The following is a 57,671-nucleotide window of genomic DNA, read 5'->3' as shown; positions in this document are numbered from 1 at the left end:
GGCTCGGCATGCTGCCCACCGCGGGATGGTTGCGCCACCTGCGTCCCGACGTGCACCTCGACCTCTTCCTGGACCCCGCCGGCATGCCGTGGGGGCCACGCGCGGGCGAGTGGATCGTCGAGCGGGTGCTCTGCGCGGCACGCCTGGCGGTCGCGCGCGGCGCCGACGCCGTCGTCGTCCCGTGCAACACCGCGAGCGTCACCGCCCTGGTGCCGCTGCGCGCGGAGCTGGAACCCGCGCGACCCGTCGTCGGGACGGTCCCCGCGGTCAAGCCGGCCGCGGCCGCCGGCGAGCCCTTCGGCATCTGGGCGACCGAGCGCACCAGCGCGAGCGCCTACCAGGCCGACCTCGTCGCGCTCTTCGCGACGCCGGGCCAGGCGACCGCCGTGCCGTGCGCGGGCCTGGCCGACGCCGTCGAGGCCGCCGACGTCGGCGCGGTCGCGGCCGCCGTCGGTGTCGGGGCGTCGCGCACCCCGCCCGGCGCCGGCGGGATCGTCCTCGGCTGCACCCACTACCCGCTGGTCTCCGACGCCATCGCGGCCGCGCTGCCCGGCGTGCGGCTCTACGACAGCTCGCGCGCCGTCGCGGGCCAGGCCCTCCGGCGGCTGGGCCTGCGCCCGGGCCCCGGCGCCGACCCGGCCGGCATCTCGGTGGTGCTCTCCGGTGACGAGGGCGACCTGCCGGCCACGGCGCGCGCCTACCCCGTCGGTGCCGCGCTCGCCGCGGCCGGGCCGGTCGACGCCGCACTGCTGCCACCGCCGGTGCGCGACGACGCGCTGGCCGAGGCCGGATGGTCCGTGCCCGGATCGTGATGTCCCCGGCGCTGTGAGGTTCCCGGACCTCTCTGGTGCGTCCCCCGTCCGAGGTCGTTGAATACGGAGCATGACCGAGGGTCGGGCCACCGCCGCCGTGCAGGACGACCACTCCGTGCGCGCCGAGACCGAGGAACGTCTCGTCGCCCGCTACCGCGAGCACGGCGTCGCTGCGGACACGGTGCGGGGCGCCGTCGCCGAGGCGTGGGACCGGCTGGCGGGGGCCCGCGTCCGGACCTTCCTGCCGATCCTCGTCGAACGCTCGGTGCGCCTGCGGCTCTCCGACGCCTGAGCCGACCCGGGCCGACCCACCCGGCACCCATGACCGCCTCCGTACGCTCGTCGGGGTGAGGCCTCCACGCGTGCTCGCCACCGCGGTCCTGCTCGTGGCGGCCCTGCTGCTCGCCGGGTGCGGCACCGTGGGCTCCGGCGCCACCGGCCGCACCCCCGGCGGCGCCTCCTCCGGGCCCACCGGCGACGGGGTGCTGTGGCGGTCGGGGACGGCGGCCGCGACCGTGCTCGCCACCTACCGCGACACGCCGTGGAACACCGAGGACGCCGACGACCCGAAGGCGGTCGACAGCCCGGACGTCCCGGGGCGCGCCGCGGTCGCCTACAGCGTGCCCGCCGGCGGCACCCGCTCGGAGCTCGAACCGGCCTACCGCAGCTTCCGCGAGGGCGACGACTCCTGGTTCGGGCTGGCGCTCTACCTGCCGTCGGACTTCCCGACGACGACCTCGGACTGGCAGGTGGTGGCGCAGTGGAAGAACTCCGGCGAGGGCAGTCCGCCGCTGTCGATCCAGGTGCACGGCGGCCGCTTCGTGCTCGAGGGCGGCGACGGCATCGGCAAGCACTGGGAGCGCGACCTCGGCGCCGCGACGCCGGGAGCGCGGACCGATCTGGTGCTGCACGTCCACTTCTCGTCCGACCCCGACTCCGGCACCGTCGACGTGCTCCAGGACGGCAACCAGGTCGTCTCGGGCTACCGGCCGCGCAGCGGGACGCTCTACCCCGGCGACCGCTCCTACCTCAAGACCGGCCTCTACCGGTCCTCGGACATCGACCAGGGCGGCACGGTCTACTACGACGACGTCGTCATCGCCTCCGACCGCAACGCGGCGTCCGCGCTGGCCAGCGCCTCCTAGACGCCTCCTAGACGCCTCCCGGCTCAGCGGGCCAGGAGGGCCTCGACCGCCAGCCAGATCCCGAGCGCGACGAAGAGGACGGCGGCGCCGATCCGCACCGCCCTCTCCGGGAGGCGGCGTTCTAGCAGGCGGCCCGCGAGGATCGCGAGCCCGTCGGCCACCACCATCCCGACGGTCGAGCCGGCCCAGACGCCGACGACGCCGCCCCAGCCCTGGTACTGCGTCGCCAGGGTGATCGTCGCGAGCATGGTCTTGTCCCCGAGCTCGGCGAGGAAGAACGCCACCGAGGCGGCGAGGACCGCCGAGCTCCCCTCGACCGGGGCGTTGGGAGCCACTCCCCTTCGCGTGATCGACATGAGCACGGGCGACGACGCGTTCGCCGCGACGTGGGCCACGCGACGACCCGCTCGCCGCGGCGTCACGGCGTGTCCCCGAGACGACATGCCGCCACCCGCTGGGGCGACCCTGCGCCGGGCACCGGATCACCGAGCACCCACGAACGGGGGCCCGACCGCGCTGGCTTCGTGAGCCAGCACACGTCAAGATCGGGCGCCACGGACTCGATCGGAGTAACCACGTCTCCGTCGACCGCCGAACGGGTAGTTCGTGCCCGACCCACGACGGAGTGGACGTCCGAGAGGAGGCGTGATGCCGGGTCCGACGACGCGTTCGGCGGCACGCACCGCCGCACCCGACGCACCCCCGACCTCCGCCGTCGACGGCCCACCCGCCGGGCCGATCACGATCGACGTGCGCACGCGGGTGTTCACCTGGATCACCGACCGGATGGGCGCCATTGCGATCAGCCGCATGAGCGCGGACGACCTCGCCCGGGCCCGCGGACGACGGCTGTCCCACAACGTCGTCACCTCGCGGGTGTTCGGCCCGATGCCCGTCGACGTGTCGCTGACCGATCTGCGGATCAGCACCGACGCCGGCCCGCTCACGGTGCGGCTCTACCGGCCCCATGGCCCGCTGGCCGGCGGGCACCGCGACGAGGACCGCCTGCCGATCGTGGTCAACTTCCACGGCGGCGGCGGCTCACTGGGCAACCTCGACCAGTCCGACTGGCTGTGCGCCCACGTGGCGGCCCGCGTCGGCGCCCTCGTCGTCTCCGTCGACTACCGGCTCGCCCCGGAGCACCCCTACCCCGCCGCGCGCGACGACGGGTACGCCGCGCTGTGCTGGGCGGTGCGCCACGCCGACGCCCTCGGGGGCCGCGCCGACCGGGTCGCCGTCATGGGCGACAGCGCCGGCGGCAACCTCGCGGCGGTGCTCTGCCTGCTCGCCCGCGAGGGCGGGCCCGCCATCGACGCCCAGGTGCTGCTCTACCCCGTCGTCGACCTCGGCTTCGCCGCGCCGTCGACGACGACCTTCGAGCGCGGGCCGATGCTCACCCGCGCCGACATGGACGTCTTCCGCGCGAACTACCTCGGCGCGGACGGCGACGCGAGCGACCCGTTCTGCTCCCCGCTGCTCGCCCCCGACCACCGCGACCTGCCCCCGGCGCTGGTCATCACCGCCGGGGTCGACCCGCTGCACGACGACGGGGTGGCCTACGCCGAGCGCCTGCGGGACGCGGGCGTCCCGACGCGGCACTCCGACCACGCCCGCGCCGTGCACGGGTTCATCTGCTTCCCCGGCGTGTGCCGGGCGGCCGGCGAGGCGCTCGACGAGATCTGCGACGAGCTCTCGACGCGGTTGGCCTGACGGCTCGTGCGTGCCTTTCCGTGCCCCGGCACGGAAAGACACGCACACTCACGCCGACATGAAGAGGCCGCCGTTGACCGAGTACACCTGGCCCGTGATGTAGGCGGAGTCCGGGTCGGCGAGGAACTCGACCACGCGCGCCACCTCGTCGGGCTGGCCGAGCCGCCCGACCGGGACCTGGGCCACGATCGCGTCGATCGCCTTCTGCGGCACCCCCGCCACCATGTCCGTCTCGATGTAGCCCGGGGCGACGCAGTTGGCCGTGACGCCCTTCTTCGCGCCCTCGGAGGCCAGCGACATGGTGAGACCGAACAGGCCGGACTTCGTCGCCGCGTAGTTCGCCTGGCCGGCGTTGCCGCGCTCACCGATCACCGAGGAGATCGAGACGATGCGCCCGCTCTGCCGCTCGCGCATGTGCTGGAAGACCAGGTGGGACATGTAGAACGTGCCGGAGAGGTTGACCTGGATGACCTTGTCCCAGTCCTCGACCTCCATCTTGTGGAGCATCTTGTCCGCCGTGATGCCGGCGTTGTTGACGAGGATGTCGATCCGGCCGTGCTGGTCGTAGACCTCCTGGACCACCCGCTCGCAGTCCTCGCGGGAGCCGATGTTGCCCTGGTGGATGGTCATCCCGGGGTACTTCTCCGCGAGCTCGGCGGCGGTGTCGCGGCCGCTGGAGTAGCCGACGGCGACCCTCGCGCCGCGGTTCGCGAGCCGCTCCGAGATCGCCTTGCCGATCCCCCGGGCGCCGCCCGTCACCACAGCCACCTGTCCGGTCATGTCCGCCATCGCCGGCCTCCTCGCTCGTCGTGTGTCCGCTGGTTTGCGACTCTCCGCGCGACCCAGCGTGCCCAGTGGTGGTCGGTGTCACACCCGTTGCGGCGACCCGCGACACATCCGTGACGGAATCCGTCCAGAAGGTCAGTGCGCGCCCCAGACGGGGCACCCTCGTTGCGAACGATGTCAAGCACACCTAGCGTTCGTCGAGCAGCCGGCGGCGTCGCCGGAGCCCGGTCCCGGGTTCCCGGAGCCCGCAGCGACCAGCTGCGCGAGGAGGCACCCATGACGGCCGAGGCACACGCCCCCCACCACGACGGCGGGCCGGACGAGGCACCCGACCACGACCTCGAGGGCGCGCCGGACGCGCCGACCCTGGACCCGGTCGACCCCGCGGCCTACCTGCGCTCGTTCCGGGGCGAGACGCTGCGCAAGGCGGCGACCGCCCTGGCCGAGGGCGGCGCCTACGTCAGCACGCGTGCGCTCGCCCAGGCGGCGACGCCGCACCGCACCGTGTGGGACGCCGCGCGCTGGTGGCGCCACGTCCTCGGCCGGCGCCGCCCGTCGTGGTCCACCGAGCACCGCGTCGTGTGGGAGACCCCGATCGCCCGGCTGCGCGACTTCAGCGCCGGCGCCACCGACGACGTCGTGCCCACCCTGGTGCTGCCGCCCCAGGCGGGCCACGACTCGTGCATCGTCGACTTCGCCCCGACGCAGTCGCAGATGCAGGTCATCCGGCAGGCCGGGCTCACCCGCGCGTTCACCCTCGACTGGGTCGGTGCCACGCAGGCGACCAAGGGGACGACGATCGAGGACTACATCGCGGTCGTCGACCGCGCGGTGGACTCCGCGACCGAGGGCACCGGCCACACCTCGGTGAACCTGGTGGGCGACTGCCAGGGCGGCTGGCTCTCCGCGATCTACGCGGCGCTGCACCCGGACCGGATCAACACCCTGACCCTCGCCGGGGCACCGATCGACTTCCACGCCGGTGACACCGCGATCGGCGCGTCGTCGCGGGTGCTGTCCCGCCGCTACGGGACGGCGCCCTACCGCGCGATGGTGGCCCTGGGGCGGGGCAACATGCCCGGGCAGTTCGTGCTCAACGGCTTCATCGCGATGAGCCCGGACTCCGAGATCGCCAAGCACGTCGACCTGCTGCGCCACCTCGACGACCCGGCGGCCATCGCGCGCTACCAGGCCTTCGAGGACTGGTTCAAGCACACCCAGGACGTGCCCGGCACCTTCTACCTCTGGCTCGTCGAGCACCTCTTCTCCGGCAACGAGCTGATCACCGGGGACCTCGTGGTCGGCGGCCGGCGCGTGGACCTCGGCGCGCTGGAGTGCCCGCTGTTCCTGCTCGGCGGGGCGACCGACCACATCACGCCGCCGGTGCAGGTGTTCCGCGCCGCGGACGCCGTGTCGACGCCGTCGGAGCGGGTCTGGACCCGGACCGCGCCCGGCGGGCACCTCGGGCTCTTCATGGGCAACCAGGCCCTGCGCGAGGAGTGGCCGCCGATCATGGCGGAGGTGGCGCGGTTCTCCGGGGCCGCCGCCGAGGGAGCGGCCTGACCCCGGATCTGAACCGATCCGCGTGACCCGTCCGCCGGGACGGGACCGGCCGCGAACCCTTCGGCCGACGACCTGCCGCGGGTAGGTTCGGACCCTGGTGCGTCCCCGGGACGCGCAGCGGGGTCCAGCCGCGGCCCGCCCATCGAGCACGGCCCGCCGTCGTGCCACGTTCGAGAAACCCGCACCGCCCAGGAGGAAGTCATGCCCGGCTCCGTCATCGTCTCCGGCGCACGCACGCCGATCGGCAAGCTCTCCGGCGCGTTCGCCGGGATGTCCGCCCAGCAGCTCGGCACCACCGCGATCACCAGGGCCCTCGAGCAGGCCGGTGTCGCCGCGGACCAGGTCGAGTACCTGATCATGGGTCAGGTCATCCAGGCCGGCTCCGGCCAGAACCCGGCGCGCAAGGCCGGGACCGACGCCGGGATCCCCATGTCGACCCCGTCGTTCACGCTCAACAAGGTCTGTCTGTCCGGCCTCGACGCGATCGCGCTCGCCGACCAGATGATCCAGGCCGGGGAGTACGACATCGTCGTCGCGGGCGGCATGGAGTCGATGTCCGAGGGGCCGTACCTGCTGCCCAAGGCCCGCCGCGGCTACAAGTACGGCTCGGGGACGATCCTCGACGCCACCGAGTACGACGCGCTGACCGACGTCTACGACCACGAGTCGATGGGCGCCTCCACCGAGCGCTTCTCGAAGGCGATCGGCCTCTCCCGCCAGGCGATGGACGAGTTCTCCGCCCTCTCGCACCAGCGGGCCGCCGACGCCGCCAAGAACGGCCGGTTCGACGCTGAGCTCGCCCCGGTGTCGGTGCCGCAGCGCAAGGGCGACCCGCTCGTCGTCACCGAGGACGAGGGCGTGCGCGGCGACACCACCGCCGAGGGCCTGGGCAAGCTGCGCCCGGCGTTCGACAAGGAGGGCGCCATCACGGCGGCGTCCTCGTCGCAGATCTCCGACGGTGCCGCGGCCGCGGTCGTCATGTCGGAGCAGAAGGCCAAGGAGCTCGGGCTCGAGGTCCTCGCCCGCATCGGCCACCACGGCTGGGTGGCCGGCCCGGACAACTCGCTGCTCTCGCAGCCCTCGCAGTCGATCCTCAAGGCGCTGGGCCGCGAGAACCTCGACCCCAAGCAGCTCGACCTCATCGAGATCAACGAGGCGTTCGCGGCGGTCGCGCTGCAGTCGATGAACGAGCTCGGGGTCGACTCCGACCTCGTCAACGTCGACGGCGGCGCCATCTCGCTGGGCCACCCGGTCGGTGCCTCCGGCGCCCGGATCGCGATCCACCTCGCCCACGAGCTCAAGCGCCGCGGCGGCGGCGTGGGCGCGGCCGGCCTGTGCGGCGGCGGCGGCCAGGGTTCGGCGCTCGTGCTGCACGTCTGAGCCCACCCCGGTCTCGAGCGAAGGGCCCCTTCGGTCGATAGAGCCGTCAAGGGGCGCCTCTCGCCGGAACCCGGCAGTCCGCCGGGATTTCGGCCGAGGGCGCCCACGGGCGGTCTATCCGACCGAAGGGGCCCTTCGTTCTGATCGGCCCGGAGCCGGGATCTTGTGGCCGCTGGGTTGCGTAGTGGCGTGGGCCACGTGGGAACCTGCGCATGGGTGCGTACAGCCGACACGTCTGGGAGGGCGAAGATGCCGCAGGAGGTCCGGGGCGTGGTGTCCCGGGAGAAGGGCAAGCCGGTCACGGTCGAGACGATCGTGATCCCCGACCCCGGGCCCGGTGAGGCCGTGGTCGCGGTCCAGGCCTGCGGGGTCTGCCACACCGATCTGCACTACCGCGAGGGGAACATCGAGGACGCCTACCCGTTCCTGCTCGGCCACGAGGCCGCGGGGAAGGTCGAGGCGCTCGGCGAGGGCGTCACCGGGCTCGAGGTCGGCGACTTCGTCGTCCTGAACTGGCGCGCCGTGTGCGGCGTCTGTCGGGCGTGCCGCAAGGGCAAGCACCACCTGTGCTTCGACACCCACAACGCTGCGCAGCCGATGACGCTCAAGGACACCGGCGAGGAGCTCAAGCCGGCGCTGGGCATCGGCGCGTTCGCGGAGAAGACGCTGGTCCACTCCGGGCAGTGCACCAAGGTCAACCCGGAGATCGACCCCGCGCAGGCCGGGCTCATCGGCTGCGGGGTCATGGCGGGCGCCGGTGCCGCGATCAACACCGGCAAGGTCGCGCGCGGCGAGACCGTGGCCGTGATCGGCTGCGGCGGCGTGGGTGACGCGGCGATCGCCGGCGCGGCCCTGGCCGGCGCGACGACGATCATCGCGGTCGACACCGAGGACCGGAAGCTGGAGTGGGCCAAGGGCTTCGGCGCCACCCACGGCATCAACGCGAAGAACACCGACCCGGTGCAGGGCATCCGCGACCTCACCGACGGCTTCGGCGCCGACGTCGTCGTCGACGCCGTGGGCATCCCGGCCACCTGGAAGCAGGCCTTCGAGGCCCGCGACCTCGCCGGCCGGCTGGTGCTGGTCGGCGTCCCGTCGCCGGACATGAAGCTCGAAGCCGACTTCCAGCCGTTCTTCTCCCACGGCGGGTCGCTGAGCTCGTCCTGGTACGGCGACTGCCTGCCCAGCCGGGACTTCCCGATGCTGGTCGACCTCGCGCTGCAGGGCCGGTTCCCGCTCGACAAGTTCGTCACCGAGCGGATCGCCCTCGACGGGGTCGAGCAGGCCTTCGACAAGATGCACCAGGGCGACGTCCTGCGTTCGGTGGTGGTCTTCTGATGGCCACGACCAGCGAGGGGCCGATCGAGAACGTCGTCACGTCGGGCAAGTTCGAGCTCGACGGCGGGTCGTGGGACGTCGACAACAACGTCTGGATCCTCGGGGACGCCGACGAGGTCGTCGTCATCGACGCCGCGCACGACGCCCAGGCGATCCGCAAGGCGGTGGGTGACCGCAACGTCACCGCGATCCTGTGCACCCACTCGCACAACGACCACGTCAACGCGGCGCCGGCGCTCTCGGACGCCCTCGACGCGCCGATCCTGCTGCACCCCGACGACCGCGTGGTCTGGGACCTCACCCACTCCGACCGGGAGCCCGACGGGCAGCTCGAGGACGGCGAGACGTTCACCATCGCCGGGATCGACCTGCAGCTGATCCACACCCCGGGCCACTCGCCCGGATCGGTCTGCTTCTACGCGCCCGACCTCGGCACTGTCTTCACCGGCGACACGCTGTTCAACGGCGGGCCGGGGGCGACCGGGCGGTCGTACTCCGACTACGGCGTCATCCTCGACTCGATCGCGGCGAAGCTGTTCACGCTGCCCGACGAGACGGTGGTGCGGACCGGGCACGGGGACGGCACCAAGATCGGGGACGAGGCGCCCCACCTCGAGGAGTGGAAGGCAGCCAAGGAATAGACGGTCCCGTGCCGGACGAGCGCTTCCCGGCCGACCCCTACCCCGGGGTCGCGCCGGGCCACTCGTTCGTCCATGTCGACGCGACCACCCGCCGCCTGTCCCCGGATCCCGGGGCGGCCGGCGGGTGGCGGGTCGACGGGACCGGGATCGACGCGTGGCTCGCTGCCCACGGCGCGCCGCCGCTGGCCGGGCGGGTCCCGGTGCTCGCCTTCGGATCCAACCGGTGCCCGTCCAAGATCAGCTGGTTGCGCCGCGAGCTCGGGCTCACCGGACCGGCCGTGGTGCTGCACACCGCCGTGGCCGGGGTCGCGGCGGTGTGGGCGGCGGGCTGGCGCGCCCGCGACGGGGCCCGCCCGGCGACGCTGGCGGTGGTGCCGGACGACGAGCCGCACGAGGTGCACGGGGTCTGGCTCGCGACCCCGGAGCAGGTGGCGGTCCTCGACGTCTGCGAGGGCCGTGGCCGCCGCTACGCCCTCGCCCGGGTGCACGCGGCCCGCGTGGTGTCGCTCGACGACGGCGTCAGGCTCGACCCCGTCCTCGCCTACTGGCCGGCCGACCCGATCCGGGCCCCGCTGCTCGTCGACGGCGCCCCGCTGCGCTGCCGCGACGTCGCGCAGGAGCAGGCGCGGGCGCTGGAGGGCGTGCCGGGGGAGGTCGCCGACAGCGCCGCGACCGTCGTGCCGACCGGCGCCCCCGATCCCCGCACCTGGCCGTCGCGGGTGTTCGTCTACGGCACCCTGCAGCCCGGGGCGTCCGCGTGGTGGCGGCTCGCGCCGGGCGCGCGGGACTGGTGGCCGGCCGTGACGGCGGGCCGGGTGCACGACACCGGCCGCGGTTACCCGGCGCTCGCCCGCGACGCCGCCGGGGTCGCGCGGGGCCACGTCGTCGAGCTCGCCGACCCGGCCCGGGACCTCCCCGCGCTCGACGCCTACGAGGGGCCGGGCTACCGCCGCGAGCGCATCGCGGTGTACCGGGCCGCGAACGCCGCGGAGCGCTCGGCGGCCGCCGCCGCGGTGACGGGGTCGGGGTCGTCGGGCCCGGTGCCGGAGCTCTGCTGGGCCTGGGTGTGGGACGGGCCGGTCGGCGACTGGCCGGCCGTGGACGGGTCCTGGCGGAGTTGACCCCTGCCCGCCGGCCCGGCCAGGGCGTGCCGCGGTCCGGTGGCCGACGCCGAGGCGGAGACCGTGATCGGGCCCGCGGTCGGCACCAGCACGATGTGCCCGTGTCCCGGACGGGGGTCGGTGACGCTGTCGTCGGCGGCCGGCTGAAGGTCTGCGGCGCGGCGGGGCGAGGGGACGACCCGTGCCGCCACCGTCCCGCGCCGGGGCACGCCCGCCACGCCGTCGCCGGCCGGCAGCGCCCGCCGGTGCCCCGTCGTCGCCCGGACCAGCAGCGCCACCCCGGCGACCAGCGCGATCACCGCGACCCCGAAGGCGACCATCGCGAGCAGCGGCGTGTGCAGCCGGGGCGCCTGGGACAGCGCGATCGGTGTGGCGGCGATCAGCAGTGCCACCGTGACCACGAGGACGACCAGCAGCCGCACCGCACCCCACCCCCAGCGCGCCCCGCCCGGCGCTCGGTCGGCCGGATCCCGGGGGATCCGACGATCTCGGCACATGCTGCTCTGTCCGGGCGCACCGGCGGAGCGCCCGTTCGGGGGCGGTCTCGTCCCGAACGAGTGGCTCCGCTCCTCATCGACATCGACGTCGCGGGGGCGGGATCGTGACGCGCGTGTGGGGGTGCGATGCGGATCAGCCGTGCGTCAGCGTCTCGCGGACCTCGGCCTTGAGCACCTTCCCCACGGTGGAGCGCGGCAGGTCGCCCCAGAGCAGCACCTCCTTGGGCGCCTTCACGCTCCCGATCCGCTCCTTGGCGAAGCGGATGAGCTCCTCGGGCTCCACGCTCGCCCCCGGCCGGACCTGGACCGCGGCGACCACCCGCTCGCCCCACTTCTCGTCGGGCAGCCCCACGACCGCGCAGTCGGCGACCGCCTCGTGGGCCATCAGCGCCTGCTCGACCTCGGCCGAGTACACGTTGAACCCGCCGGTGATGACCATGTCCTTGGCACGGTCGACGATGAAGAGCCACCCGTCCTCGTCGAGGTAGCCGACGTCGCCGGTGTGGTGCCACCCCTGGGCGGAGACCTCGGCGGTGGCCTCCGGATCGTCGTGGTACCCGGCCATGACCAGCGAGCTGCGCACGACGATCTCGCCGCGCTCGCCCTGCGCGAGCAGGCTGCCGTCCTCCCCCATGATGGCCACGGTGACCAGCGGCGACGGGCGTCCCGCCGACGCGAACCGCTCGGTGGCGAGGGTCCCGTCCGGGTGCCGGTGGTCCGCCGGGCTCATCGTCGAGATCATCATCGGGGCCTCGGACTGGCCGAAGAGCTGCGCCATCGGCCCGATCCGCTCGCAGGCCTGCTCGAGCCGCGCGGTGGACATGGGCGCGGCGCCGTACCAGAAGCACTGCAGCGAGCCCAGGTCCGTCGTCGCGAGGTCGGGGTGGTCGAGCACCATGTAGATCAGCGTCGGCGGCAGGAACGTGTGGGTCACGCGGTGCCGCTCGACCAGCGCGAGGAAGCGCCCGACGTCGGGCGCGGCCATCACGACGATCTCCCCGCCCTGGGCGAGGATCGGGAAGCAGAGCACCCCGGCGGCGTGGGTCAGCGGGGCGAGCGCGAGGTACACCGGCCGGCGCTCGAGCGGGTAGGCCATCAGCGTGACGGCGGTCATCGTCTCGAGGTTGCGGTCGGTGAGCTCGACGCCCTTCGGCCGGCCGGTGGTGCCGCCGGTGCCGACGAGCGCGACGAGCCCGTCGCCGTGGGCGCCGTCGTCGACCACCGGATCGTTGGCGGCGACCGCCAGCCACTCCGCGAACCCGACGGCGCCCTCGACCGCCGGCTCAGGATCGTCGAGACACACCAGCGTGGTGAGCGCGGGCAGCTGCGGGGCGATCTCGGCGACGAGTCCCGCGAACGTCGCCTGGAACACCAGCGCCACGCAGCCGAAGAGCGCCAGCAGCTCCCGGTTCTCCCCCGCCGCGTTGCGCGGGTTGATCGGTCACCACACCGCGCCCGCCCGGGAGATGCCGAACACGCATGCGAACGCCGTCGGGTCGTTGGCCGACAGGATCCCGACGGGGTCCCCGGGGCCCACGCCGGACCGGCGCAGCGCCCGGGCGACGTCGTGGGAGAGCGCGACGACCTCCGCGTAGCTGCGGGTCTCGCCGTCGAGGGTCAGGCAGGGGGCGTCGCCGCCGAGCGACGCCCCCTTGTCCAGGTAGGACGCGAGGGACATCGGGTCACATGCCCATGCCGCCGTCGACCGGCAGGCCGGCGCCGTTGACGAAACGGGAGGCGTCGGAGGCGAGGAAGACCACGGCGGCGGCGATGTCGGAGACCTCGCCGAGGCGGCCCGAGGGGGTCAGCTCGACGACGGCGCCGACCGCCTCCTCGGGGCTGCCGAACAGGCCCAGCCCGGCGGTCTCGACGGCGAGCTTCTGGCCCATCGCGGTGGGGATCAGGCCGGGGTACACGCAGTTGACCCGCACGCCGTAGCCGAGCTTGCCGGACTCCATGGCCGCGACGCGGGTGAGCCGGTCGACGCCGGACTTCGTCGCCGAGTAGGCGGCGATCGAGGGGAAGGCGATGGTCGCCGCGACCGAGGAGACGTTGATGACGGCGCCACCGTTGCCGGCCGGCCCGCCCGGGCGCATCGCGCGGAACGCGTGCTTGATCCCCAGCATCGTGCCGATGAGGTTGACCTCGAGCAGCCGCCGGACGTCGTCCGGGTCGGTGTCGACGAGCAGCTGGGTCACCTCGAGGCCCGCGTTGTTGATCACGACGTCGAGGCCGCCGAGCTCGCCGATCGCCTGCCCGATCGCCGCCTCCCACCCGGCGTCGTCGGTGACGTCGAGGGCGACGAAGCCGGCGCCGACGTCGGCCGCGGTCCGCTCGCCGAGGTCCTTCGCGACGTCGGCGATCATCACCGACGCGCCCGCCGCGGTCAGCGCGCGGGCCATGCCCTCGCCGAGTCCCTGCGCCCCGCCGGTCACCAGCATCCGACGTCCGGACAGATCGAACACGCCCACCCTCGCTCCTCCCCCGCCGGGCCGCGTGGTCCGGCACCCTGGTCGCTGCAGTGCGACGCGGGTCACAGTAGGGAGGTTCTTGGACAGTCGTCAAGAAATTCTCGGACGAGTGTCCAGGGATCGGGGTTAGCATCGTCGTCGTCGCGGCAGCTCTGGGGGACCACCACGTGACCAGCACCGATGCGGTCGGTCGCGCCGGACGCCGGCCGGCCGACAAGTTCGAGGACCGGCGGCGTCAGCTCGCGGACGCCGCCCTGCAGACGCTCGCCGCCCTCGGCTACGCCCGCACGAGCCTGCGCGAGATCGCGTCGCACTCCGACTTCAGCCACGGGGTGCTGCACTACTACTTCCGCGACAAGGTCGAGCTGATCACCTACTGCGTCCAACGGTTCAAGACGCAGTGCATCGAGCGCTACGACGCCGTCGCCACCCACGCGACGGCGGCCGACGCCCTGGCCCGGGACGCCGGGGACGGGCTCGCCGCGACGCTGGAGAGCGACGCCCCCATGCACCGGCTCTGGTACGACCTGCGGTCGCAGTCGATGTTCGAGGAGTCGTTCCGCCTCGACGTGGCCGAGATCGACGCCGGGCTCGAGCGCATGATCTGGCGCATCGTCACCACCTACGCCCATCTCGTGGGCCGCGAGCCGGCCTGCACGAGCGCCACCGCCTACGCGGCTTTCGACGGCCTCTTCCAGCAGGCCCTGATGCGCCACCTCGCGCGCGACCCGGCGGCGCTCGACGACCTCCGGGCGGGTACGCGGTCGCTGCTGGAGCGGTTGATCTAGGTGCCCTCCGGGCCCGTGAGCACTAATCCGTCCTATGGGGCGGATCAGTGGTCACGTGCGCGCAGCGCACCTACAGGGCCTGGAAGCGGTTGAGCGCCTCCTGGCGCTCGGCCTTGTGGTCGACCATCGGGGCCGGGTAGTCCGCCGGCGGGTTCTCGAGTTTCCAGGGCTCGTGGACCTTCTTGCCCTCGAGCCCCTCGACGTCGGCGAGCTCGGGCACCCAGCGCCGCACGTAGTCGCCCTGTGGGTCGAACCGCTCCCCCTGGGTCACGGGGTTGAACACCCGGAAGTACGGCGCCGCGTCGGTGCCGGAGCCCGCGGCCCACTGCCAGCCGTGCTGGTTGGACGAGAGCTCCCCGTCCACGAGCAGGTCCATGAAGTGCCTCGCGCCCCACCACCAGGGCAGGTGCAGGTCCTTGACCAGGAACGACGCGACGGCCATCCGCATCCGGTTGTGCATCCACGCCTCGCCGTGCAGCTGGCGCATCGCCGCGTCGATCGCCGGGAATCCGGTGCGGCCATCCTTCCAGCGCTCGAACTTCTCGTACGCCTGCTTGCCGGTGTCGAGCGTGATCCTGTCGAACTTCGGGTCGAAGTTCTCGCGGGCCGAGCGCGGGAAGTGCCAGAGCACGTGCGCGTAGAAGTCCCGGAAGCAGAGCTCGTTGCGATACGACGTGGCGCCCTGGCCGTTGCCGCGGGCCTCGGAGAGCAGGGTTCGCGGGTGCACGGTGCCGTACTTGAGGTGCACCGACATCCGGGAGGTGCCGGGCTTGTCCGGCCGGTTGCGGACGTCGTCGTAGTCGGTGAGGTGCTCGTCGACGAACGCCTCCCACTGCTCCCGGGCAGCCTTCTCCCCCGCCTCGGGCAGCTCGGCGTCGATCGCCTCGTCGTCGGGAATCTTCGCCGCGCGGGGGCCGCCGTCCCTGTCGGACGGGTCCATCCACCGCACCGTCTGCGCGTCGGTCTCGACGGGCTCGCTGCCGGCGATCCGCTTCGTCCACTCGCGGGAGAACGGCGTGAACACCTTGTACGGCTCGCCGTCGGACTTGGTGATCGAGCCGGGCTCGGTCAGCCACGGGGAGCCGGACCGGACGAGCTCGACGTCGCGCTCCCCCAGCGCCTTCTCGACGGCCTCGTCGCGCTTGCGCCCGTAGGGGTTGTAGTCGGCGGCGGTGTGGACGGTGGCGGCGCCCACCGCGCCGGCGATGCGCGGCACGACGTCCGCCGGGTCGCCCTTGACCACGAGCAGCTTCCCGCCGAGGGACTCGTCGAGCGCGCGCAGGCAGCGGTACAGGAACGTCCGACGGCGGGCGCCGGAGGGCTCGAGCAGCGCCGGGTCCAGCACGAACAGCGCCAGCGCGCGGTCGGCGCGGGCGGCGGCGTCGCGCAGGATCGGCTGGTCGTGGACGCGCAGGTCGCGGCGGAACCAGACGACCGCCGTCGAGTCGGACCATGGCATGCCCAGCAGGTACCCGGGCCCGCCGTCGTCACCCGCCCCGGAGTGAGCGAAGGTGCCCTCCGGTCGATTAGATCGACCGAAGGGCACCTTCGCTCAGATCACGGCAGAGCGGGCCCGTTCCGGCGAAGGGCGCCCCCGGCTCATCTACTCGAGCGGAGGTGCCCTTCGGTCAGAACCCCGGTGATCAGCTGCGCTGGTCCATCGGCACGAAGTCGCGCTCGGACGGGCCGGTGTAGACCTGGCGCGGGCGGCCGATGCGGGTGTCCGGGTCCTCGATCATCTCGCGCCAGTGGGCGATCCAGCCCGGGAGGCGCCCGATCGCGAACAGGACGGTGAACATCTCCGTCGGGAAGCCCATCGCCTGGTAGATCAGGCCGGTGTAGAAGTCGACGTTCGGGTAGAGCTTGCGCTCGACGAAGTAGTCGTCGTTGAGCGCGTAGTCCTCGAGCTTCATCGCGATGTCGAGCAGCTCGTCGCCGCCGCCGAGCTTCTCGATGATGCCGCGGGCGGTGTCGCGGACGATCGCCGCGCGTGGGTCGTAGTTCTTGTAGACCCGATGCCCGAAGCCCATGAGGCGGACGCCGGGCTCCTTGTTCTTGACCTTCGCGACGAAGTCGTCGGTGTTGCCGTCGGCGTCGCGGATGCCCTCGAGCATCGAGAGGACGGCCGCGTTGGCCCCGCCGTGCAGCGGGCCGAACAGGGCGTTGATGCCGGCCGAGATCGACGCGAACAGGTTGGCCTGCGACGAGCCGACCATGCGCACCGTCGAGGTCGAGCAGTTCTGCTCGTGGTCGGCGTGCAGGATGAACAGCATGTCCAGCGCGCGGGCGACCTCGGGGTCGACCTCGTAGGGCTCGGCCGGCAGGCCGAACGTCATGCGCAGGAAGTTCTCCACCAGGTTCAGGTTGTTGTCCGGGTAGAGGAACGGCTGGCCGATGGAGTTCTTGTAGGCGTAGGCCGCGATCGTCGGGACCTTCGCGAGCAGGCGCACCGTCGAGAGGTCGACGTTCGGCTCGTCGAACGGGTCGAGGCTGCGCTGGTAGAAGGTCGACAGCGCGGATACCGCCGAGGACAGCACCGGCATCGGGTGCGCGTCGACGGGGAAGCCGTCGAAGAACTTCTTGAGGTCCTCGTGCAGCATCGTGTGCCGCTGGATCTGCTGGGTGAAGTCCTCGAGCTGCTTCTGGTTGGGCAGCTCGTCGTAGATCAGCAGGTAGCTCGTCTCGACGAAGGTGGAGTTCTTCGCCAGCTGCTCGATGGGATAGCCGCGGTAGCGCAGGATCCCGGCGTCGCCGTCGATGTAGGTGATGTCGGAGCGACAGGACCCGGTGTTGACGAAGCCGGGGTCGAGCGTGATCAGGCCGGTCTCGCCGAGCATCTTGCCGAGCTGGACACCGGAGGCCCCCTCGGTGGCCTCGACGATCTCCATCGTGTGCTCCCCACCCGGGTAGGACAGGGTGGCGGTGCGCTTCTCGCCGTCGTCGGCCATCTCGTGCATCCCTCTTCACGCTTCTCGTGCGGGAGGGCTCTCGAAGCCGGGGAATCGACGCTGACCGGCCCGGGCGGGACGGTCGGTCACCCCGGGATCGGGAGCGGCGTCCCCCCGAGGCGAACTCCCGCGGGTGTGGGGCGTCGTACGCTGCGCGAACCGTAGCGCCCGGCGAGCGATCACCGCATCACGGAGTCCGGACCCCGACGGAGTGGTCCCGGTCACGGTTCAGCTGTGGGTGACGCCCTCCCCGGCGAGCTCGGCCCGCGTGGGCGGCTCGGCCCCCGCCCGCGACACCGTCCAGCTCGCCACCCGGGCCGCGAAGCCGAGCGCGGCCCGCCAGCCGTCGTCGTCGAGATCCACGACGCGGTCGCGGTCGAGCAGGTCGTGGGCCTGCAGGTGCGCGAGCAGCGCCGCGTGCACCGAGTCGCCGGCGCCGATGGTGTCGACGACGGGTCGCGAGGTGTCGGCGCCGACCGCCACCTCGCCGCGGCGGGTGTGCGCGACGAGGCCCTCGGTGCCGCGCGTCACGACGACGGCCGCCGCGCCCGCCGCGAGCAGGTCCGCCGGCGACCGCCTCCACCAGTGGGCGTCCTCGTCGGAGAGCTTGACCAGCCCGGCGCGGGCGGCGATCGCGTCGAGGCGGGCGCGCACCGCGTCGGGGTCGGGGACGAGGGCGGCGCGGATGTTGGGGTCGAGGCTCACGAAGATCCCGGCGTCGGCGGCCCGGCGGGCCAGCGCGGCGTAGACCGAGGCACCCGGCTCGAGCACCAGCGACAGCGTCCCGACGGCGAGCGCGGCCGTGTCCGCGGGCAGGTCACCGGGGTCGGCGACCAGGCGGTCCGCCGCCCCCGCGACGTGGAAGGAGTAGCGGGCGGCACCGGACCCGTCGAGCGTGACGACGGCGAGCGTCGAGGGCTCGTCGCCCCGCTGCACCAGGGCGTCGTCGACGTGGGAGTCGCGCAGCCGGTCGAGCAGGGCGTCGCCGAAGGCGTCGGTGGACAGACGGGTGAGCATCGTCGTGGGGATCCCGAGGCGCCCGAGCCCGATCGCGACGTTGTAGGGGCCGCCGCCCAGACGCGGCGCGAGCGGCGCCAGCGGGCGCTCCTCCCCGCTCGATGGTCCAGCTCCGCTCCGCTGCATGTCCACGGGCACCAGGTCGACCAGCGCCTCGCCCCCCACCACCACCCGCCCGGAGCTCACAACGCCTCCAGTCCCCACCGCACCGTCCACGTCGCCCCGGGCTGGAGGACGACGAGGTCGGTGCCCGAGTTCAAGGCGTCGGGCGGGCAGGTCATCGGCTCGACCGCGACCGCCTTCCCCGGCCGGCCGAACGGGCTGTCCGGGGTGAACGCCTGCACCCACGCCATGTTGCGATCGCCCCAGAGCCGGGTGCCGGTCCCATCGGGGGCGCGCAGCTCCGCGAGCACGCCCGCGACACCCGCGTTGACGCCGAAGCAGGTGTCGAGGTCGAGCTCGGCCACCGGTCGGCCGCGGCGCAGCGACTCGGCCGGGCTGACCTCGCGGGCCGGACCGGTGGGCACCAGGGAGTCGTCGACGTCGAGCACGGTGGCGGTGGCGACGGTGAGCGTGCAGTCGTCGGAGGGGTGGTCGCCGACGCGCAGGTAGGGGTGGGTGCCGACGCCGGCCGGGACGTCGCCGTCGCCGGTGTTGGTCACCGAGTGGGACACGGTGAGCGACCCGGGGTCGCCGTCCAGCCCGTAGGTGGTCTCCACGTGCAGCGGCTGCGGCCAGCCGTGCGCGTCCTCCTCGGCGCCCCCGGGCACGTCGACCGCCAGCGTGATCGCGGCGTCGTCGTGGGCCGTGACGCCCCATGGCCGGTGCCGCACCAGCCCGTGGATCGCGTGGCCCCGGGCGGGCTCGGTCACCTCGAGGTCGTGGGTCCGGCCGCGCCAGGTGAAGCGCGCCCCCGCCGTGCGGTTGGGCCAGGGCAGCAGCACGCAGCCCGCGCCCATCGGCGGGTGGGCGTCCTCGGCGAAGGTCTCGACGTGGTCGGTGCCGTCGACGACGAAGGCGCGCAACCCCGCGCCGATCTCGGTGACGACGGCGCGCGCGCGGCCGGAACGGATCTCGTGGTGCTGCCCCGTGGGCGCCATGAGCAGCGACCGTAGTCGTCGTCGATCGTCGACACCGCCCGGAGTGACCTTGTGCCACACCGCAACCCAGGATATGGAGTGCACCGACGTCGAACCGCTGGAGGATCCGTGCCCGGCTTCGCCGACGAGGACGAACTGCGCCGCTACGTCGGCGGCATCTTCGAGGCCGCGATGGCGGACCGTGAGACCGGCCCGAAGCTCGAGGTCACCGGGCTGGTGCTGCGCACGCATCCTGGCAGGGCCAGGTCAACCTCCCCATGGCGATGGCCCGCAAGAAGGTCACCGTCGAGGGCTCGGTCGGTTCGCTGCTCGCGCCGCTGTCGGGTGGCCTTCGGCCACGTGAGCACTTTCCGGGGTCATAACCCCGGAAAGTGCTCACGAGGGCTCCGCCCACCTATGCGGCCAGCGCCGCGTACCGGCCCGCCTCGGACACCAGGTCGGAGTGGGTGCCGGACTCGACGACGCGGCCGTGGTCGAGCACCGCGATCCGGTCGGCCTCGCGGACCGTCGAGAGCCGGTGGGCGATGGTGATCGTCGTCCGGCCGTGGGCCAGCGCGTCGAAGGCCTCCTGGACGGCGCGCTCGGTGGCGGTGTCCAGCGCGCTCGTGGCCTCGTCGAGGACGAGGACCCGGGGATCGCGCAGCAGGGTGCGCGCGATCGCGAGCCGCTGGCGCTCACCACCGGAGAACCGGTGCCCGCGGGGTCCGACGACCGTGTCGTAGCCCTCGGGCAGGTCGGCGATCACGTGGTGGATCTGCGCACCGAGGGCGGCCGCCTCGATCTCGGCGTCGGTGGCGTCGGGCTTGGCGTAGCGCAGGTTGTCGCGCACCGACGCGTGCAGCAGGTAGGTCTCCTGGCTGACGACGCCGACGATGCGGGCGAGGTCGGCCAGGCGCAGGTCGCGCAGGTCGACGCCGTCGACGGTGATCCGCCCGCCGTCGGGGTCGTGCAGACGGGCGACCAGCGCGCCGAGGGTGGACTTGCCGGAGCCGGTCTCCCCGACGATCGCGAGCGTCGAGCCCGCGGGGACGTGCAGGTCGACGTCGGCAAGAGCCGACCGGTCGGCCCCCGGGTAGGCGAAGGTGACGTGCTCGATGCGCAGGTCGCCGCGCGGCGCGGGCAGGTCGACGGGGTGCTCGGGCTCGCCGACGTCGATCACGGTGTCCTGGTACTCGAAGATCCGCGCGAACAGGGCCAGCGACGCGGAGATCGACACCCCCACGTCGAGCAGCGACGACAGCGGCCGGAACACCCCTGCCTGCAGCGAGGTGAACGCGACCAGCGTGCCGATCGACAGCGCGCCCGCCGTCCAGGGCAGGCCGGCGCCGAGGTAGATCAGGGCGGGGATCGCGGCGAAGACGATGCTCATCGTCGCCATCCACCAGCGGCCCGCGAGCTGGCTGCGCAGCTCGAGGTCGGTGAGGCGCAGCGAGGAGTCGGTGAACCGCGAGACGAGCGCGTCGCCGGTCCCGAGGGTGCGCGAGAGCACGACGCCGTCGATCGAGAGGCCCTCCTCGATCGTGACGTTGAGGTCGGCGAGCTCGCGCTGGCGCTCGGCCGTCAGCCGGCGGCGCACGCGTGCCACCCGGCGAGAGAGCAGCACCGAGGGCGGCAGCACGAGCAGCGTGACCAGCGAGAGCTGCCAGGACAGGGCGACCATCGCGACGGCGCTCGCGACGACGGTCGTGAGGTTCGCGGCGATCGACGTCGCGGTCGAGGTGACCACGGTCTGCATGCCGCCGATGTCGTTCGTGATGCGCGACTGCACCTCGCCGGTGCGGGTGCGCGTGAAGAACCCCAGCGAGAGGCGCTGGAGGTGGGCGAACACGTCGGTGCGCAGCCGGTGCATGACGAGCTGGCCGACGCGGGTGGAGATCCAGGTCTGGACGACGCCGAACGCGGCGGTCACGGCGGCGACGGCCACCATGCCGGCGGCCAGCCAGACGAGCAGGCGCACGTCACGGTGCGGCAGCGCGTCGTCGATGACGGCGCGCAGCAGGAACGGCGAGGTCATCCCGACGACGGACGACGCGACGATCACGGCGATGACGACGGCGAGGGCGTGGCGGTGGGGCGCGAACAGGCGCGCGATCCGGCGCAGCGAGACCTGACGGGCCTGCTCGCGGTCGCGGGCGCGCTCCTCGCGGCTGATCTCGGGGGTGCGGGGCAAGGGGCGCCTCCTGACATGTGGTGGCGGAAGTTACTGAGGCAACCTCATGATGAGGCTACAACACGAGTTCGCGCTAGGCTGTTCCCGTGGAGCAGGACGAGCCGGCCTCGGTGAGCGACCTGTTCTGGGCCGTCGCCCGGCGGCTGCGCCACGCCTCGCGGGAGTCGCTCGCGCCGTGGGAGGTCACCCCCTCCCAACTGCGCGCGCTCGGCACGCTGGTGCGCCACGGCCCGGTGCGGCCGGGCACGCTCGCGGGCCACCTCGGGATCGCGCCGCGCTCGGCCACCGAGGTGGTGGACGCGCTGGAGGAGCGCGGACTCGTCCTGCGCCGGACCGATCCCGACGACCGCCGCGCCACCCTCGTCGTCGTCACGGACGCCGGGCGCGAGCTGGCCGGGGCGCTGCGGGCCGCCCGGGCGAGCGAGGCCGACCGGCTCTTCGCCGCCCTCGACGACGCCGACCGGACCGAGCTGGAGCGCCTGCTGCGGCTGCTGCTCGCCGAGTCCGGGCCCACCGAGCCTGCCCCGGCTTCCGGTGAGGGGCGCCCTCCACCGATCTAGTCGACCGAGGGTGCCCTTCGCTCAACACTGACGCTGACCAGCGTTCCGACCAAGGGCGCCATTCGCCGATCTAATCGACTGAACGTGCCCTTCGCTCGGAACCAGGCTCAGGACTGACCCACCGGGGCGTCGGCGCCCTGGCCGGCCACCGGTGCGCGGTAGCGCCAGAACGCCGGGAAGGCGAGCACGACGGCGATCATCCCGACGACGACGGCGAGGCCCCCGATCGTCGTGGTCGGTCCCGTCCCGATCGCGTCCGCGGCCCAGCCGTGCCAGAGGTCGGCCACCCGGGGGCCGCCCGCGACGACCACCACGAACACGCCCTGCATCCGGCCCCGCATCTCGTCCGTGGCGACCGTCTGCAGCATCGTCGAGCGGAACACCGAGCTGACGAGGTCCGCCGCGCCGGCCGCGGCCAGGAGCAGGACGGCCAGCCACAGGATCGACGTCAGCCCGGACAGCGCGACGCCGACCCCCCAGAGGCACACCGCGATCGTCACCGCGACCCCCTGGCGGGCGATGCCGTGCAATCTCCCCGAGAGCAGGCCGCCCAGTGCCGCGCCGCCCGCGATCGACGCCGAGAGCAGGCCGTAGGCCGGGCCGCCGCCGTAGGTCTCCACTGCCGCCTGCGGGAACACCGCCCGCGGCATCCCGAAGCCCATCGCCACGACGTCGGCGAGGAAGCTGACGAGCAGCACCTTGGACATCGCGGCGTAGCGGAAGCCGTCGACCACCGACCGGAGCCCTGCGCTCGACCGGATCGCCCGGGCCACGCCACGGAACCCGCCCTCGGCCTCGTCGCCGACCGGGAGCCGCGGCAGCCGGTACGCCGCCCAGATCGAGGCGAAGAGGCAGATCGTGTCGACGAAGTAGAGGGCCCCCACGTCGACGAACGCCAGCGCCACCCCGCCCACCAGCGGCCCGGCGAACGCGCCGAGCTGCTGGACGGTGAACCACAGCGTGTTCGCCGCGGGCAGCTGGTCCAGCGGCAGGATGCGCGGCAGGACCGCGGAACGGGTGGGCTGGTTGACCGCGAGGCAGGCGGTCTGCACCGCGAAGATCACCAGGACCGACCACGGTCCCCCGATGTGGGTCACCGCCGTGATCCCGAGCAGCGCCGAGGTGACCGCGATGCCGACGCCCGAGACGACGAGCAGCATCCGGCGGTCGACCACGTCGGCGATCGCCCCGCCCCAGAGCCCGAACACGATCAGCGGGACCAGCCCGAACAGGCCGGTCAGGCCCACCCACGACGACGAGCCGGTGAGTTCGTAGAGCTGGAAGGGCACCGCGACGACCGTGAGCTGAGCGCCCACCACGGTCACCACCCCGGCCGTCCACAGCCGCCGGAACGGCGCGATGCGCAGCGGGGTGGTGTCGGCGAGCAGGCCTCGTCGTCGTGGTCGTTCGCTCACCCAAGGATCGTAGGCACGACCCGGCCGTGACCTCCGGGTGAGCCTGGCCTCGTCGGGGTCCGGCGGTCAGGGGGCGAGCCGCTCGACCACCCACCCGCCGGAGCGGTCGTCGAACCGGAACCGCAACCGGTCGTGCAGCCGCGATGTGCGGCCCTGCCAGAACTCGACGTGGGTCGGGCGGACCCGCCAGCCGCCCCAGTGCGGCGGCGCCGGAATCTCCTCCTGGTCGGCGAACCGGGCCTCGGTCGTGGCGTAGAGGTCCTCGAGCGCGGTGCGGTCGCGCACGGTCGCGGACTGCGGGGAGGCCCAGGCCCCGAGCTGGGAGGTGCGCGGCCGGGTCCGCCAGTACTCGGCGGTCTCCTCGGACCCCAGCAGCTCGACGGGGCCGATGCCCGTGGCCTGCCGCTGCAGCGCGTACCAGGGGAAGGTCAGTGAGGCCTGCCGGGTCTGGCGCAGCTGGTGGGACTTCTCGGAGGTGTAGTTGGTGAAGAAGGTGACGCCGCGCTCGTCGACGTCCTTGGCGAGGACGGTGCGGGTGGTCACCCTGTACTCGTCGTCGGAGGTCGCGAGGACCATCGCGTTCGGCTCCGGCAGCCCGGCCTCGCGGGCGTGCTCCAGCCACCGCACGAGCTGCTCGTGCCAGGTGGGGGCGAGGTCGCCGACGTCGAGCTCGCCGGCGCGGTAGTCGACCCGCATGCCCGCCAGGTCGGCGTGACCGCCCGGGATCGTCGTCGTTTGCACCCGTGGTCCCCCTCGGTGTTCGGCGCCGGATCGGCCGCGTCCGGCCACCGTAGGTACCGCGGGCGGGAATCGGACACCCCGTGACCCACGACACGAGCTGAGCGCGGAATGGTGACGTGGGCGACAGCAGGGCGGCGGGTGCCTTGGGAGGATGGCGGGCGTGACCACGACCAGCGCTGAATCAGTGACGATCCCGGCCGACCTGCTGCCCGCCGACGGACGCTTCGGCTGCGGCCCCTCCAAGGTCCGCCCCGAGCAGCTGCGCGCGGTGGCCGACGCGGCCGACGTCATGGGCACCTCGCACCGCCAGAAGCCGGTCAAGTCCCTGGTCGGGCGGGTCCGGGCGGGCCTGTCCGAGCTCTTCTCGCTGCCCGAGGGCTACGAGGTCGTCCTGGGCAACGGCGGGTCCACCGCGTTCTGGGACGCCGCCGCGGTCGGCCTCATCCGCGAGCGCTCGCTGCACCTGACCTACGGCGAGTTCTCCTCGAAGTTCGCCGGGGTGGCCAAGGGCGCACCGTTCCTCGCCGACCCGGTCGTCGTCTCCTCCGACCCGGGCACGGCCCCCGAGCCGCGCTCCGACGACTCCGTCGACCTCATCGGCTGGGCCCACAACGAGACCTCCACCGGGGTCGCGGTGCCGGTGGCCCGTCCCTCCGGCAGCGACGGGAAGCTCGTGGCGATCGACGCGACGTCGGGCGCCGGGGGCCTGCCCGTCGACGTCTCGCAGAGCGACGTCTACTACTTCGCGCCGCAGAAGTGCTTCGCCTCCGACGGCGGGCTCTGGATCGCGATCATGTCGCCCGCGGCGCTCGCCCGCGTGGACGAGATCGCCGGCACCGACAGGTGGATCCCCGAATTCCTCTCGCTGCCGACCGCGGTCGACAACTCCCGCAAGGACCAGACCTACAACACGCCCGCCGTCGCGACGCTGATCATGCTCGCCGACCAGGTCGAGTGGATGAACGCCCAGGGTGGGCTGTCCTGGACGACGGCCCGGACCAAGGACTCCTCCGACCGGCTCTACGCCTGGGCGGAGAAGACGCCGTACACCACGCCGTTCGTCGCCGAGCCCGCGCACCGCTCCCAGGTCGTCGGCACGGTCGACTTCTCCGACGACGTGGACGCCGCCGCCGTCGCGAAGGTCCTGCGCGCCCACGGCGTCGTCGACACCGAGCCCTACCGCAAGCTCGGCCGCAACCAGCTGCGCGTCGGGATGTTCCCTGCGGTCGACCCCGACGACGTCACGAAGCTCACCGAGTGCATCGACCACGTGGTGGGCGCGCTCTCGTAGGCAGGCCGCCCACCTCACGGCCGGGTGACCGCTCACGTGGGGTCGGCCACCTCCCGGCGCGCCTCCCTCGGACGCGGTGGGTGCTCGCCTAGCGTCGGTGTGCGAGGCGGCGCGCCGGGCAGGGCCGCGCCGTCGAGCGGCGCGGGCTACGGGGAGGCCGACCATGCGAGAGCTCCGGGTGGTGGGCCTGGGCGAGGACCCGGCGACCGTGGTCCTCGAGGATCCGATCCGGCACGAGCGCTTCGTCGTGCCCTCCGACGAGCGGCTGCGGGCCGCGGCGCGCGGCGACGTCCGCCGGCTGGGCCAGATGGAGATCGAGACGACGAGCCCGCTGCGCCCGCGCGACATCCAGGCGCGGGTCCGCGCCGGGGAGTCGGTCGCCGAGGTGGCCGCCGGGGCGGGGGTCCCGACGGCCCACGTCGAGCGCTTCGCCTACCCGGTGCTGCTCGAGCGCTCCCGCGTGGCCGAGATGGCGGGGCGGGGGCACCCCCTCGGTGAGGACGGCACCCCCGGCTCGCGGACGCTCCTCGAGATCCTGACGGTGACCTTCGCCGGCCGCGGCCAGGACCTCGGCGACGGATCCTGGGACGCCTGGAAGGGCGAGGACGGCGGCTGGATCGTGTCGCTGGCCTGGCGGACAGGTCACTCCGACCACCTCGCGCACTGGACCTTCACCCCCGGCGCGGCGGGCGGCGCCGTCGTGCCGCGCGACGAGCCGGCCCGGGACCTGCTGGGCCTCGCGCCGGCGCCCGGCCCCCGCCGGGCCGACGGTTCGGCCGCGCGGACGGCACCGCAGTCCGAGCAGGACGACGACGCCGCGGCGGCGCGGGGGGCCCACGACGAGGAGGACGAGGAGCTCGGGCAGGGAGCCCTGGTCGTCGGCGGTGGCACGACGCGGCCCCGGTCCGGGAGCGGGACGCGAGCGTCCGGTTCCGGGACGGCCCGGAGCGGACGCGGCTCGCGCGGCGTCCCCGACCCGCGGACCCCCGAGCAGCCGCCCGCCGACCAGCGCGGCACCGACCAGCGCGGCACCGACCAGCGCGGCACGGACCAGGCCACGCCGGCCGCGGAGAAGCGCCCGGCCGAGAAGCGCCCGGCCGACTCCCGCCGGACCGAGTCCCGGGCCCCGGAGCGGCGGGCGCGGGAGAACGGGCGGGCCACCGCGTCGCGGCACCGCGGCGAGGGCCCCCGCCCCGACCAGGCCCGCCCGGACACACCCCGGCCCGAGGCCCGTCCCGAGTCCTCGCGCACCGACCCGGGCCGCGACGACGGCGGCGGGGACGACCCGGAGCGCGGCCGCGGACGAGGACGGGGCCGCAACCACCCGATCGTCCCCTCCTGGGAGGACGTCCTGCTCGGGGTCCGCTCGCCGCGGACCTGATCGCCCGGACTGCTCGGCGCCGACCCGTGCGACTGAGTGAACGGCGCCGGCCTCGCATCTGACGCCAGCATCGTGCCGTTGCTGCCATCGGCGCCCACCCGTGCGGCTGAGTGAACGGCGCCGTCCTCGCATCCGACGCTAGCATCGTGCCGTTGCTGCCATCGGCGACGGAAGGGAACGAGCCGGCGCTACCCAGCGGGGACACCCCGCACGGCCACGACCAGCAGCGGCAGCAGCGCCACCCCCATCCCCGCGAAGGCGCCCCACACCACCCACCGCCACGTCGGCACGTGGCGGTTCAACCACAGGGCGGGCACGAGCCCGGCGGCGACCACGAGGTCGATGAGCAGGCCCACCAGGCCCAGACCCGCCACCATCGGGACCGCCAGCGTGAGGTTGAGCAGCAGCACGAGGCCGGCCACGAGCGCGGCGACGGTGAGCCCCGAGGCCCACGGCGTGGGCTCGCTGAAGACGGGGGAGACCCGCCCCCGCCCGCGCCGCGGCAGGGACACCTCCGGCACCCGGCTCACCGTGCTGATGGCCCGCAGCGGGATGCGGACGCCGGTGACCGGATCGCAGTAGTCCACCGACTGCCGTAGCAGCACCGAGACCCGCGCCGCGAGCTGCCGGCCGGTCCGGCTCACCCGGACCGCCTCGCCCGTGCGGGGACCGGCCCCCGAGCGCTCGACGGCCTCCGCGGCCCGGGCCCACTCGCCGAGCAGCTCGACCAGCGCGGCGGGCAGGTCGGCGCCCGGGGCGTACGCGCCCCACCCGACCGGTGTCTCGTCGCCCTGCCCCACCGGGTGGCCGCCGACCAGCGCCCGGCCCCGCCGTGCCGCGACCTCGAGGACCGTCACGACACCCCGCCGACGGCGTGGAAGGCGACCGCGGCAGCGGTCGCGACGTTCAGCGAGTCGACGCCGGGGGCCATCGGGATGCGTACCCGGTGGTCGGCGAGCCCGAGGGCCTCGTCGGACAGGCCGGGTCCCTCGGCCCCGAGCAGCAGCGCCAGGCGCTCGGTGTCCGCCAGGGCGCCCGGCGTGGCGTCCCCCGAGGGCGTGAGGGCGGCCAGCACGAACCCGGCCCGCCGCAGCGCCGCCACCAGCTCCGGCCACCCGCCGGCGGTGAACGGCACCCGCAGCACGTGGCCCATCGACACACGCACGCTGCGCCGGTAGAGCGGGTCGGCGCAGCCCGGGGCCAGCAGGACGGCGGCGACGCCCAGCGCGGCGGCGTTGCGGAAGAGGGCGCCGAGGTTCTCGTGGTCGTTCACCCCCTCCAGCACCGCGACCCGGTGGGCGTGGGCGAGGAGGGTGTCCAGGTCGGGGGCCGGGGCGCGGTCGGCGCTCGCGAGGACCCCGCGGTTGAGGTGGAACCCGACGACCGAGGCCATGGTGTCGGCGTCGGTGACGAAGGCGGGGACGTCGAGGTCGGCGAGCTCGCCCTCGAGCTCGCCGATGCGGCGCGGGACGCCCAGCAGGGCCCGCGGCGGGTACGGGGAGTCCAGGAGGCGCCGCACGACGACGGTGCCCTCGGCGAGGACCAGGCCGCGCCCGCCCGGACGGTCCGGGCGGCGGTCGGCGCGGGAGAGGTCGCGGAAGTCGTCCAGGCGAGCCCGGTCGGGTCGTGCGTCGCCACCTCCTGCGGCGTCGTCGGCGTCCGCCGGCCCGGACAGCTCCACGATCCGCACCACGCTCCGCATCGTTCCAGACACGATCCCGGCCCACCGGTGACACCGGACGCCCCGTCGACGACGTCGGGTGTGCCGGGGCGACGCGGGGGGCATGCCCTGCGGACGGACGCCGCCGGCGCGGCGTGGTGCCCGGGGTGATCGGGGACCCGGCGGCGTCGGGCCCTGACGTCACGGGCACCGGCTGCCAGGATGGAGACGTACCAGGCGGAGCCCGACCGGACGGTCGGGTCGGCCGCGGGGCACGGGAGGCGAAGACGTGAGCGAGATGCGGGTGGTCGGCGTTCTGGCCGTCGACGACGCGGCGACGCAACCGGCGACGGAGACGAACCGACACCCCGTGGTGCTCCTGCAGGAGACCCAGGGCAAGCGCTGCCTGCAGATCTGGATCGGACTGGCCGAGGCGGAGGCCATCGCCCTGGAGCAGCAGGGCCGGCTCCCGGAGCGCCCGCTGACCCACGTGCTCATCGCGGACGTCGTCTCCGCGCTCGGGCGCACCCTCGAGCGGATCGAGATCACCGAGGTGCGGGGCGGCACGTTCTACGCCGACCTGGTGTTCGACCGGGGGCTGCGGGTGTCGGCGCGCCCGAGCGACTCGATCGCGATCGCGCTGCACGTCGACGTGCCCATCCACGCGACCGAGGCGGTGCTCGCCGAGGCCGGCGTCCTGGTCGACGACGACGAGTCGGGCGAGGAGTCCTCCTCGAGCGTGCCCGACGAGGAGGAGGTCGACCGGTTCCGGGCCTTCCTCGACAACATCTCGCCGGAGGACTTCGGGCGCGGCGCCTGAGGTGCCGACGACGCCTGCGTGCGACCACTGCGTCTGCATGTGCGCCCAACGGTTGGCCATGATCGACTTGTTCCGCTGAACGGACGCTATGACGAGGCGAACGGTCGCCGCCCCTGGTGTGTGACACACGGCTGTGTCACCGTGAACCGGGTCGTCGGGGGAAGCGAACGCGTCCCCGCACTACGGCGTTCCGCCGTCAGGTGCGGGCCGAGAGAGGGAGCCAGGCACTGATGGGGCCGACCGCCGTACCGACCAGCTCGGCGCACGTACGGGACGATCCCTCCGACGCACCCGGTGGCCGCGCCGTCCTCGTCGGCAGCCCACCACGCCCCCCTGGACGCCCGGGGGGCGGGAACCGGCTCTGATGGGCCGGGTCGTCGCCCGTACCGATCTGTCCGCCCGCGAGACCTACCGCACCGAGGTCCGGCGCTGCCTGGAGGCGCTGCGGCGGATGGTCGCCGAGGGCCGCTTCGCCGCCGACGAGCTGCGGATCGGGGTGGAGCTCGAGCTCGCGCTGGTGGACGAGGCCATGGAGCCGGCGATGCTCAACCACGCCGTGCTCGACCGGTCCGCCTCGGACCTGCTCACCACCGAGCTCGGCCGCTGGAACCTCGAGATCAACCTGCCGCCCCGCACGCTGCCCGGCACGGCCGCGTGCCGCCTCGAGGAGGACGTCGTCTCCTCGATCGCCTGCGCGCGCCGCTCCGCCGCCGTCGTCGGGGCCACCCCGGTGACGATCGGCATCCTGCCCACCCTCGGCGCCGAGCACCTCGACTCCGACAAGCTCACCGACGACCCGCGCTACGACCTGCTCAACCGCCAGATGGTCGACACGCGCGGCGAACCGTTCCGGCTCGACATCGCGGCCCCGCCCGGCGGTCCCGCCGAGCGCCTCGTCCTCGACGTCGACTCGATCGCGCCCGAGGCCGCCTGCACCTCGCTGCAGCTGCACCTCCAGCTCACCCCCGAGACGTTCCCGGCCTACTGGAACGCCGCGCAGGCCATCGCCGGGGTGCAGGTCGCGCTCGCGGCGAACTCCCCGTTCCTGCTCGGGCACCGGCTCTGGGCCGAGACCCGGGTGCCGCTGTTCGAGCAGGCGGTCGACGTGCGCCCGGTCGAGCTGCGCAACCAGGGCGTCCGCCCGCGGGTGTGGTTCGGCGACCGCTGGGCATCGTCGGTGACCGACCTGTTCGAGGAGAACGTCCGCTACTTCCCGGCCCTGCTGCCGATGGTCGACGACGAGGACCCCCTCGGCGTGCTCGACGCCGGGCAGGCCCCGCAGCTGCACGAGCTGCGGCTGCACTCCGGCACGGTCTGGCGGTGGAACCGGCCGGTCTACGACGTCGCCGACGGCGTCGCGCACCTGCGCCTGGAGAACCGGGTGCTGCCCGCCGGCCCGAGCGCCGTCGACGCCGTGGCCAACGCGCTGTTCTTCTACGGGCTGGTGCGGGCGCTGGTGGCCTCCGAGCACCCGCCGTGGCGCTCGATGACCTTCGACGCGGCGCACGGCAACTTCGTCGCCGGCGCGGAGCACGGGCTGGACGCCGAGCTCTTCTGGCCGGGGGCGGGCACCGTCGGCGTCGACCGGCTCGTGCTCGACCGGCTCCTCCCCCTGGCCCGCGAGGGTCTGCGGACCTGGGACGTCGAGCCCTCGGTCGCCGACCGCTACCTCGCGGTCATCGAGGCACGCTGCCGCACCGGGTGCACCGGGGCGTCCTGGCAGACGCAGATGGTGGCGGCCCTGGAGAAGGACGGATGCCCGCGGCCGGTCGCCATGCGACGGATGCTGGAGCGCTACGTCGCCAACATGAGCGCCAACCTGCCGGTGCACACGTGGCCGGTCATGGAGGAGAGCGCGGGCGTGACGGCCCTGGGGGCCTGACCGCGGGGGTCGCTCAGGTGGCCGCGGCGGGGTGCGCGGCGCGGCGCGCCTGCCAGGCGAGGAGCCCGGCGGCGACGACGACGGTCGCCACCGTCGCCACGCCGCCGATCACCAGTGGCGCGCGTCCGCCGAGGACCTCGGCGAGCCAGCCCAGCACCGGCCCGCCGAGCGGGGTGCCGCCGAGCAGCACGAGCATGTAGATGCCCATGACGCGCCCACGCATGTTCTCGCCGACCCCGAGCTGCACGGCCGCGTTCGCGGCCGTCGTGAACACCAGCTGCCCCAGCCCCGTCGGGACGAGCAGGATCGCGGTGAGCAGGTAGGTCGGCATGACGCCGGTGAAGAGCTCGGCGACGCCGAAGAACAGCCCCGCGAGCAGCACCGTCCGCAGCCGCGGGCGCCCGACGCGGCGCGCCGCGACGAACGTCCCGGCCAGGCACCCCACCGCGAGCGCGGAGGTGAGCAGCCCGTAGGACTCCGCGCCGCGCCCGAAGACGCTGCGCGCGGTGATGGCCAGCGTCATGAAGAAGTTGATGCCGAAGGTCGACACGAAGAACACGACCACGAGCAGCACGATCAGGTCGGGGCGGTGGCGCACCACCCGCAGCCCTTCGAGCACGGCGGCGAGGGCACGGCCCGGCCGCTTCTCGTAGGCGAACATGTCAGCGGGGCGCATGAGCGCGAGGCCGAGGAGGACCGCCACGAAGGTCGCGGCGTTGACGAGGAACACCCAGCCGGTGCCGATCGCCGCGATCATCAGGCCGGCGACGGCGGGTCCCACGATGCGGGCGGTGTTGAACGTCATCGAGTTCAGCGCGACGGCGTTCGTGAGCCCGCCGGGGCCGACCATCTCGCCCGCGAACGACTGCCGCACCGGGGCGTCGACCGCGGAGAAGCACCCGTTGAGGAAGCACAGCACGTAGACCACGGCGAGCGTGGCCGTGCCGGTCACGTCCAGGAGGCCGAGGGTGAGCGCGCAGACGCCCATACCGACCTGGACGACGATGAGCAGGTGGCGCTTGTCGTAGCGGTCGGCGAAGGCGCCGCCGAAGAGCGAGAGCAGCAGGGTCGGGCCGAACTGCAGGGCCGCGGCCACCCCGAGGGCGACCGGGCTGCCGCCGGAGAGGTTGAGGACGAGCCAGTCCTGGGCCACCCGCTGCATCCAGGTGCCGACGAGCGAGACCACCTGCCCGGACGCGAAGAGCCGGTAGTTGCGGATGCGCAGCGACGCGAACATCGCCGTCCCGGCCGTCACCGTTGCCTCACATGAACTGAGCTTACCTAACCTTCCGCGACCGGGTCCGGCGGCGGCGGAGCGCTCCCGCGCCGCCGCCGTGACCCGACACCGCTCAGGGCTTGGTGTCCTCGAGGGCGAAGCCGACCTTCAGCGTCACCTGGTAGTGGCCGATCTCGCCGTCCTCCACGTGGCCGCGAATCTCGGAGACCTCGAACCAGCCGATCTGGCGGAGCGTCTCCGCGGCCCGCTTGATCGCGCCCTTGATCGCGTCGTCCACGCTCGTCTCGGACGTGCCGACGATCTCGGTCTTCCGGTAGATGTTGTCCGCCACAGGGCCTCCTCGCTCCGGTGCGCACGCAGCTGCGTGCCTCGTCGAACCGGTACCCGCTGGCTCCCGGACATCCACACGGGCGCCGCGACGACCGCGGTCACACCGGGTCGGCCGGAGCCCGCGCAGCACCGGGAGAGGAGCCGCCGTGCACCCCGAGTCGGGCCAGTGCCGCGTCGAGCGCGATCTCGAGCGGGCGCACGTCGCGGGCCAGCCGGGCCAGCATGAGCCCGCCCTGGACCGCGGCCAGCAGGACCCCGGCGAGCTCGTCCGGCTCGTCCGGGGCCGCGACCGTGCCGCGGGCGCGCCCGACCGCGACGAGGTGCGCGAGCCCCTCGCGCCAGCGGTCGAAGGCGGCGGCCTGGTGGCCTCGCAGGACCGGGTCGTCGTCGACCTGCCCGGAGAGCACCCCGAGCGGGCAGCTCAGCGGCCCGTCGCCCCCGCGGTGGACTGCGAGCAGGTCGTCCGCCCAGGCACGGACGTCCCCGTCGGTGTCGGCAGCGAGCCGGGGCTGGGCGGCGAGCACCCGCGCGAGCTGGTGGTCGATGACGGCGAGGACGAGGCCCTGCTTGCCGCTGAAGTGGTGGTAGAGCTGCGACTTCCCGGTGCCCGTGGCGGCGAGCACGTCGCCCACGCCCGTCGCGGCGATCCCCCGGGCATGCATCAGCGCGGCCGCGGCCTCGACCATCTGCTGACGGGTTCGACGCCCGCGCGCCGTCGGCGGCCCGCCCCCCCGGCCGCTCTCGTCCGCGATCACCCCCCGACTGTACCGATAGGTACATTCGTGGTTACGCTCCCACGATGACGCCCGTGGATCGCACGGATCGCGGCGAGACGGAGCGTCCCGCCGGCGGGGACGCTGCCCCGCCCGGGGCGGTCCGGGTCGCCCCGGAGCCCGAGTACGCCTTCCCGCGCTCCCTGTGGCGGGGGCTCGCCCGCATCCCGGTCCCGCCCCCTGCGAGCCCGAGGACGTGGCGCAGCCCCTTGCGAGGGACCTGGCTGACCTCGGTGTTCGGCGCGACGCTGCTGGTCGGGCTCCCGGTCGTCATCCTCACCGGCCTGATGTCCTACGCCGCGTACGGGCCGCAGTTCGGCCAGGCGATCCCGGGTGACGTCGGGTATCTGCACCTACCGTTCTTCGACTGGCCGTCGAGCCCCTCGTGGCTCTACCGCCTGACCCAGGGTCTGCACGTCGTCGGCGGCATGGTCCTGACGCCGATCGTCCTGGCGAAGCTGTGGTCGGTGGTGCCCAAGCTCTTCGTCTGGCCGCCCGTCCGCAGCATCGCCCAGCTGCTCGAGCGCCTCTCGCTGCTCGCCCTTGTCGGGGGGGTCCTCTTCGAGTTCGTCACCGGGCTCATGAACAGCCAGTACGACTACTCGTGGGGGTTCGGCTTCTACGTCGCCCACTACTACGGGGCGTGGGTCTTCATCGCCGGGTTCGTCACCCACGTCGCGATCAAGCTCCCGACGATGCTCCACGCGCTGCGCGCCGGCCCGGGCGGCACCGGCGCGCTCGGACGCTGGCTGCACGACTCGCCCGCCGAGACCGAGCCCGAACCGATGGACGAACACGGGCTCGCGGCCCTCGCGCCGAACCGGCCGACCCTCTCGCGGCGCGGGCTGCTGGGGATGGTGGGCGGAGGGAGCGTGCTCGTCGGGGTGCTGAGCGTCGGCCAGACCTGGGACGCCCTGCGCCCGCTCGCGCTGCTCTCCCCCCGAGGCCAGTCCTACGGCGACGGGCCGAACGACTTCCAGATCAACCGCACGCTCGCCGGCTCCGGGATCGACCCGGCGGCGCTCGACGGCGGCTGGCGACTGCGGCTGACCGGCGGGTCGAGCGGGGTCTCGTTGAGCCGGGAGGCGCTGCTCGGCCTGCCCCAGCACACCGCGACGCTGCCGATCGCCTGCGTCGAGGGGTGGTCGGTGACCCGGACCTGGAGCGGGGTCCGGCTGCGGGACCTCGCCGCGCTCGCCGGTGTGCCCGACCCGGACAACGCCTTCGTGCAGTCGATCGAGACCACCGGGGCCTTCGCCCGCGCCACGCTCCAGGCCGACCAGGTCCGGAACCCGGACGCCCTGCTGGCCCTGCGGGTGGGCAACGAGGGCGAGGAGACCGCCGACCTCGCCCCGGACCACGGCTACCCGGCGCGGGTGATCGTCCCGGCGCTGCCCGGGGTCCACAACACCAAGTGGGTCTCGTCGATCGACTTCCGCACGAGGGGGTCGTGATGCGGTCCGTGCTGCGCTCCTGGCGCCACCTCTACGGCGAGAATCCGCTGCACCTGCTGGCGATGCTCGGCTGCTTCGCCCTGGTCGGCTACGTCGTGTCCTTCGTCTTCCCCGGGCCCAGCGCGCTCGCCCTGGGCATCTGGTTCGCCGGCGCGGTGATCGCCCACGACCTCGTCCTCTACCCGCTCTACGCCCTGGCCGACCGGCCGCTGGTGATCGCCCGGAGGGCGCGCCGCCGGACCGTCCCGCGCCGGCCCCCGCTCGTCCCGGCGATCAACCACGTCCGGGTGCCGGTCCTGGGCTCGGCGGTGCTGGGCCTGATCTACCTGCCCACCATCACCCGCCACGGCGAGGATGCGTTCCGGTTCACCGCGGGGCTCGACATGGCCGGTATCTACCGGCACTGGCTGCTCATCACCGGGGTCCTCTTCCTGGGCAGTGCCGTCGTGTACGCCCTGCGCCTGGGCGCCGCGGCGCGACGCGTCGCCGTGCGACGGCGGCAGGCGGCCGCCGGGCCCGAGGAGGAGGAGCAGGAGGAGGAGCCGGTGCCGCAGCCGGTCGTTCCGGGGTCGGAGATCGATCCCCGACCCCGGTCGGATGGCAGTGACGGCGTGCGCTCCTAGCGTCGACGGCCATGACCGTCCTCGACGACCTCGCACGATTCCGCCACGAGGTCGACACCCATTCCGGCCGGGCGAGCTACCTGGACACCGGCGGCGACGGTCCGCCGGCGGTGTTCGGCCGGAGGCGACTACGCCTGCGCTGCCAGTTCCCTCTCGGGCAGCTCCGCCTCCATCTCGCGGATGATCGGCAGCACCTTCTCGCCGAACTGCTCGATCTCCTCCTTGACGTGCAGGAAGCACAGCAGCGAGAGGTCGACGCCCAGCTTCTTGTACTCGACCAGCCGCTCGGCGACCTGCTCGGCGGTCCCGATGAGCTGGGTCTTGAAGCCGTCGTTGTACTGCACGAGGTCCTCGAACGAGGACTCCGCCCACATGCCCTTGCCGTCGGGGGACGAGGCGCCGCCCTGCTGCACGGCGTGCCGGAAGCCCTCGACCTGCTCGACGTTCGCCTTGTCGACGATCTCGCGCAGGGTGTCGCGGGCCTCGGACTCGGTGTCCCGCACGATCATGAAGCCGTTGAGGCCGAACTTCACCGACCGGTCGTTCTCCTCCGCCGAGGCGTTGACGTCGGCCAGCTGCTCGACGACGCCGTCGAAGTCCTTGCCGTTGGAGAAGTAGAAGTCCGACACTCGGCCGGCCATCCGGCGGGCCGCCGTGGAGTTGCCGCCCTGGAAGATCTCCGGGTGCGGCCGCTCCGGGGTGTTCAGCGGCTTGGGCTTCAGCGAGTAGTCGTGGAAGCGGTAGAAGTCGCCGAGGAAGGTGAAGTCGTCGTCCTCCCAGATGCCCGTGAGGCAGCGGATGAACTCCTCGGTGCGCCGGTAGCGCTCGTCGTGCTCGAGCCACGGCTCGCCGAAGGCCTGGAACTCGCCCTTGAACCACCCGGAGACGACGTTCGTGGCGAAGCGGCCGTTCGTCAGGTGATCGGCGGTGGCGCCGAAGTTGGCGAAGACGCCCGGGTGCCACATTCCCGGGTGCACCGCCGCCATGACCTTGAGGCGCTCGGTGGCCAGCATGATCGCCAGGGAGAGCGACGTGGACTCGTGCTGGTACTCCGCGGAGTAGCTGGCCATGTAGCGCACCTGGGAGAGCGCGTACTCGAAGCCGTTGTTCTCGGCCGCGATCGCGGTCTCGCGGTTGTAGTCCCAGGTCCAGTCGGTGCGCTGCTCGATCGAGCTGGTGACGAGGCCCCCGGAGACGTTGGGGACCCAGTAGGCGAACTTCAGGGGGGCGGACGGGGTGCCGACGGACACGGCGGGCCTCCTCGAGGCAGGGTGGGTCGCCCGCGGCCGACACGCCGGGGCGGGGATCAGGACATGGGGGCGTGGGTCAGGACCGACACGCCTGGGTCGCCACGAGTCCGAAGTCGACGTGCCTGCGGCGCGTCAGCGGTACCTCGGCGTAACCCATCGGACACAACCGTTGCGGGCGGCCCCACGCGTGTCAACCGAGGAGCCGGTCGGCTCACACCCCGTTTCGGCGAGTCCGGACGGATGCCGGGGGCGCCCCGCCGTAGGGTCGCGCCGTGTCCTCCGCGGTTCCCGACGACGGGTGGCAGCCGCCGCCCCTGCCCCGCCGGCTCACCGACCCGGTGCCGGTGATCCTCGCCGGCTCGGTGCTCTGGCTGGCGGCGCTCGTCGTGCTGGGCGTCCTCCTGCTGACCGGCGCCCGGCCGGCGGACGCCTGGCTCTGGGCCTGCGTCGTCGGCGTCGGGCTCGGGGCGCTCGGGCTGGGCGTCCTGGCGCTGCAGCGCCGGGCGGTCGCCCGCGGGTCCCGGGGCGCGCAGAAGCTGTAGCGGATCCGGCTCAGGGCGCGCCGAGCGCCCAGGCCGCGAGCAGGCCACGCACCGGATCGTCGGTGTGCACCCCGGCGTCGTCCACCCACACCCCCGGGAAGACCACGCGCGGCCGGCCGGTGTGGTCGTCGGGGGCCACCGCCACCCGCAGCCGCTCGTGCACGACGACCTCCCCCGCCGGCAGCGCCCGCCCCACCGCCGCCGCCCAGGTCGCGGCGACGGGCAGGTCGGCCCAGGCGGTGGCGACGCCGGGCGAGCGCACCTCGCCGTGGTGCCCGGCGGCTGTGGTGGGCAGGTCGAGCAGGTCGGCCAGCGCCGGCGCCCCGCCCGGGGCCACCGGGACCACGCCGTCGGGGTCCAGCGCCGCCAGCAGCCAGGGCCGGTCGAGGACGGCGGGGACGGCACCGCGGTCCGGGTCCGCGTCCACCACCCGGCCGGCGGCGGTGCGCACCCGCGAGGGCGGTTCGACGTCGGCGACCACGATCCGCCGGGCGTCGACCGCCTCGGCGAGCGCGGTGTGGGCCGCGAGCACGCCGGCGGGCGCCACGGCGCGCTCGGGGTCGGCGAGCCGGGCCAGGAGGTCGGCCGCCTCCCGCGCGTCCGCCACCCGCAGGTCGGTCCGCACCCCGACCGCGGCGAGGAACCCGGCGTCGGGCACGGCCGGGCCGGGCACCGGGTCGTAGAGCGCGACGAGCGCGGCCGCGACGCCCGGGTCGTCGTCGGCGGTCTTCGGTGGGCCGGGCGCCTCGTCGGGCAGCCGCCAGTGCCCGGGCCGGTGCCCCGCGAGCCGGCCGTGCCGGGCGAGCCACCACGCCGTGTACGGCACCGGCTCGCCGGGGAGCGCGACGAGCGCGGAGCGCACCGCCCGGTCGGCGGCGAGCAGCGGCCACGCGGCGTCCCACCGGTCGTCCGCGACCAGGTCGAGGTCCCGGACGGCGACGATCGCGCTCGGCGGCCCCGTCGGCTCGTCCACCCAGCCGCCCCCGTCGCCCCAGCCCGAGCCGGGGTCGACCTCCTCGGCCCACCAGGTCTCCTCGTCGTCGAGGTCGTGATCGGGGCCGACGGGCGCGTCGTCCCGGACCAGCCCGAACCCGTCGAGCACCCCGGCCGCGAGCAGCGCGGCGCGCCCGTGAGCGGCCACGGCCGACCCGGCGAGCACCCCGACCGGCGAGTCGTCCCCGAGCACCGCCCGCAGCGCCCCGTCGGGCAGGACCAGCTCGTCCGCACGCCGGTAACCGCCCACGCCGTCGGGCAGCGCGAGCCCGCCCCACGCCGGGTCCGCACCGTCCTCCCCCGCCTCGGCGAGCAGCCGCAGCACCAGCCGCGCGAGACCGTCGACGTCGACCCCGGCCTCGGCGTCGTCGACCGACCGGGCGACCGCCTCGCGCAGCTCCGGCTCCTCGAGCAGCGAGCCCGCCCCGGCCCGGCGCGCCCCGAGCGCCTCGAGGAGCGGGTGCACCGCCGCCGGGTCGACCAGGCGCAGCCCCGGGAGGGGGTCGCCGGCGAGGACGTCGGCCAGCTCGGGGTCCGGCAGCAGGGTCCCGCGCGGGCCGGGCACCAGCCGGCCGTCGGCCAGGGGCACCGGCAGCGCGGCGAGCTCCTCGCCCGCCGTCGCGAACGACGGCGTCGCGGCCAGCGCCTCGTAGAGCGCGTGCCACCAGGACGGCGGGCGCCGCAGCCCGGCGAGCCGGTCGATCAGGGCGGCCGGACCGATCCGGGTGACGCCGAGCGCCGCCAGCGCCGGCGCGTCCCGGGGGCCGCCGACCCCGGCGGCCGCGAGGTCGGGCACCGCGCCGGCCAGCGCGGTGAGCAGCGCGTCGGCCGGGTCGGCGCCGCTGTCGAGGACGACGGCGCGGGCGGGCACGAGGTCGGGGCCGTCGGCGCCCGGCAGCCACGCCTCGCGCCGCAGCGCCTCGGTGACGCCGTCGCGCAGCAGCGCGTCCACCTCCGAGGCGGGCAGCGCCGCGGCGGGCACCAGCGCGAGGCGCCGCTCCGGGGGGAGGGACGCGACCAGGGCGGGATAGGACGCGGCCGCGGCGCGCAGCACGTGGGTGGTCACCGCTCCGGCCCGCACGCGCCGCCGGTCGGGGTCCAGCGGGACGGCGACGACGAGGCGCGCCGGCAGCGTCGTCGTCTCCGCCGTCGGGGTCGGCGCGTGCAGGACGTCCGTGGCCGCCGGGTCGGCGGGGGCCGGGTCGGCGGTAGCGGCCCAGAGCCCCGACCAGCGCGTGCGGTCGCGGTCCTCGACGGCGAGCCCGGGCCGCCCGTCGTCGTCGCGGACCTCCGGGGGCAGCTCCCCGGCCAGGGGCAGCGTCGTCCAGGTCGTCGCGGTGGCGCCGGGCCCCCGGATCGTCACGGTCGTGGTGCCGCCCGGGCCGGGCGCCTGCTCGCGGCGCACCTGCTCGCCGCCGGTGTCGACCCCGGCCAGGCAGGGCAGGGCGAGCAGCAGGTCGGGGGCCTCGGCGATCGCCCGGTCCAGCAGCTCGGCGCCCGGGCGGGCGAGGGCGATACGGACCTCGGTGTCGACGTCGTCGGGCAGCGGGTCGGCGAGGTCGTCGGGGTCGGCCGGCCACACCAGCCGTAGCGCCGGCACCTCGTCGTCACGCCGCGCCGCCTCCTCGGCGACCCGGCCGCCGAGCGCGACCACGGTCTCCCGGGTCCGTGCGCGGGAGAACGCGACGCCGGCCGCGCCGGCCCCGAACCGGGTCACCAGCCGCGGGGCGTCGCCGAGGGCCAGGACCGCGGCGAACCCGACGCCGAATCGTCCCACGGTCGCGCCGTCGCGCTTGGCCGACGCCCGCAGCGAGGCGAGCGCGGCCACGCCCTCGGCGTCGAGCGGCGCGCCCGCGTTCCCGACCCGCAGCTCCGCGGCGCCGTCGGACGCCGTCACCAGCCGCAGGTGGAGCGTGGTGGGGGTGCCGGCGCGGGCTGCGGCGTCGGCGGCGTTCTGGGCGAGCTCGACGAGCCAGCGGTCGCGGTAGCCGCCGCGGGTCAGGTCCTCCTCGGCGTTCGCGTCCTCGCGGAAGCGCGCGGGCGAGGCGGCCCAGGCGTCGAGGACGGCGGCGCGGATCGCCGCCGTCCCGAAGGGGTCGGGCGACGGCACGTCGGGGGGCACGATGTCGCCCGGGTGTTCCGCCCCGCCGTCGGGCGGGTCAGGACCCGTCCGCGTCCGCCGCCGCCCCGACCGGCTCCGCCGGGGCCTCCACGTCGACGCCGTCGTCGTAGACGAGCTCGGAGACCGTGACGACCGAGCCGGTGTCGATCTGCAGCTCCGAGTGGCCGCCGCACCCGTACTCGGCGTGCACCACGTGGCCGTCCGCGGGGACGTTGCCGTTGCCGCACACCCCGAACGCGCCGCGCAGCGAGCCCGCCAGGGAGAGGTAGAACCCGCAGGTGCCGCAGTGGGCGGACGCCGCGCGGGCCATCTCGGCGGCCGGACCGAAGTCGCCGTCGGCCCAGCGGGCGGCCGCGTCGAAGCGACCCTCCGGGCTCATGACGCGGGGACGGCCGAAGCCGAGCTCGTCGGCGACCGCCCGGATCTGCTCCGCGTCCTGCGGGTCCTGCGGCTCCTCGGCCGGGTCGACGTCGTCGTCGAAGGACGCGTGGGCCGGGACGAGGCGGTCGTCGTCGGAGTCGACGGGCAGCAGGTCCCCGGGCGCGAGGTCCTCCGCGCGGACCCGCTCGTTCCAGGGGATCCACTCGGGGGCGACGACGGCGCCGGCGCCCGGCAGGAGCGCCACCTCGCCGAGGGTCACGGGGGCGTCCGGGTCCTCGTCGGCCACCATGACGGTGACCGCCCACGTCCAGCCGCGGTAGCCGGGCTTGGCGGCGGCGAGGTAGTGGGTGGCGGCGGTGACGGGCTCGTCGCCGGCGGCGTCCTCGGCGTGGACCGCGAGCGCCTCGCCGACCTGGTCCGCCTCGCCGTCGGCGGCCTCGACCGCCGCGGCGCGTGCGAGGTCGACCGCGGCGGCCAGACGCGCCGGGACGGGGCGTTCGTCGTCGTGCTGCAGGTCGGGACCGGTGGTGGGTTCGGCGAGGTCGTGCACGCTCCCGATTGTGCCGGACGCCGGGGGGCGGTCGGTGGGCGCGGGCGCGCAGGGGTCGTCCCGCGGCGCCGAGCGGGCCGTCGTGGCACCGCCCGTGGGAGCCTCCTCGCGTGCGGGTGAGGGCGGCGGCGCTTCTGACGGCGCTTCTCGCGCTCCTCCCCGCGGCCTGCTCCTGGTCGCCGGCCCCGGCCGCCCCCGCCGGCGCGCTCGCGAACCCCCCGCCCGGCGTGACGCGGCTGCGCGCGCAGGTCCTCGCGACCACCCCGCACGACCCCAACGCCTTCACCGAGGGCCTCGAGCTCTCGGCCGACGGCCGCACGCTCTGGGAGGGCACCGGCCTCACCGGGGCCTCGCAGCTGCGCGCGACCGATCCCGCGACGGGCGCCGTGCGGCGGGCGGTGGACCTGCCGTCGTCACAGTTCGGCGAGGGGATCACCGTCCTGCCCGACAGGATCTGGCAGCTGACCTGGAAGGACGGCGTGGTCTACGAGCGCGACCCGGTCACGCTCGCGGTCCGCCGCACGCTGCCCTACGACCGCGAGGGCTGGGGCATGTGCCACACCGTGTCGGGCGTGGTCACCAGCGACGGCGGCGCGGACCTCGTCGTCCGCGACCCGACGACGTTCGCCGCGCGTCGGACCGTCCCGGTCACCCTCGGCGGCACGCCTCTCGACCAGCTCAACGAGCTCGACTGCGGTGACGGGCGCACGGTGTGGGCCAACGTCTGGCACACCGACGACGTCGTCGGGATCGACCTCGCGAGCGGGCGGGTCACCGCGGTGGTCGACGCGTCGGGGCTGCGCCCGCCGTCGACCGCGAGCGACACCGACGCGGTTCTCAACGGCATCGCCGGGGTCCCGGGCACCCCCGGCGAGTTCCTGCTCACCGGGAAGCGCTGGCCGACGACGTACCGCGTGAGGTGGGCTCCGCCCCCGTGAGTACTTGTGGTGGCTATGGCCACCACAACTACTCACGTGCGCGGAGCGCACCTCTCGGCCAGCAGCTCCAGCACGTGCCGGTAGCTCTGCCCCGTCGCGCGGGTCATGCCGATCTCGCAGGTCCGGTTGCAGCTGGCGTAGGCCTCGGTGGGGCGCGCGGCGACGTCGGCGGCCTCCTCGCGGGTGGCCGAGTCGGTCAGCTCGGGGTGCAGCATGCCGCGGTCCCCGGCGTAGCCGCAGCAGCCCCATCCCGTCGGGACCACGACCTCGTCGGCCACCGCCTCCGCGACGGTGCGCAGGTCCTCGCCGATCCCGAGGTGGGTCGTCGAGCAGGTCGGGTGCAGCGTCAGCGACGCCGCCTTCGTCGTCACCGACAGCGCGGGCAGGATCTCGCGCACCGTGAACGCCACCGCGTCCTCGATCCGCAGCCGCCCGACCCGCTCGTCCTCGGGCAGCAGGTCGTCCAGCCCCGCCAGCCCGTGGGTGCACGACGACGCGTCGACGACGACGGGGAGCCGGCCCTGCTGGGTCGAGCCCCACAGCCCGTCCACCACCCGCCGGGCCATCGCCGCCCCGCCCGCCGTGAACCCCTTCGATTCCCAGGGTGTGCCGCAGCACATCCCCTCGATGCCCTCCGGCACCGCGACCGCGATCCCCGCGGCCGCGCAGAGCCGCAGGAACGCGTGCCCGGCACCGTCGGAACCCGACTCGGGCGCGAACACCTGGTGTAGGCAGGTCGGGAAGAACACGACGGTCGGGTCCGGCGGGTAGACCGCCGCCGGCCGGGTGTCACCACCGGAGGGCACCTCCGGCGAGTACAGCGGCACCAGGTCCTCGGGGAGCACCCGGCGGGCCAGGCCCGACGCCGCCGCGGCGAGCCCCGGCACCGTCGCCGCCGCCCGCAGCGCCACCCGCGCCGTCCCCGACACCCCGTCCCAGTGCTGCGCGGCGGCCTTCCCGGCCGCCTGGGCCCGCGCGCCGTGGCGCTCGGCGCGCAGCCGCTTCATGAGGTCGCCGGTGTTGATCCGCACCGGGCACGCGGTGGCGCACATGCCGTCGGCGGCGCAGGTGTCGACGGCGTCGTAGGGGTAGTCGTCCGCGATCGCCGCCGCCACCGCCGGGTCCTTCGCCGCCGCGCGGCGCAGCACGATGCGCTGCCGCGGCGTCGTCGTGACGTGCCGCGACGGGCACACCGGCTCGCAGTAGCCGCACTCCACGCAGGCGTCGACCTCGGGGTCCACCGTCGGCACCGTCTTGAGGTCGCGCAGGTGGGCGTCGGGCCGGTCCGACAGGATGATCCCGGGGTTGAGCAGGCCCGTGGGGTCGGCGAGCGCCTTGAGCTCGCGCATCACGTCGTAGAGCTCGTCGCCGTACTGCCGGCGCACGAACGGCGTCATGATCCGCCCGGTGCCGTGCTCGGCCTTGAGCGTGCCGTCCTGGCCGAGCACCAGGTCGACCATGTCGTCGGTGAAGCGCCGGTAGCGCTCCAGCGAGGCCTTGTCGTCGAAGCGCTCGTTGACCAGGAAGTGGACGTTGCCGTCCTTCGCGTGCCCGAAGACCACCGAGCCCTCGTAGCCGTGCCGGTCGAAGAGCTCGGTCAGCCCGTCGCAGGTCGAGGGCAGCGTCCGGACCGGCACCGAGACGTCCTCGAGCAGCGCGGTCGTCCCTGACGGCCGGGCGGCCGCCACGGCGGTGTAGAGCCCCGAGCGCAGCGCCCACAGCGACGCGCGCGCCGTGGGCTCCCGGGTCAGCCCGGCCTCCCGGGTGAGCGGCAGCCCCGCGAGCACCGGCTCGGCGTCGGCCTGCACCGCGTCGAGCTCCTCGGCGGTCGCGGTCTGGAATTCCACCAGCAGCCCGGCGTGCCCGTCGACGTCGACGCCGCGCACCGACTCGGGCGCCCGTGGGTCGGACTGCGCGACGACCAGCGCCCGGGCGTCGAGCAGCTCCAGGGTCCGCGCGCCGGCCTCGAGCAGGGCGGGCAGCGCGTCGGTCGCGGCGGCGGTGTCGCCGAACAGCAGCATCGAGGTCGCGGCGTGCGGCAGCACCGGCAGCGTGGCGAGCACCGCCTCCGCGACGAACCCCAGCGTTCCCTCCGACCCCACGAGCAGGTGGGTGAGCAGGTCGATCGGCCGGGTGTGGTCGAGGAAGGAGTTGAGCCCGTAGCCCATGGTGTTCTTCATCGAGAACAGGTGGCGCAGCCGCTCGACCGAGTGCGGGTTGCCGCGGACGCGGTCGCGGAGCCGGTCGAGGCCCGCGTACAGGGCGGGCTCGCGGTGGCGCAGCTCGTCGTCGGCGTCGGGATGGGCGGAGTCGATGACGGTGCCCGAGGCCAGCACGAACGTCATCGAGCGCAGCGTCGCGTAGGTGTTGAACTCGGTGCCGCACGCCATGCCCGAGGAGTTGTTGGCGACGACGCCGCCGATGGTGCAGGCCTTCGACGACGCCGGGTCCGGGCCGATCTTGCGGCCGTACCGCGCCAGGCGGGCGTTCACGTCGGCCACGGTGAGGCCGGGCTGGACCCGCACCGCGGCGCCGTCGTCGAGCACCTCGAACCCGCGGAAGTGCGCCCGGGTGTCCACGAGCACCCCGTCGGTGACGCCCTGCCCCGAGAGCGACGTGCCGCCCGACCGGAAGGTGAGCGCGAGCCGGTCGCGGACGCCCAGGCGGAGCAGGTCCGCCACCTCCCGCGCGTCGGCGGGGAGGACCAGGGCCTGCGGGTGGAGCAGGTAGTGGGACGCGTCGTTCGCGTGCGCGGCCAGGTCGATCGCGCGGTGCCGGACCCGGTCCGGGTCGGCGACCACTCCGCGCAGGGCCGTCACGAGGTCCGGGGGCGCGACGACGGGTCCGCTGCTCGCGGGTCGATCGGTGGCGGGGCGGGGCGTGGTGGCCGTCACGCCCTCCAGCCTGACATCGGCGCGCCCCCGGCACGAGCCGTCCGCGGACACCCCGCCCCCACCGGCCGTGAGACGCTGGAGCCATGCGGCCCCGCACCGGTCCCGACGACCGGCGCTGGTGGGAGGAGGGTCCCGACGCCGGGCGGGGACCCCGGCCCGGCCCACCCGGCCCGCCGCCCCGGTACGCCCCGGGCCCGCCACCCCCACCGGGTCCGCCCCCGACCCGCACCATCCGCTCCGGGCCGCCCGGCTGGCACGTCCCGCCGCAGGGCCCGCCCGGCCGGCCCCCCGCCGGACCGCCGCACCGCCGACCCGGCCCCCGCCGGCTGCGCGCGCCGGGCGTCGGCGGCGTGATCGGCGCGCTGGTCGTCGCGGGGATCGCGCTCGTCGTGCTCTTCCCCGAGGCCCTCGGGCTCGACGACCAGTCCCCGTTCGCGCAGATCGTCGCGTTCCGCCCGCAGCTCGCCGTCCTCGCCGTGGCGGTGGCGGCACTCGGCGCCCTCGGGGCGTGGACCCGCCGGTCCGGGCCCGACGCCCTGCTCGTCGCGGTGGCCCTGGGGCTGGTCGGGGTCGTCGCCCTGGCCGACGTCGGCGGCCGGGCGAGCGGGTCGGCCGCCTCGGTCGGGACCGGCGGCGCCGACGGCGGCGCCGGCGGGAGCCTCGTCGTCCTCTCGCTGAACACCTACAAGGGCCAGGCCGACCCGGACGCCCTCGCCGATCTCGTCCGCAGCCGCCAGCCCGACCTGGTGGCGCTGCCCGAGGCCCGCGGCGACCTGCGCCGCCGGCTCGCGTCGCGGCTCGACGACGACCAGGGCGGCTCGGGCTACCGCTCGTACTCCGCCGACGACGCCGACGACGCCAGCGGCATGACCGTCTTCGTCCGCTCCTCGCTCGGGCGCCCGACGGTGAGCCAGGACCGGTCGGGCACCTACCCCTCGGTCGTCGTGGATCTCCCGAGGTCCGCGCCGGGGGTGGCGTCCGGGCTGCGGTTCGTCGCGGTCCACCCCCGCTCGCCGCGTCCCGGGGGCACCGGGAGCTGGGCGCGCGACGTGTCCGGGCTGTCGCGGTGGTGTGACGCCGGCCGCCCGACCGTCGTGGCCGGGGACATGAACTCCACCGAGGACCACCGCGGGTTCGCCGAGGCGACCGCCGGGTGCACCGACGCCGGGTCGGCGACCGGCGACGGCGTCACGGGGACCTGGCCGTCGTGGCTCCCGGGGTTCCTGGGCGCCCAGATCGACCATGTGCTCACCACGGACGGGCCGCGCGCCACGGCGTTCGAGGTGGTGCCGGCCGCCGGGACCGACCACCGCGCGATCCTCGCCCGGATCGGCGAGGGCTGATCGTGGTCGTCAGGGGGCCCGGTGGCGCAGCGGCGCCGCGCCCGAGGTGGCCGGACGCGGTGCCGTCGTCGGCGGGACCGCCCGGCCCGGCGTGGGGACGACGGGGTCCGCGGCACGCCAGGCGCGTCCGTTCACCCCGCGCTGTGTGGGGACGGGGCTGTTCGCCGGTCGGCGGGCCACCCGGGGGACGCGGGGCTCGCGCTCGGGCTCCCGGACCCGCCGCGCGCTCTCCTCGACGGCGTCGCGTGCTCCCACACGCACCTGGCCGAGCAGGTCGTGCATCGCCAGCGACATCGAGCGCGGCAGCAGCGGCGACCCGGCGACCCGCGCGAGCGGCTCGAGGTCGGAGGCCGCCTCCCGCAGCAGCACCGTCACCGCGGCCTCGTCGGGCGGCGGCGACGCGACGATGCACGACCCCAGGACGCTCTGCCAGTGGCGGACCCGCTCGCTGAAGGCCGCGGACAGCCGCTCCAGCAGCCGCGCCTCGACGTAGGAGCCCATGCCCCCGTCGATGGGCGGCAGCCCCGACGTGTCGCGGTTCTCCCCCCGTCGGAACGCCTCGATCCAGGCGACCCACATCGCGTACCCGCCCCGGCTGCCCGCGTCGGGCTCCCGGCCTCCGGCGACACCTCGGGTGTCGACCCGTTCACTCTTCACGACCCACCTCCTGCGCACCGGCTCGTCGCCGGCGTCGACGCGACGACGGCGGAGCCACGGCGCCCCCATCGCTGCCGTGGTTGTCGCTCGTTCGTCGGCCGCTGTTTCCCTACGGTCGAGTAGGGAGCCCGCCCGCACCCCCATCGGACGAACGTCTCCCCCCTGCGGCCCCGGCCCTCCGGATGGACGGGCACGGGGCGAGCGCGGGCGGCGGAGTGGCCATGCCGCCCGCGCGCCCTCGTCAGGCGCGGACGACGAGGGTGTGTGCCGCCATGTCCCCGAGGCGCTGCCTGCGCTGGGACGTGACCATGATGATGAGGCCCACGAGGCCCGCGGCGAGGCAGTCCACGATGAGCAGCAGCCACCGCAGCGCGTGCTGGCCGAGGGTCGGCTCGCCGCCGTCCTCCTCGCGGACGATCTTCAGCCCGAGGAACTTCATGCCGGGCGTCTGCCCCCCGTGGGTGGACGGCCACCAGGCGTACACGACGAAGCCCGCCCCGAGCGCGATGATCCAGGCGAAGAACGACAGGATCGCGCCGATCACGGCGAGCACCCCGGAGTAGTCCACCGCCTCGAGGATCGTGGCGAGCACCATCAGCACGATCAGCGGGACCGCGGTGATCAGCGCGTCGATGATGTACTGCCCCACCCGGGTGCCAACGACGTCGACCGAGCCCGGCTGGTCCGGCGCGACCCCGTACCCGGGGGCGGGGCCGTAGCCCGGCCCGGGGCCGTAGCCGTACCCGGGGCCCGGCCCGTACGCGGGCCCGGGAGGCGGACCGTACCCGGGCGGCGGCCCGTAGGCCGGTCCGCCGCCGTAGCCCGGCACGGGGCCGGCACCGGCCGGCGGTGGCCCGTAGCCGCCGGTCGCCGTGGCAGGGCCTCCCGCCACCGGACCGGCCGTGGTCGATGACTGCGCGGAGTAGTCGCCGGGCGCCCCGAACGGCGACGACCCTCCCTGTCCGTCCGACGGCCCCGGGCCGTACGGAGGGTTCTGTCCACTCATGGGCGGAAGCATGCCAGCAGAGAGTGACCTTAGGGAGGGCCCTTTCGAGAACAGCCGCCGTGGGTCACCCGTTCGGGTCTACGGGGTGAGCACACCGCGACGATGTGGGATCGTCCACCCTGTTGCCACACCGAACTCCCCCGGCCGGAGCATGACACCGCGCGCTCCCGGACGTTTGAGTGGTCGATGGATGCACAGCAGCGCAGCCGCCACGGGGGTGATCGCTGGTCCGAGGGTGGGCGGAGCGAGTCGCCGGCGGAGGGAGGGACGCCCGTGCACCGCACGCCGCACGCGAACGCGTCCGTGCCCCACCCGGCGTCCCGGTTCCCTGCCTCCGTGCCCCTGCCCGCCCCGCGGGCGTCGACCGACGGGACCGCTGCGGTCGGTTGCATCGGACCGGCGTGGATCGTCCGGGAGGTGACCCACGTACCGGGCGTGCTCCGCCTCGCCGCGGGCCGCCTCTGCTTCACCTCCAGCCGCGGGGCGGTCTTCGACGTCGACCTGGGCGCGCTGGACGACGCCTCGGGCGCGGACCTCGCCGTCGACCGGCGGGGCCGGGGTTTCCGGATCACCGTCGGTGGCGAGCGGCTCCACGTGCACGTCGTGCGCCCCCTCGGCGCGGTGGACCCCGGGGCCGCCTTCGTCGACGCCGTGGCCCACGCGTCCGACCTCCCGGCGACGCGCGGGGACGCGGCCGCCGCGGACACGTGGCGCTCGGCGCTGCTCAGCGGGACGGACGACCGCCCGCGTCGGCCGGCGGGACGCTTCGCAGGCCGAGCTCGGCGAGGATCCGCAGGATCAGCGCCACGCACATGACCCCGTCGGCGGCCTCGGCCGCCGGCTCCTGACCGACCGCCCCCGCGGAGCACGCGACCCGGCGGGCCGCCTCACCCAACCCGGTCAGCAGGTCCGCGGCGGTGCGCAGCAGGACCGTCGGGTCGCCCGCCTCGTCGGACGGGACGCCCGCCCGCCCCAGCGCGTCGGACAGGGCGTTCACCCCCAGCGCCAGGCGCTCCGCCGACTCCGGCGTCGGGGGTTCGACGCCGCGGGCCGCGACCACCGAGGCCCCCGCGGGTGTTGCACGCGCGGGCGAGGACCTCGAGGGCCTGACCCGGGAGCGCTTCCCATGAGCTCCCGTCGGCCTCGACCGGTCCCTCGTCCACGGGCTCCTCCGATCGTCAGCGCGATCGGGTACCGCGCACGGTCCCCTCATCGCCCGCGGCGACGCGGATGTTGCACGGCTGCCGTGTCGCCGCGCCGGGACCGCGCGGGTCAGCCGCCGGCGACGCCCGGCGTCGAGGCCAGGTCGTCGCTGCGCTGCGCCGGGGAGCGGTCCGCGGCGGGCGGCGCACCACCCGCGGGGTCGTCCTCGGCCCGGGGCACCGGCGGGCCGCCCGGGCCCGTGAACGACGTCGGGTCGGCCCGCGGCGTCCCTGTCGGGGGCGACGGCGGACCCGGAGCGGGCCGCGGCCGGGGTCGCGGCCGTCCCGCGCCCGGAGGTGGCACGGGCGGGAGCGGCGGGCGCACCGGCGCTGCGACGAGCAGGTCGAGGAAGGTCCGCACACACTCGTCGATCACCCGCGCGGCCTCCGCGTGGGCCTCGGGCCCGCCGGACACCGGGTCGGGGACCGCGTCCTGGTCGGCCGAGACCGCGGGGACGGTGCCGCGGGTGGCGCGGGCGAGCGCCACCAGGGCCCGGGCCCGCTCCACGGGCGGCCGGGGCAGCGCGGCGAGCTCCGCGGGGTCCGCCGCGCGCAGGAGCCGGGCGAACTCGCGCAGCGTGAACGTGGTCGGCAGGGCGCGCGGGACGTCCCCGAGGACCGTCGAGCGGTGCTCGCGGGTCATCGTGAGGACGAGGTCGGCCAGGAGCACGTCGCGGTCGGGCAGCTGCCGGGCGGCGAAGGCGGCGACGTCGGGGTGGTCGCGCCGGGAGGTGAGCTGGGCGCGCGTGTCCTCGTGCATCCCGTGGCCCCGGACGGCGGACACCCCGGCGCTGTGGACCGCGAACGCGTGCGCCCACGGCCCGAACCGGGCGCCGAGCAGGAAGCGGGTGTGGAATTGGGCGAACGGCGAACGGCAGATGTTGCCGGTGCACACGAACAGGAGCCGGAACACCTCCGGCGACCCGCTGGTGCCCACGCTCATACCCCGATCGTCCCAGCTCCGTGCACCGGATGCGAGTCCGAGTCACGGAGGTCCACGGAAACGACCGGGCCGTGTCAGTCCGTCCGACCGTCCAGGCGCCCGCGCTCCATGACCTCGAGGTCCGCGACGACCCCGACGACCCGCAGCGTCGTCGCCACGGAGTCGACCGCCGCCGCGGGCCCGTGCCGTTCCTCGGCGTCGAGACGCTCGAGCAGCGTGGCGGCGTGCTGGTGCAGCTCCCGGGCGGCCTCCGAGGTGGCGCGCAGCAGGTCGGTGTCGAGCCCCTCCTCCGCCGACCAGCCGGCCTCCGGCACGGCGTCGCCGACCCACGCCGCGATCCGGCACAGGGTCCGGCGCGCCTCGTCGTCCCGGTCCTGCTCGACCGCCTCGAGCTCCTCGACGAGCCCGTCGACCGCCGCCACCAGGTCCTTGGCCGGAGCGTGCGGGTCGGTCCGCAGCTCGGGAGCGGGCACGACGCCGTCGGCGCTGCGCGGCTCGGGCACCGACACCGACGGCGGGTCGAGACGGGCGCGCGCCTCCCGGACCCGCTCCGCCAGGGCGGCGTGCGGGACGACGGTCTCGCCCTCGGGCTCGCGAGTGGCCACGTTGCCGGTCAAGGACTCTCCTCGTCGACGCGGACGATGCGTGACGCGCGCGGATGCGCGCACCACGACGGGGCCTCCGCCCCCGGACGCCCGTCACCCGTGAGGGTAATGGGCACCCCAGGTCTCGGTGCTCGGAACTCAGCCCAACGCGCTGCTCCACGGGCACCAGTACCGCTGGGTTTCAGCGACGGACCGCCGGTCGGAGCGGTTCCGGCGAGCCCGCCGGGGGCGAGGGCACCGGGTGCGGTCCCGAGCCCCGGGGCACCGGCCCCGGCCGGGCGTGCGGGCCACGGCCGTGCGCGGGCGGCTGCGGCCCCCGGCCGGCCGGGACGAGCCCCTCCCGCGGTGCGGGCCCGGCCTGCGCGGGCACCGCCCCCGCCGGCGGCGTGCGGGGCGTGAGGGTGCGGGGGCCGCCCGGCCCCGCGGTCGTGGCGGGCGCCACCGGTGCGTCCGCCGCCGACGGTGCGGAGGTCCGGTGGCGTGCCCGCTCGCGGCGCTCCCGGCGGGACTCCGAGACGACGCCGGCGCCGGTCCGGGTGATGAGCGCGCGCCGCGTCTGCGCGGTCGTCGGCCCGCGGAGCCGGCTGGCGACCATCGCGACGGCGAAGGCCAGGCCGTTCAGCGTGCCGAGGGCCAGCATCGAGACCTCCAGCACCTGCTCGCTGGTGACCCGGTCGCCCTCGTCGACCCGCTCGAGCGCTCCGCCGTAGGGCTGCGGCGAAGTGTCGGTCCCGGACTGGGCCGATGCGGTGCCGCTCCCGAGCAGGACGACCAGCAGGGCCGCCGCGAGCGCGAGCACCGCCGCGACCCCGAACCCGGCGACGACGCGCCGGTCGACCCGTCGACCCGGCGCACCCTGTCCGGCCGCCGCCACCGCGTCGTGACCGACCATGTCCCCCGCCTCTCGGTGAGCACCTTCTTGCCGGGGGGATCGCGCAGTCGCGACACCGCCGTTACCGGATCCGGACCTCGTGTCGCCCCGTGGACCAGATCGTGACCTTTCTGTGACCTTCGGCACGACGAGCGGGCCGGGCGGCGCGGCCGGGGTGTCGAATCCGGTGCTCCGGACGGGTCTGGCAGGGTGGGGCGCCTCGTGTGAGGTCGGCGTTCGAACGGAAGGACGGTGGACGCCGTGGGCGACTACAGGACCGTGACCGTCGGGACCGACGGCTCGTCGTCGGCCCGGAAGGCCGTCGTGCGGGCTGCCGAGGTCGCCGCCGACTCCGGTGCGCGACTGATGATCATCTGTGCGTACGAGACCCGCGACCCGTCCTCGGACCGCAACCAGGCGGAGGCCGAGCGGGCACTCGGCGACGAGGCGTACAAGATCATCGGGGCGAGCCCCGCCGAGGAGACCCTGCGGTCCGCCCGCGACGAGGCCGTGCGCGCCGGCGCCGAGAACGTCGACACCGTCGCCGTCCACGGCGACCCGACCGACGCGATCATCGAGAAGTCCGAGCTCTACAGGTCCGACCTCGTCGTCGTCGGCAACAAGGGCCTCGCAGGCTTCGCCGGGCGCCTGCTCGGCTCGGTGCCCCAGGCGGTCTCGCGGCGCTCGAAGTCGGACGTCCTCATCGTCCACACGGTGTAGTCGCGGCAAGGTGCTGCTGAGGAAGCGCCGCGAACCCCGGTCGGCCCCCCACGTGTCAATGGGCCAGGACGTCGCAGGCCGGGGCGTCGGGGTGCCGGGAGACGAGGTCGTCGAGCGGGACCGACGCGAGCTCCACGGCCAGGGCGTGCTCCAGGCAGCGCCGCACCGCGCGGTCCCGCGGCCGGGCCCGGGCCTCGGCCAACCGACGGGCGAGGCGCTCCGACCCGGTGAGCAGTGGCGTGATCGTCAGGCGCGCGCGGCCGAGGTCGACCCGACAGCGGCCGGCGACCGAGTCGCCCTCGCCGACCACGCGGACGTCGCAGTCGAGGTCCCCCGTGCCCGGCCCCGGCTCCTCGCGTCCGAGCGCGGCCCGGAACACCGCGTTGGTCACGCGGTCGCTCGGGGCGGCCACGAGCTGCTCGAGCACCGCACGGCCACCGCGGTCGGCGAGCACCGCGTCGAGCGCGCGCACGTCGAACGTCAACCGGCGCACCCGGAAGTCGCCCGGCTGCGCGCGCGTCAGGAGCTCGTCCACGGTGTCCGCACAGGGGCCTCCCTCGCGGGCGGCGAGGTGCACCGAGGCGACGGCGGGCCCGCGGTCGTTGCGCGGGTCGATCCCGCGCACCGAGACCTCCGGCGCGTGGTCCTCCCCGTCCAGCCCGCAGCCGTGCTCGAGGAACTCGACGGCGGGCAGGGCGTCCGGAGCGGGGACCCGCCGCGGCACGGGCACCCGGTCGACGGTCGGCTCGAGGCCGAAGCGGCGGGGTGCGAGGACGGCGAGCGGATTGCGCATGGACCACCGGAACCTAGGACGTGAGCAGGGTCACGTCAGTCTGCCAGAGTGAGCCAGGTCATGTGGATCGTTCTCGTTGCGGGCGGATGACCGGACCGGGGACCTATCCCGTCGCCGGGGTGACGACCAGCCCGCCCAGCAGGCCGCTGCCCGTGCCCACGCCGAGGTAGCCGTCGACGACGAGCGGTGCCGCGCCCGGGGCGGGGTTGCGGTCCCGCCCGGTCCGGGCGTCGACCACGACCGGCCCGTTCACCGTCGTCCCGTACACCGCGCCGTGCCAGGCCGTCGTCAGCTGCGGCGGGACCCGCCCGGCCGCGGGCAGCGACCAGAGCAGCGTGGCCGAGTCGGCGTCGAGCGCGAACGTGCGGTTGGGGCCCGAGCAGACGGTCACGTCCGCCTCGTCCCACACGCAGCGCGGGGCCGAGGAGGCGGTCCCGAGGGCCACGTCGCCCCGCGGGGTCCCGTCGGCGGCCAGCACCGAGAGGAACGCCTGGGCGTTGCCGGGACGCCGCCCTCCCACGACGACGCCGGACGGGCCGGAGCGCGTGACGGTCAGTGCGGTGGAGCCGTCGTCGGCGACGAAGCGGCGGGCACCGGACAGGACGTCGAGGCCGACCACCGAGGACGGGGAGTAGCCGGACCCGCCGCCCGCCGGGACGGCGGCACCGACCACGGTCGCGCCCTGCGAGCCGGGAGGCACCACGGCACCCGGGAGCGGCTCCCCGTCGGGAGCGCGGCCGTCGAGCACCGCGCCCGCCGCGACGCCGTCGGCCACCCAGAGGACCCGACGGGTGTCGAGGTCCACCGCCAGGCTGGCGCGGTGGGTGCTGGTCGTGGCGCTCAGCACGGCCACGCGGTGCCCGTCGCCCGCGGCCGCGACGCCCACCACGGCCGTCCTCACCGACCGCTGGCCCTCCACCCACGGCAGCGGGGCGGCGGCCGTCCAGGCCACGGCGGGGTCGCCGGTGACGGTGCGCGTCACGGCCAGCAGCTCGAGGGCGAGCCCGGGCGGGGTGGTGCCCGAGCCGGGCACGGTGGTCGCCGACGCGGCGAGGACGAGGCCCGCACCCGGGACCGGGCGCGGGGCGCCGGCCACCCACCGGCCCGGCGGCAGGGGCACCGCCGTCGTCGAGGCGGAGGAGTCGGCCCGCGCCACGCCGCCGGAGTCGGCCACCCAGATCGTGGTGCCGTCGAGCGCGACCGGGAGCTCGGGGGCGGCGCCGTAGGCGCCGGTCAGGGTGGTCGACGACCCGCGCAGCAGGGTTCCCGACGGCGGTCCGAACGCGGTCGGCGGGTCGTGCGCCGGCGGCGGCGCGGGGGCCGCGTCACCCCCGGAGCACCCCGCGAGGAGCACGGCGATCAGGACGAGGAGGCCGACCACGCGGAACGGGCTCGCCACCGCAGCAGCGTCGCACCCCGGGATGCGCCCCGGGCGGGTGACCCCGGGTCAGCGTTCGACGATCGCGGAGCGCTGCGCGGGCCCCTCGAGGGCGTCCGGCGCCGTGCGCGGGTCGATGACCGGCAGCGGGCCTGCGGCCTGGGCGAGCCGGCGCTGGGCGCGCTGGATCCGGGCGGCGAGCTCGGCGTCCTCCCGCGCCCGACGCCGGAGCGCCTTGCGCTCCCCCCGGCTCAACCGCGGCATCGCGTCATCGCACCTGCCCGATCCCCACAGCGACACGTCGCCTCGCTCCCGCCCGGACTCCCGGACCACACCTCGGATTCTCGCGGCCGCACCCCCGGATCACGGCCGGGCAAGATTCTGCGCCCCGCCGCGCCGAGACATCGCTGTGATCCACCCCATCGTGTCGCAACCGTGACCCGACGTGGGACGAACCGGACGACTCGTCAGTCGCGGAACAGCTCGGCCGCGCGCTCACCGAGCATCAGGGCGGTCGCCGCCGGCCCGCGCCGCGGCACCGTCGGCACCACCGAGGTGTCGACGACCCGCAGCCCCCGGACCCCGTGCACCCGCAGCTCCGGGTCCACCACCGCGGCGGGGTCCGAGGCCGGGCCGATCGCCGCGCTGCCGCACAGGTGCGAGGAGGTGGTCAGGCCGGCGGCGACCCAGGCGTCGAGCTCGGCGTCGGACGACCGGGCCACCGTCGGGATGGCGATGCCGCTCGAGCCGAGCAGATCGGCCGCGAAGCGCACCACCGCCCGCATGCGGGCCCGGTCGGTGGCGCTCGCGAGGTAGTGGTGGCGCAGGCGGGGAGGCCGGCGGGGGTCGTCGCTGTGCAGGACCGTGTCGCCGCGGCTGTCGGGCTGCTGCACCGCGCACATCAGGTGGCGGGCGCCGCCGGGCGCGAACGGCCGGCAGAAGAGCAGCACCTCGAGGTCCCCGGCCGGGTCGGCCGGGAGGTCCGGGTGGAGCGTGGCCGCGTCGAGGTGGATCGCGGCCTGGGCCGACACCGCCTCGGGGTGCAGCGGCTCGTCGTAGGCGAAGCCGAGGAAGACCGCGGGGTGGTCGCTCCACCCGTGCCCGACGCCGGGGCGGTCCAGCCGGACCGGGATCCCGACCTCCGTCAGCTCGTCGGCGGGCCCGATCCCGGAGAGGGCGAGCAGCTGGGGGCTCGCGATCGCCCCGGCGGCGAGCACCACCTCCCCCGCCCCGATCCGCTCCCCGGTGAGCGTCTCGACCCCGACCGCGCGGTCGCCGTCGACGAGGACCCGCGCGACGGGCGAGTCACCGCGGACGCACAGGTTGGGCCGGTCGCGGTGGGGCAGCACGTAGGCCATCGCCGCGTTGAACCGCACGCCGTGCGAGACGTTCGCGGGCACGAGCCCGACGCCGGGCGGGGCGTCGCCGTTCTTGTCCGGCTCCGCGGGGACCCCGAGCGCGGCGGCGGCGCGCACGATCCGCGTCGTCAGCCCGGCCAGCAGCTCGCCCGAGGGCCGCTCGACGGGCACCGGCCCGTCGTGGCCGTGCTCCGGGCCCGGGACGTCGTGGTCGTCCTCGCCGCGCACGTAGGCGGCGAGGGCGTCCTCCCAGGACCAGCCGTGCCAGGCCTCGACGTCGGCGCGGGTGGCCCGCAGGTGGTTCGCCCCGTTGATGGCGCTGGAGCCCCCCAGCACCCGGCCGCGGGCGGTGCGGGACCGGTGGGGAGCGTCGGTCAGCTGCGTGGCGAACGACCAGTTGTACGGGTGGCCGTCGTCGGCGGCGGCGAGGGAGGAGACGTCGCGCAGCTCCGCCGGGTAGTCCTCGGGCCGCACCGGGGCGGGACCGGCCTCGAGCACCAGCACCCGGCGTCCGGGATCCTCGGAGAGCCGACCCGCCAGCGCGCAGCCGGCCGAGCCGCCCCCGACGATGACGACGTCGTGCTCCACCTCCGCAGTGTGGCGCCGGACGGGGTGCCGCGCTCAGCGCGGCGTCGCCGAGAGCCGGGAGTTCGGGCGGGCGTCGGCCCACTGCGCGACCTTGTCGGTGTTCACCGCGAACCACAGGTCCTGGTCGGCCTGCTGGTCGAGGTAGACCACGGACTGCGAGCCCTCCGTGCCCGTGCCGGTGGTCGGCACCGTCAGGAAGGCGATGTTCGACGCCCGCAGGTCGCGCAGGCCGAAGACCAGCTCGGCGAGACCGGTGTTGGTCAGCGAGTCGTCCACGCCGACGTGCTGGGTCACCGTGTTCACGAGGTCGTAGGCCTGGCTCGGACTGGAGAGCGTGCCGGAGGAGAGCGCCTTCGAGACGAGCGCCCGCAGCGCGTTCTGCTCACGGCGCACCCGATCGAAGTCCCCGCCGGGCAGGCTCTTGCGCTCCCGGACGTAGACCAGGGCCTGGGCACCGGTGAGGTGCTGCGGGCCGGCGGGCACGACGACGCCGTCGCGCTCCGTCGCCTGCCCGACGTTGACGTCGATCCCGCCGGCCGCGTCGGTCATCTGCTGGAAGCCCGCGAAGTCGATGACCGCGAAGTGGTCGATGCGCACCCGGGTGAGCTGCTCGATCGTCTGGATCGCCAGCGGCGGGCCGCCGAAGGAGAACGCCGCGTTGATCTTGTTCATCCCGTGGCCGGGGATGTTCACCCACGAGTCGCGGGGGATCGAGATGACGCTGGCGCTCTTCCCGTCGTCCGCGATCGTCGCCACCATGATCACGTCGCTGCGCTGGGCGCCGAAGACGAAGTCCGGGGCGGTGGCGTCGCTGCCCGTCGTCGGGTCGGTCGAGCGGGAGTCGGTGCCGACCAGCAGGAAGGTCTGGCCGGCCTTGCCGGCG

The 57,671-nt window shown here is 75.0% G+C and carries 51 protein-coding genes and 1 pseudogene (1 of these 52 running past the window's edge); 21 read left to right on the top strand and 31 right to left on the bottom strand.

Going from position 1 to position 57,671, the window contains the following annotated elements:
- The 3 genes from VGH76_RS02120 to VGH76_RS02110 form a co-directional block, all read left to right on the top strand.
- Positions 1–812, top strand: the 3' portion of a protein-coding gene (locus VGH76_RS02120) for a glutamate racemase (protein WP_331554951.1). Its footprint begins 40 nt before the window's first position; the window shows 812 of its 852 coding nt (coding positions 41–852); its start codon lies beyond the left edge, outside the window; its stop codon occupies positions 810–812.
- 70 nt (positions 813–882) lie between these two features.
- On the top strand, positions 883–1,104 hold the full coding sequence (locus VGH76_RS02115) for a three-helix bundle dimerization domain-containing protein (protein ID WP_331554950.1): 222 nt from the start codon (positions 883–885) through the stop codon (positions 1,102–1,104).
- Between the two features lie 55 nt (positions 1,105–1,159).
- On the top strand, positions 1,160–1,957 hold the full coding sequence (locus VGH76_RS02110) for a heparin lyase I family protein (RefSeq protein ID WP_331554949.1): 798 nt from the start codon (positions 1,160–1,162) through the stop codon (positions 1,955–1,957).
- Positions 1,958–1,980: 23 nt separating this feature from the next.
- Here the strand turns inward: VGH76_RS02110 and VGH76_RS02105 are convergent, their stop codons facing one another.
- The gene (locus VGH76_RS02105; RefSeq protein WP_331554948.1) at positions 1,981–2,379 is read right to left on the bottom strand and encodes a TMEM165/GDT1 family protein; all 399 of its coding nucleotides are present in this window, start codon (positions 2,377–2,379) and stop codon (positions 1,981–1,983) included.
- Between the two features lie 226 nt (positions 2,380–2,605).
- Between VGH76_RS02105 and VGH76_RS02100 the strand changes: the two genes are divergently transcribed.
- Positions 2,606–3,667 carry an alpha/beta hydrolase gene (locus VGH76_RS02100; protein WP_331554947.1) on the top strand — a complete coding sequence of 354 codons (1,062 nt, stop codon included), beginning with the start codon at positions 2,606–2,608 and terminating at the stop codon, positions 3,665–3,667.
- 48 nt (positions 3,668–3,715) lie between these two features.
- On the opposite strand, the gene VGH76_RS02095 is transcribed toward VGH76_RS02100, so the two are convergent.
- Entirely contained in the window at positions 3,716–4,456 is a 741-nt protein-coding gene (locus VGH76_RS02095) for a beta-ketoacyl-ACP reductase (protein ID WP_331554946.1), read from the bottom strand.
- A gap of 273 nt (positions 4,457–4,729) precedes the next feature.
- Between VGH76_RS02095 and VGH76_RS02090 the strand changes: the two genes are divergently transcribed.
- From VGH76_RS02090 to VGH76_RS02070, 5 genes are all read left to right on the top strand, one after another.
- A complete protein-coding gene (locus VGH76_RS02090; protein ID WP_331554945.1) occupies positions 4,730–6,016 on the top strand; it encodes an alpha/beta fold hydrolase in 1,287 nt (428 codons plus the stop codon).
- Positions 6,017–6,217: 201 nt separating this feature from the next.
- Positions 6,218–7,396, top strand: coding sequence for an acetyl-CoA C-acetyltransferase (locus VGH76_RS02085; protein ID WP_331554944.1), 1,179 nt, complete (start codon positions 6,218–6,220; stop codon positions 7,394–7,396).
- A gap of 249 nt (positions 7,397–7,645) precedes the next feature.
- A complete protein-coding gene (locus VGH76_RS02080; RefSeq protein ID WP_331554943.1) occupies positions 7,646–8,734 on the top strand; it encodes an S-(hydroxymethyl)mycothiol dehydrogenase in 1,089 nt (362 codons plus the stop codon).
- Complete coding sequence (locus VGH76_RS02075) at positions 8,734–9,375, top strand: MBL fold metallo-hydrolase (RefSeq protein ID WP_331554942.1); 642 nt, start codon at positions 8,734–8,736, stop codon at positions 9,373–9,375. The genes VGH76_RS02080 and VGH76_RS02075 overlap by 1 nt, the downstream gene beginning before the upstream one ends.
- 8 nt (positions 9,376–9,383) lie before the next feature.
- Positions 9,384–10,496, top strand: a complete 1,113-nt coding sequence (locus tag VGH76_RS02070; RefSeq protein ID WP_331554941.1) for a gamma-glutamylcyclotransferase family protein — start codon at positions 9,384–9,386, stop codon at positions 10,494–10,496.
- Positions 10,497–11,126: 630 nt separating this feature from the next.
- On the opposite strand, the pseudogene VGH76_RS02065 reads toward VGH76_RS02070, so the two are convergent.
- Positions 11,127–12,671 (bottom strand): annotated as a pseudogene (locus VGH76_RS02065) (acyl-CoA synthetase).
- A 4-nt stretch (positions 12,672–12,675) separates the two neighbouring features.
- Positions 12,676–13,464: an SDR family NAD(P)-dependent oxidoreductase gene (locus tag VGH76_RS02060; RefSeq protein WP_331554940.1), complete on the bottom strand. Its 789-nt coding sequence runs from the start codon at positions 13,462–13,464 to the stop codon at positions 12,676–12,678.
- Between the two features lie 167 nt (positions 13,465–13,631).
- On the opposite strand from VGH76_RS02060, the gene VGH76_RS02055 reads away from it, so the two are divergent.
- The gene (locus VGH76_RS02055; protein ID WP_331554939.1) at positions 13,632–14,252 is read left to right on the top strand and encodes a helix-turn-helix domain-containing protein; all 621 of its coding nucleotides are present in this window, start codon (positions 13,632–13,634) and stop codon (positions 14,250–14,252) included.
- A 70-nt stretch (positions 14,253–14,322) separates the two neighbouring features.
- On the opposite strand, the gene VGH76_RS02050 is transcribed toward VGH76_RS02055, so the two are convergent.
- The 5 genes from VGH76_RS02050 to VGH76_RS02030 all read right to left on the bottom strand — a co-directional run bounded on the left by VGH76_RS02050 (position 14,323) and on the right by VGH76_RS02030 (position 21,487).
- Positions 14,323–15,711: a deoxyribodipyrimidine photo-lyase gene (locus VGH76_RS02050; RefSeq protein ID WP_331554938.1), complete on the bottom strand. Its 1,389-nt coding sequence runs from the start codon at positions 15,709–15,711 to the stop codon at positions 14,323–14,325.
- A 184-nt stretch (positions 15,712–15,895) separates the two neighbouring features.
- Complete coding sequence (locus tag VGH76_RS02045; protein ID WP_331554937.1) at positions 15,896–17,200, bottom strand: citrate synthase; 1,305 nt, start codon at positions 17,198–17,200, stop codon at positions 15,896–15,898.
- A gap of 228 nt (positions 17,201–17,428) precedes the next feature.
- Positions 17,429–18,403, bottom strand: coding sequence for a carbohydrate kinase (locus VGH76_RS02040; RefSeq protein WP_331554936.1), 975 nt, complete (start codon positions 18,401–18,403; stop codon positions 17,429–17,431).
- The gene (locus tag VGH76_RS02035) at positions 18,400–19,317 is read right to left on the bottom strand and encodes an aldose 1-epimerase family protein (protein ID WP_331554935.1); all 918 of its coding nucleotides are present in this window, start codon (positions 19,315–19,317) and stop codon (positions 18,400–18,402) included. The genes VGH76_RS02040 and VGH76_RS02035 overlap by 4 nt, the downstream gene beginning before the upstream one ends.
- 394 nt (positions 19,318–19,711) lie before the next feature.
- Complete coding sequence (locus VGH76_RS02030) at positions 19,712–21,487, bottom strand: ABC transporter ATP-binding protein (protein ID WP_331554934.1); 1,776 nt, start codon at positions 21,485–21,487, stop codon at positions 19,712–19,714.
- A gap of 86 nt (positions 21,488–21,573) precedes the next feature.
- Here VGH76_RS02030 and VGH76_RS02025 point away from each other — a divergent pair, with 86 nt between their 5' ends.
- Positions 21,574–22,047: a MarR family transcriptional regulator gene (locus VGH76_RS02025; RefSeq protein ID WP_331554933.1), complete on the top strand. Its 474-nt coding sequence runs from the start codon at positions 21,574–21,576 to the stop codon at positions 22,045–22,047.
- A gap of 107 nt (positions 22,048–22,154) precedes the next feature.
- Here the strand turns inward: VGH76_RS02025 and VGH76_RS02020 are convergent, their stop codons facing one another.
- Entirely contained in the window at positions 22,155–23,462 is a 1,308-nt protein-coding gene (locus tag VGH76_RS02020) for an MFS transporter (RefSeq protein ID WP_331554932.1), read from the bottom strand.
- Positions 23,463–23,528: 66 nt separating this feature from the next.
- Positions 23,529–24,158, bottom strand: a complete 630-nt coding sequence (gene pdxH, locus VGH76_RS02015) for a pyridoxamine 5'-phosphate oxidase (RefSeq protein WP_331554961.1) — start codon at positions 24,156–24,158, stop codon at positions 23,529–23,531.
- A gap of 205 nt (positions 24,159–24,363) precedes the next feature.
- Here pdxH and serC point away from each other — a divergent pair, with 205 nt between their 5' ends.
- Positions 24,364–25,494: a phosphoserine transaminase gene (gene serC / locus VGH76_RS02010; RefSeq protein ID WP_331554931.1), complete on the top strand. Its 1,131-nt coding sequence runs from the start codon at positions 24,364–24,366 to the stop codon at positions 25,492–25,494.
- Between the two features lie 163 nt (positions 25,495–25,657).
- Positions 25,658–26,875 carry a septation protein SepH gene (sepH, locus tag VGH76_RS02005; RefSeq protein WP_331554930.1) on the top strand — a complete coding sequence of 406 codons (1,218 nt, stop codon included), beginning with the start codon at positions 25,658–25,660 and terminating at the stop codon, positions 26,873–26,875.
- Positions 26,876–27,063: 188 nt separating this feature from the next.
- Here sepH and VGH76_RS02000 read toward each other — a convergent pair whose 3' ends face one another.
- Together VGH76_RS02000 and VGH76_RS01995 are read right to left on the bottom strand one after the other, a co-directional pair.
- On the bottom strand, positions 27,064–27,732 hold the full coding sequence (locus tag VGH76_RS02000; RefSeq protein WP_331554929.1) for a DUF2537 domain-containing protein: 669 nt from the start codon (positions 27,730–27,732) through the stop codon (positions 27,064–27,066).
- On the bottom strand, positions 27,729–28,577 hold the full coding sequence (locus tag VGH76_RS01995) for an RNA methyltransferase (RefSeq protein WP_331554928.1): 849 nt from the start codon (positions 28,575–28,577) through the stop codon (positions 27,729–27,731). Before VGH76_RS01995 ends, VGH76_RS02000 begins: the two co-directional genes overlap by 4 nt.
- A gap of 247 nt (positions 28,578–28,824) precedes the next feature.
- Between VGH76_RS01995 and VGH76_RS01990 the strand changes: the two genes are divergently transcribed.
- Positions 28,825–29,355 carry a bifunctional nuclease family protein gene (locus VGH76_RS01990; protein ID WP_331554927.1) on the top strand — a complete coding sequence of 177 codons (531 nt, stop codon included), beginning with the start codon at positions 28,825–28,827 and terminating at the stop codon, positions 29,353–29,355.
- A 364-nt stretch (positions 29,356–29,719) separates the two neighbouring features.
- A complete protein-coding gene (locus tag VGH76_RS01985) occupies positions 29,720–31,237 on the top strand; it encodes a glutamate--cysteine ligase (protein WP_331554926.1) in 1,518 nt (505 codons plus the stop codon).
- A gap of 13 nt (positions 31,238–31,250) precedes the next feature.
- Here the strand turns inward: VGH76_RS01985 and VGH76_RS01980 are convergent, their stop codons facing one another.
- The 3 genes from VGH76_RS01980 to VGH76_RS01970 form a co-directional block, all read right to left on the bottom strand.
- Entirely contained in the window at positions 31,251–32,492 is a 1,242-nt protein-coding gene (locus VGH76_RS01980) for an MFS transporter (RefSeq protein ID WP_331554925.1), read from the bottom strand.
- A 94-nt stretch (positions 32,493–32,586) separates the two neighbouring features.
- Positions 32,587–32,805: a dodecin gene (locus tag VGH76_RS01975; RefSeq protein ID WP_331554924.1), complete on the bottom strand. Its 219-nt coding sequence runs from the start codon at positions 32,803–32,805 to the stop codon at positions 32,587–32,589.
- A gap of 97 nt (positions 32,806–32,902) precedes the next feature.
- A complete protein-coding gene (locus tag VGH76_RS01970) occupies positions 32,903–33,559 on the bottom strand; it encodes a TetR/AcrR family transcriptional regulator (RefSeq protein WP_331554923.1) in 657 nt (218 codons plus the stop codon).
- 53 nt (positions 33,560–33,612) lie between these two features.
- Between VGH76_RS01970 and VGH76_RS01965 the strand changes: the two genes are divergently transcribed.
- Both VGH76_RS01965 and VGH76_RS01960 read left to right on the top strand, forming a co-directional pair.
- Complete coding sequence (locus tag VGH76_RS01965; protein ID WP_331554922.1) at positions 33,613–35,031, top strand: molybdopterin-dependent oxidoreductase; 1,419 nt, start codon at positions 33,613–33,615, stop codon at positions 35,029–35,031.
- Entirely contained in the window at positions 35,028–35,654 is a 627-nt protein-coding gene (locus tag VGH76_RS01960) for a hypothetical protein (RefSeq protein ID WP_331554921.1), read from the top strand. Before VGH76_RS01965 ends, VGH76_RS01960 begins: the two co-directional genes overlap by 4 nt.
- A gap of 128 nt (positions 35,655–35,782) precedes the next feature.
- Here VGH76_RS01960 and sfnG read toward each other — a convergent pair whose 3' ends face one another.
- A complete protein-coding gene (gene sfnG / locus VGH76_RS01955) occupies positions 35,783–36,904 on the bottom strand; it encodes a dimethylsulfone monooxygenase SfnG (RefSeq protein WP_331554920.1) in 1,122 nt (373 codons plus the stop codon).
- Between the two features lie 272 nt (positions 36,905–37,176).
- On the opposite strand from sfnG, the gene VGH76_RS01950 reads away from it, so the two are divergent.
- The gene (locus tag VGH76_RS01950) at positions 37,177–37,446 is read left to right on the top strand and encodes a DUF2530 domain-containing protein (protein ID WP_331554918.1); all 270 of its coding nucleotides are present in this window, start codon (positions 37,177–37,179) and stop codon (positions 37,444–37,446) included.
- A 10-nt stretch (positions 37,447–37,456) separates the two neighbouring features.
- Here VGH76_RS01950 and VGH76_RS01945 read toward each other — a convergent pair whose 3' ends face one another.
- Both VGH76_RS01945 and VGH76_RS01940 read right to left on the bottom strand, forming a co-directional pair.
- Positions 37,457–40,549, bottom strand: coding sequence for a sacsin N-terminal ATP-binding-like domain-containing protein (locus tag VGH76_RS01945; protein WP_331554917.1), 3,093 nt, complete (start codon positions 40,547–40,549; stop codon positions 37,457–37,459).
- Positions 40,550–40,598: 49 nt separating this feature from the next.
- A complete protein-coding gene (locus tag VGH76_RS01940) occupies positions 40,599–41,492 on the bottom strand; it encodes a DUF3027 domain-containing protein (protein ID WP_331554916.1) in 894 nt (297 codons plus the stop codon).
- 110 nt (positions 41,493–41,602) lie between these two features.
- On the opposite strand from VGH76_RS01940, the gene VGH76_RS01935 reads away from it, so the two are divergent.
- Complete coding sequence (locus tag VGH76_RS01935; protein WP_331554915.1) at positions 41,603–42,430, top strand: glutaminyl-peptide cyclotransferase; 828 nt, start codon at positions 41,603–41,605, stop codon at positions 42,428–42,430.
- Between the two features lie 32 nt (positions 42,431–42,462).
- Here the strand turns inward: VGH76_RS01935 and VGH76_RS01930 are convergent, their stop codons facing one another.
- Positions 42,463–45,324 carry an FAD-binding and (Fe-S)-binding domain-containing protein gene (locus VGH76_RS01930; protein ID WP_331554914.1) on the bottom strand — a complete coding sequence of 954 codons (2,862 nt, stop codon included), beginning with the start codon at positions 45,322–45,324 and terminating at the stop codon, positions 42,463–42,465.
- An 83-nt stretch (positions 45,325–45,407) separates the two neighbouring features.
- Between VGH76_RS01930 and VGH76_RS01925 the strand changes: the two genes are divergently transcribed.
- Positions 45,408–46,667: an endonuclease/exonuclease/phosphatase family protein gene (locus VGH76_RS01925; RefSeq protein ID WP_331554913.1), complete on the top strand. Its 1,260-nt coding sequence runs from the start codon at positions 45,408–45,410 to the stop codon at positions 46,665–46,667.
- Positions 46,668–46,676: 9 nt separating this feature from the next.
- Here the strand turns inward: VGH76_RS01925 and VGH76_RS01920 are convergent, their stop codons facing one another.
- From VGH76_RS01920 to VGH76_RS01895, 6 genes are all read right to left on the bottom strand, one after another.
- Positions 46,677–47,324, bottom strand: coding sequence for a hypothetical protein (locus tag VGH76_RS01920; RefSeq protein ID WP_331554912.1), 648 nt, complete (start codon positions 47,322–47,324; stop codon positions 46,677–46,679).
- A 241-nt stretch (positions 47,325–47,565) separates the two neighbouring features.
- Complete coding sequence (locus VGH76_RS01915; protein WP_331554911.1) at positions 47,566–48,330, bottom strand: RDD family protein; 765 nt, start codon at positions 48,328–48,330, stop codon at positions 47,566–47,568.
- 724 nt (positions 48,331–49,054) lie between these two features.
- Positions 49,055–49,390: a hypothetical protein gene (locus VGH76_RS01910; RefSeq protein WP_331554910.1), complete on the bottom strand. Its 336-nt coding sequence runs from the start codon at positions 49,388–49,390 to the stop codon at positions 49,055–49,057.
- Positions 49,391–49,602: 212 nt separating this feature from the next.
- Positions 49,603–50,475: a hypothetical protein gene (locus tag VGH76_RS01905; protein WP_331554909.1), complete on the bottom strand. Its 873-nt coding sequence runs from the start codon at positions 50,473–50,475 to the stop codon at positions 49,603–49,605.
- A 74-nt stretch (positions 50,476–50,549) separates the two neighbouring features.
- A complete protein-coding gene (locus VGH76_RS01900) occupies positions 50,550–51,092 on the bottom strand; it encodes a hypothetical protein (RefSeq protein WP_331554908.1) in 543 nt (180 codons plus the stop codon).
- A gap of 169 nt (positions 51,093–51,261) precedes the next feature.
- On the bottom strand, positions 51,262–51,972 hold the full coding sequence (locus VGH76_RS01895) for a hypothetical protein (RefSeq protein ID WP_331554907.1): 711 nt from the start codon (positions 51,970–51,972) through the stop codon (positions 51,262–51,264).
- A gap of 240 nt (positions 51,973–52,212) precedes the next feature.
- Here VGH76_RS01895 and VGH76_RS01890 point away from each other — a divergent pair, with 240 nt between their 5' ends.
- On the top strand, positions 52,213–52,671 hold the full coding sequence (locus VGH76_RS01890; protein WP_331554906.1) for a universal stress protein: 459 nt from the start codon (positions 52,213–52,215) through the stop codon (positions 52,669–52,671).
- 55 nt (positions 52,672–52,726) lie between these two features.
- Here the strand turns inward: VGH76_RS01890 and VGH76_RS01885 are convergent, their stop codons facing one another.
- The 5 genes from VGH76_RS01885 to VGH76_RS01865 all read right to left on the bottom strand — a co-directional run.
- Positions 52,727–53,464 carry a hypothetical protein gene (locus VGH76_RS01885; protein WP_331554905.1) on the bottom strand — a complete coding sequence of 246 codons (738 nt, stop codon included), beginning with the start codon at positions 53,462–53,464 and terminating at the stop codon, positions 52,727–52,729.
- A 103-nt stretch (positions 53,465–53,567) separates the two neighbouring features.
- Complete coding sequence (locus tag VGH76_RS01880; protein ID WP_331554904.1) at positions 53,568–54,863, bottom strand: hypothetical protein; 1,296 nt, start codon at positions 54,861–54,863, stop codon at positions 53,568–53,570.
- A 48-nt stretch (positions 54,864–54,911) separates the two neighbouring features.
- Positions 54,912–55,106 (bottom strand): hypothetical protein, encoded by a 195-nt coding sequence (locus VGH76_RS01875; protein WP_331554903.1) that lies wholly within the window; start codon positions 55,104–55,106, stop codon positions 54,912–54,914.
- 203 nt (positions 55,107–55,309) lie between these two features.
- Complete coding sequence (mftG, locus tag VGH76_RS01870) at positions 55,310–56,788, bottom strand: mycofactocin system GMC family oxidoreductase MftG (RefSeq protein WP_331554902.1); 1,479 nt, start codon at positions 56,786–56,788, stop codon at positions 55,310–55,312.
- 33 nt (positions 56,789–56,821) lie between these two features.
- On the bottom strand, positions 56,822–57,671 hold an 850-nt coding region (locus tag VGH76_RS01865), incomplete at its 5' end, for an LCP family protein (RefSeq protein ID WP_331554901.1).

It is taken from the genome of Actinomycetospora sp. (genome assembly GCF_036497585.1).
Lineage (GTDB): Bacteria > Actinomycetota > Actinomycetes > Mycobacteriales > Pseudonocardiaceae > Actinomycetospora.
The sequence above is the reverse complement of the archived record's forward strand: the minus strand, read 5'-3'. Positions and strand labels throughout refer to the sequence as shown.

Coding starts and splice junctions, on each gene's coding strand:
- VGH76_RS02115 (WP_331554950.1), top strand. CDS start 883: ATGACCGAGGGTCGGGCCACCGCCGCCGTGCAGGACGACCACTCCGTG.
- VGH76_RS02100 (WP_331554947.1), top strand. CDS start 2,606: ATGCCGGGTCCGACGACGCGTTCGGCGGCACGCACCGCCGCACCCGAC.
- VGH76_RS02095 (WP_331554946.1), bottom strand. CDS start 4,456: ATGGCGGACATGACCGGACAGGTGGCTGTGGTGACGGGCGGCGCCCGG.
- VGH76_RS02090 (WP_331554945.1), top strand. CDS start 4,730: ATGACGGCCGAGGCACACGCCCCCCACCACGACGGCGGGCCGGACGAG.
- VGH76_RS02085 (WP_331554944.1), top strand. CDS start 6,218: ATGCCCGGCTCCGTCATCGTCTCCGGCGCACGCACGCCGATCGGCAAG.
- VGH76_RS02080 (WP_331554943.1), top strand. CDS start 7,646: ATGCCGCAGGAGGTCCGGGGCGTGGTGTCCCGGGAGAAGGGCAAGCCG.
- VGH76_RS02075 (WP_331554942.1), top strand. CDS start 8,734: ATGGCCACGACCAGCGAGGGGCCGATCGAGAACGTCGTCACGTCGGGC.
- VGH76_RS02050 (WP_331554938.1), bottom strand. CDS start 15,711: ATGCCATGGTCCGACTCGACGGCGGTCGTCTGGTTCCGCCGCGACCTG.
- VGH76_RS02045 (WP_331554937.1), bottom strand. CDS start 17,200: ATGGCCGACGACGGCGAGAAGCGCACCGCCACCCTGTCCTACCCGGGT.
- VGH76_RS02035 (WP_331554935.1), bottom strand. CDS start 19,317: ATGGCGCCCACGGGGCAGCACCACGAGATCCGTTCCGGCCGCGCGCGC.
- pdxH (WP_331554961.1), bottom strand. CDS start 24,158: ATGCGGGTCGACTACCGCGCCGGCGAGCTCGACGTCGGCGACCTCGCC.
- sepH (WP_331554930.1), top strand. CDS start 25,658: ATGCGAGAGCTCCGGGTGGTGGGCCTGGGCGAGGACCCGGCGACCGTG.
- VGH76_RS01995 (WP_331554928.1), bottom strand. CDS start 28,577: ATGCGGAGCGTGGTGCGGATCGTGGAGCTGTCCGGGCCGGCGGACGCC.
- VGH76_RS01985 (WP_331554926.1), top strand. CDS start 29,720: ATGGGCCGGGTCGTCGCCCGTACCGATCTGTCCGCCCGCGAGACCTAC.
- VGH76_RS01925 (WP_331554913.1), top strand. CDS start 45,408: ATGCGGCCCCGCACCGGTCCCGACGACCGGCGCTGGTGGGAGGAGGGT.
- VGH76_RS01915 (WP_331554911.1), bottom strand. CDS start 48,330: ATGAGTGGACAGAACCCTCCGTACGGCCCGGGGCCGTCGGACGGACAG.
- VGH76_RS01905 (WP_331554909.1), bottom strand. CDS start 50,475: ATGAGCGTGGGCACCAGCGGGTCGCCGGAGGTGTTCCGGCTCCTGTTC.
- VGH76_RS01895 (WP_331554907.1), bottom strand. CDS start 51,972: ATGGTCGGTCACGACGCGGTGGCGGCGGCCGGACAGGGTGCGCCGGGT.
- VGH76_RS01885 (WP_331554905.1), bottom strand. CDS start 53,464: ATGCGCAATCCGCTCGCCGTCCTCGCACCCCGCCGCTTCGGCCTCGAG.
- VGH76_RS01875 (WP_331554903.1), bottom strand. CDS start 55,106: ATGCCGCGGTTGAGCCGGGGGGAGCGCAAGGCGCTCCGGCGTCGGGCG.